Here is a 56,909-nt window from a genome sequence, read left to right as displayed (position 1 = left end):
CGAAATGCGGTAAAGAGATTGTTATCCGGAAAACGAAAAAAGGAAGAAGATATTACGGGTGTGAGGACAATCCAGAATGTGATTTTATGTCCTGGCAGAAGCCTTCCGATAAGAAATGTCCGAAATGCGGAGGTTATATGCTGGAAAAAGGGAACAAGATTGTTTGCGCTGATGAGACGTGTGGATATGTAGAAAATAAAAACAAAGAAAAATAGCATGTAAGTTATTGAAAATGTGAGAATTGTATGATAATATTAGAATATCAGTTGAGTATTCTATACTTTTGTTCGTGCAATTCGAGGCAGTGCAAAAAATCTTTGGATGGAGGAAGGCTATGAGTGTACAGTTATTGGATAAGACAAGAAAAATCAACAAGCTGCTTCACAACAATAATTCCAGCAAAGTTGTTTTCAATGATATCTGTGAAGTGCTTACAGAAATTCTCGACTCCAATATTCTTGTCGTAAGCAAAAAGGGCAAGGTACTTGGTGTGAGTAAAAGGGATGAGGTCAGACCGCTGACAGAACTGATAAAAGGCGAAGTAGGCGGACATATCGATGCGATGCTGAATGAACGGCTGCTGAGTATTTTATCTACAAAAGAAAATGTGAATCTTCAGACGCTTGGATTTTCTCCGGAGGTATCGAAAGGGTATCAGGCTATTGTTTCTCCGATCGAAATCGCAGGCGAACGGCTTGGAACGCTCTTCATTTACAAGCAGGATGAGGAGTATGAGATTGACGATATCATTCTCAGTGAATATGGTACAACGGTTGTCGGCTTGGAAATGCTTCGATCAGTGAATGAGGAGAGCGCGGAGGAGACAAGAAAAGAACAGATCGTACAGTCTGCTATCAGTACACTTTCGTTCTCAGAACTGGAGGCGATCATCCATATCTTTGAAGAGCTGGACGGCATGGAGGGCATTCTTGTTGCAAGTAAGATTGCAGATCGTGTGGGAATCACAAGATCGGTAATCGTAAATGCACTAAGGAAATTTGAGAGTGCAGGAGTTATCGAATCCAGATCATCGGGTATGAAGGGAACATACATTAAAGTTGTGAACGATTATGTATTTACGGAGCTGGAAAAGATAAAAAAAGAAAAACAGAAATAGCGCATGAAAACAGGTGTGCGTGTACAAAAAGGGAGCGTCAGATTTCTGAGGCTCCCTTTTGAGGAAGGAGAAGAATATGTACGAAAACGGTGCGGCGGTGCTTCAGATGAAGAAAGTATTTTTAAAATCAGAAAAGCAGGACAGAAAAAAATATATGACACGGATACGGACTTATGACAGTAAGTCCGAAGAGATGTCGTTGTATGTTGGAAAAGGAGAAGTGCAGTCCTTCTCACTGGATGCGGTATATGAGTGTATTTTTGAGGCAGAAGAAGGCAGGTACGGCTGTGAAGGGGTAATCACAAGAAGGTATCACGATCAGGACGGCGAACAGATCGTGCTGCGGATCCAGAATGGACTCTATGTAGTGTAGTGCAGACATGTGGGCCTATTTTCAAAATATAAACTAAATATAAAGAATAAGAAAGATTGTTGACAAATAAAATGTACAGTGCTATTTTATTACTAGAGTGTTTTAGCACTCTAGTACAACGAGTGCTGATAAATGGATAGACAATGAAGGAGGAACAATCATGAAATTAGTACCATTAAGCGACAGAGTTGTTTTAAAACAGATGGAAGCAGAAGAGACAACCAAATCCGGGATCGTTCTGCCGGGACAGAATAAGGAAAAACCGCAGCAGGCAGAAGTTGTTGCAGTTGGACCGGGCGGTCTGGTAGACGGCAAGGAAGTGGAAATGAAAGTTTCTGTTGGAGATAAAGTAATCTATTCAAAATACGCGGGGACAGAAGTGGAATTAGACGATGTGGAATATATCATTGTAAGACAGAGTGATATTCTTGCCATCATCGAATAGGAAATGATATACAAACAAGGTTAAAATATGTATCATTAAAATAGATTTAAATGGAGGGATTTGAAATGGCAAAAGAAATTAAATACGGAGCAGAGGCCAGAGCAGCACTGGAAGCTGGTGTAAATAAACTTGCTGATACAGTTCGGGTTACATTAGGACCAAAAGGAAGAAATGTCGTGCTTGACAAATCATTTGGAGCACCGCTTATCACAAATGATGGTGTTACGATCGCAAAAGAAATCGAACTGGAAGATGCATTTGAAAACATGGGAGCACAGCTGATTCGCGAAGTTGCTTCCAAGACAAATGATGTGGCTGGAGACGGTACGACGACAGCAACTGTGCTGGCGCAGGCTATGGTTCATGAAGGAATGAGAAATCTTGCAGCAGGAGCCAACCCGATCGTCCTCAGAAAAGGAATGAAGAAAGCTACGGACATGGCAGTAGAAGAGATTGCCAAGATGAGCAGCAAAGTGAAAGACAAAGCTCAGATCGCAAGAGTTGCAGCAGTATCTTCCAGCGATGACGAAGTAGGAAACATGGTAGCTGACGCGATGGAAAAAGTGTCAAATGACGGTGTCATCACAATCGAAGAATCAAAGACAATGAAGACAGAGCTGGATCTTGTAGAAGGTATGCAGTTCGACCGTGGATATATTTCTGCATACATGGCTACAGATATGGATAAAATGGAAGCAAATTTGGAAGATCCGTATATCCTGATTACAGATAAAAAGATTTCTAATATCCAGGAACTTCTTCCGCTTCTGGAACAAGTTGTACAGGCAGGTGCCCGTCTCCTTATCATTGCAGAAGACGTAGAAGGAGAAGCACTGACTACATTGATCGTAAACAAGCTGCGCGGCACATTCAATGTCGTTGCTGTGAAGGCACCGGGATATGGCGACAGAAGAAAAGAAATGCTCCGCGATATTGCGATCCTTACAGGCGGCCAGGTTATTTCTGAGGAACTGGGACTGGATCTTAAAGAAACAACACTTGATCAGCTTGGACGTGCAAAATCTGTAAAAGTACAGAAAGAGAACACAACGATCGTCGATGGTATGGGAGAAAAAGCAGATATCGAGGCACGTGTTGCCCAGATTAAAGCTCAGATCGAAGAAACGACATCTGACTTCGACAGAGAAAAACTTCAGGAAAGACTTGCAAAACTGGCAGGCGGTGTGGCAGTGATCCGTGTAGGTGCAGCTACAGAAACAGAGATGAAAGAAGCAAAACTCCGTATGGAGGATGCACTGGCAGCAACGAGAGCGGCAGTGGAAGAAGGAATCATCGCAGGAGGCGGTTCTGCATATGTTCACGCTACAAAAGCACTGGAAAAACTCGTTGCAAGCCTGGAAGGCGATGAAAAGACAGGGGCATCCATTATACTGAAAGCTCTCGAAGCTCCGCTCTTCAGGATTGCTGCAAATGCAGGACTGGAAGGTTCTGTCATCATCAATAAAGTAAGAGAATCTGAACCGGGAATTGGTTTCGATGCATACAAAGAAGAATATGTAGATATGGTAGAAGCTGGCATCCTCGACCCGGCAAAAGTAACAAGAAGTGCACTTCAGAATGCAACAAGCGTAGCATCTACACTTTTGACGACAGAGTCTGTTGTAGCGAACATCAAAGAAGATGCACCAGCTATGCCGGCCAACCCGGGTATGGGAATGATGTAATCCTTTTGAAATCCTAAATAATCATGAAATTTTTGAAAACTCCTCTTAAGAGGAGTTTTCTTTTTTATATAGAATGTGGTATACTGTTTACGAATAAAAAAAGTGGAGGAAAAGAGTATGAGTGACTACTATACAGAACAGTTGGTAAAGAAAAAAACAAGCGGGAAGGACATTATGATCAAATCGCTCCTTGTGGCAGTCACAGTAATGTCGTTTCTGATCGTACCTTTGATGCCGTTTCTGCTGATCGTTCCGGTGCTGCTGATTGTCCTTGATTACTTCATGTTCCGGAGACTGGATCTGGAGTATGAGTATCTGTATGTCAACGGGGATCTGGATATCGACAAAATCATGGGAAAACAGAAGAGAAAAAGAATTTTCTCCATGAACATCTCAGAATTGGAACTGCTTGCACCGATGGGGGCAGGGGAGCTCAATCAGTATCGCAATGCCAAAGTGCTCGATTTTAGTTCTCAGATGCCAAATGCCAGATGTTACGTGATGGTCATTGCCAAAAACGGACAGCAGACAAAAGTGATATTTGAGCCGGAACAGGTCATTCTCGAGGGAATGAGGATGCTGGCACCTAGAAAAGTTATTCTCTAGTATTTCATAAAAATATTGACATGACATCAATTTTTTTGTATCATAAGTTTCAAACTAAAAAGGAACAGTCAGAGAAAGAGAGGAATTAAGAAGTCATGGGTAAAATTATTGGAGAAGGCATTACATTTGACGATGTACTTTTAGTACCTGCGTATTCGGAAGTGATTCCGAATCAGGTCGATTTGACAACGTACTTGACAAAGAAGATCAAGCTGAATATTCCGATGATGAGTGCTGGTATGGATACCGTTACAGAGCACAGAATGGCGATTGCAATGGCACGTCAGGGTGGGATTGGTATCATCCACAAAAATATGTCCATCGAAGCGCAGGCGGAAGAAGTAGACAAGGTAAAGCGCTCTGAAAATGGGGTTATCACAGATCCGTTTTATCTTTCTCCGGAGAATACGCTGGAAGATGCAAATGAGCTGATGGGAAAATTCCGTATTTCAGGGGTACCGATTACAGAGAATGGGAAACTTGTCGGGATCATCACAAACCGGGATTTGAAATTTGAGACAGATTTTACAAAGAAAATAAAAGAATCCATGACTTCGGAAGGGTTGATCACTGCCCCGGAAGGAATCACGCTGGAAGAAGCAAAGAACATTCTTGCAAAGGCAAGAAAAGAAAAGCTTCCGATCGTAGATAAAGATTTTAACCTCAAGGGGCTTATCACGATCAAAGATATCGAAAAACAGATCAAATATCCGCTTTCTGCAAAGGACGAGCAGGGACGTCTGCTCTGTGGTGCAGCAGTAGGGATCACAGCGAATTGCCTGGAAAGAGTAGAAGCGCTTGTCAATGCAAAAGTGGATGTTGTTGTCCTTGATTCAGCACATGGACATTCTGCAAACGTGATTCGCTCAGTAAAGATGATCAAGGAAAAGTTCCCGGATCTTCAGGTTATCGCCGGAAATGTTGCGACAGGAGAAGCAACGCGTGCCCTGATCGAGGCAGGAGTGGATGCAGTCAAAGTGGGAATTGGACCGGGATCCATCTGTACAACACGTGTCGTTGCCGGTATCGGTGTTCCTCAGGTAACAGCCGTTATGAACTGCTACGAAGTGGCAAAAGAGTACGGTATTCCGATTATCGCCGACGGAGGTATCAAATACTCTGGGGATATGACGAAAGCTATCGCTGCAGGTGCGAATGTATGCATGATGGGAAGCATCTTTGCAGGATGTGATGAAAGCCCGGGAACATTCGAACTGTATCAGGGAAGAAAATACAAAGTTTACCGCGGAATGGGATCCATTGCAGCTATGGAAAACGGAAGCAAAGACCGCTATTTCCAGGCAGATGCAAAGAAACTTGTTCCGGAAGGTGTAGAAGGCCGCGTGGCATATAAAGGAACTGTGGAAGACACGGTATTCCAGCTCATGGGTGGTCTGAGAGCCGGAATGGGATATTGTGGAACCCCTACAGTGGAAGAGTTGAAGCAGAACGGACGTTTTGTAAAGATCACAGCAGCTTCACTGAAAGAAAGCCACCCACACGATATTCATATCACAAAAGAAGCGCCGAACTACAGCGTGGACGAATAAGATTTTTATCGGGCAGTTCCGTAAGGAGCTGCCCGTTTTGCATTTGATAAGAGCGCTGTAAGCAGGATAGATACTGCTGGCAGGCGCTTTTTTGCATAGCCTCCCGTGACGGTAAAAATTAAGAAAAAAGACAGAATTTTTCCACATTATTTTAAAACAAAATTTGCATGTCCAGCTATAATAGAAGATGTCATCAAAGAAGAAGGGGAGGAAACAATGAGAAACAAAAGAAGAACATACAGGAGAAAAGCGGCAAAAAGGAGAAATCCTGTAAGGATAGGACTTATATTTCTCGTGGCGCTTACGGTTTTACTTGGAGGTATGAAGTTGGTTCATACGGGATTTTTTTCCAATGCATATATAGAAGTGGAAGGAATCGATGCACACAGACCACAGATGGAAGTGGATCTGATCACGCCGAATTCTTACTCCAGACCACAGACAAAAACAGAACGGATAAAAAATATTGTGATTCACTACACTGCAAATCCTGGATCGACGGCACAGCAGAACAGGGATTACTTTGACGGATTGAAGGATACGCATCTCACAAAGGCAAGCAGCCATTTTGTGGTAGGGCTTGATGGGGAGATCGTACAGTGTATTCCTACATGGGAGGTTGCGTATGCTTCTAATGACCGAAATAAGGATACCGTATCTATTGAGTGCTGCCATTTGGACGGAACAGGAAAATTCAACGATGCAACCTATCAGTCTCTTGTTCATTTATCAGCCTGGCTCTGCATGAAATTTGATTTATCAGAAGAAGACCTCATCCGACATTATGATGTCACAGGGAAAATCTGTCCGAAATATTTTGTGGATTATCCGGAGAGGTGGGACGAGTTTTGCTCCGATGTAGGAAAAGTTCTTGAAAATATGAAGTAAAATCTGTATGATAAAAAGTAGAAAACAAGATGGAGGAATCATCAATGGAAAAACAATACGATGTAATTGCCATGGGCGAACTTTTGATCGATTTCACGATGAATGGAAAAAGCGGACAAGGAAACGGATTGTTTGAGGCGTGCCCGGGCGGTGCGCCGTGCAACGTATTGGCAATGCTTGGAAAACTTGGAAAGAAGACTGCATTTATCGGAAAAGTAGGAAAAGATCAGTTTGGAGAACTTTTGAAACATACACTGAAGGATGCAGGAATCAATACGGACTGCTTGTATATGGACGCAGATGTGCATACAACATTGGCGTTTGTACATACATTTGAAAACGGAGATCGAGATTTCTCCTTTTATCGAAATCCGGGAGCGGATATGATGCTTACGGAGGAAGAGATTGACCCGGAATTCCTGAAAAAAGGAAAGATCTTTCATTTCGGAACTCTTTCCATGACAGATGAAGGAGTGAGAAAAGCTACAAAGAAAGCACTGCGGATCGCGAAGGAAGCAGGGATGCTGATTTCATTTGACCCGAATCTTCGTCCGCCGCTTTGGACATCTCTGGATGATGCAAAAGAGCAGATGAAATACGGATTCGGGTATTGCGATATTTTGAAAATTTCAGACAACGAAATCCAATTTATATCCGGAAAAGAAGACTACGATGAGGGGATCCATTGGCTTTATGAGACATACCGCATACCACTGATCCTTCTTACCATGGGAAAAGACGGAAGTCGTGCTTACTACAAAGGCCGTAAGGTAGAGAAGCCTGGATTTGTCTGCAAACCGGTCGAAACAACAGGCGCAGGAGACACATTCTGCGGCAGTGCGCTGAATTTTATCGTAGAGCACGGGATGGATGACCTTACCGATGAAGATCTTGGAAGGATGCTGACCTTTGCCAATGCAGCAGCGTCCATCATTACGACGCGGAAGGGAGCGATCCGCTCTATGCCGGAGCAAGAGGAAGTGGAAGCACTTGTGAAAAAAGCGGAGGAAAAAGTATGTTAAAAACATTTTTTCCGGATGAGTACATCGCATCTACTTACATCATTCCATTCGAAGCGCTGTACAGCGAGGGATACAGAGGAATTATATTTGATATCGACAACACATTGGTTCCTCACGGTGCTCCTGCAGATGAGAGAGCAAAAAAATTGTTTAAAAGATTAAAAGACATGGGATTTGACTGCTGTCTGCTTTCTAATAATCAGGAGCCGCGCGTAAAAATGTTCAATAAAGAAATCGGGGTGCATTATATTTTCAATGCACACAAACCATCGGTCAAGAATTATGAAAAGGCCATGGAACTCATGGGAACGGACAAGTCCTCCACACTTTTTGTCGGAGATCAGCTCTTTACCGACGTGTGGGGGGCGAAAAGGGCAGGAATCCGCAATATCCTTGTCAGACCCATACATCCGAAAGAAGAGATCCAGATTGTGCTGAAGCGGTATCTGGAAAAAATTGTTTTGCACTTTTATAAAAAAGAGCAGAAAAAATAAGATAAGGAGCAGACGGTGAGGACAGTAAAGATTAGAAATACAGTGATTGGGGAAGGAATCCCGAAAATCTGTGTGCCGGTTATGGGAGGAAACAAAGAGGACATCTTGGAATCGGCCAGAAGAGCGGCTGAAGAAAGGGTAGATCTGGCAGAATGGAGGGCAGACTTTTTTGAAGGCATTTCCGAAACAAATGCGGTGGAAGAAGTGCTGAGAGAACTGAGAAAAATCCTTGGATCCATTCCGTTGCTTTTTACCTTCCGGACAAAAGAAGAAGGCGGCAGCGCAGAACTTGAGACGGATGCTTATATCCGACTCAATCTGGATGTTATTCGGACACGGCAGGCAGATCTCGTGGATATTGAACTTTTCAAAGGCGAAAACCAGGTGGATCTGCTTTGCAAAGAGTGTTTGACACATGGTACAAAACTTCTTATGTCAAACCATGATTTTGAAAAGACACCGGAAAAGGACGAAATCGTGAAACGGCTCACAAAAATGCAGAATCTTGGGGCGGATATTGCAAAAATTGCGGTAATGCCAAAGAAAAAAGAAGATGTAAAAAAACTTCTGGATGCCACGTGGGAGATGCAGATCTTTCACGATGAGACACCGGTCGTTACGATGTCTATGGGAGATATGGGCGTCATAAGCCGGGTTTGCGGAGAGTTTTATGGCTCTTCCGTCACGTTTGGATGTATTGGACAAGCTTCTGCACCTGGGCAGCTGGAGGTTGGAATATTGCGTCAAATGCTGCATCGTTTTGCCGGCTAAAGGTGCACAAAGAGAGAAAATTTGGAAGATTCTGAAGAAAAATAGTAACTTACAGTTGAAAAACTGACAGGAATCATATAAAATAATAACTAATGAAAAGATTAAGAAAATAAGAAAGAATGCACTTTGTATTCGTTTAAGGAGGATTTAACATGATTTCAGCAGGCGAATTTAGAAACGGTTTAACCGTTGAAATCGAAGGAACAGTATACCAGATTTTGGAGTTCCAGCATGTGAAACCAGGTAAAGGTGCAGCGTTTGTGAGAACAAAACTGAAAAACGTTATGAATGGAGGAGTTGTTGAAAAGACATTTCGTCCGACAGAAAAATTCCCGAAAGCTCATATAGAGAGAAAGTCCATGCAGTATCTGTATTCAGATGGAGATCTGTACCACTTTATGGATGGAGAGACATTCGATCAGATCGCGCTGAATGAAGAGACGATCGGCGATGCACTGAAATTTGTAAAAGAAAACGAAGAGGTAAAGATCTGTTCTTACCAGGGAGAAGTGTTCGCAGTAGAACCACCGTTATTTGCAGAACTTGCGGTAACAGAAACAGAGCCAGGCGTAAAAGGAGATACAGCTACAGGAGCTACCAAGCCGGCTACAGTTGAGACAGGTGCTACAGTTATGGTTCCGCTGTTTGTAAACGAAGGAGACGTACTGAAGATCGATACACGTACTGGAGAATATTTATCAAGAGTATAAGAAAAGTCAAAAGCCCCGTTTTTCGGGGCTTTTTCTATGCATGGAGCTTACTCACTTTGTCCTTGAAAAATGGAAAGAGAAGCAGTATAATAAATCCATACCAAATCAAATTCAAATCTGAAAAGTTCTCTGCGGAGAAATACCGCATCCCATTCCGACAGGCCGGAAGGAGCCTTTGATGGAATATCAGTCATTTTTAGCGGAAGTAAAAGAGAGTATAAAAAAGAAACTGTATGGAAAAGTTGATGTACAGGATTTTCACGCAGTCAAAAGTAATGGGGAAATGAGGAGAGGATTTTTATTTCAAAGTTATAATGGAAATATCTCGCCAGTTATTTATATGGAAGATTATTTCCGAAGGTACAATGAAGGAGAAGAGATCGAAGAAATCATCGAGGAGTTGGAGATATTTTATGATCATGTCAAGAAGGTGCCGGATCCGGTCATGGAGGCGGAGAAGCTTTCGGACTTCAGGGAAATGAAGAACCGAATAGTTTTTCGCCTTGTAAACAGAGAGCGGAACACGGATCTTTTGAGGGAAGTACCAAGTTATTCCTTTCAGGATCTTGCAGTGATTTTCTATGTGCTGTTTGACGCGCGCAAGTATCATGCCATCTCCATGCTTATTACACGGGAACATCTGAAAAAATGGGGAATCCAGGAAGAGGATATATGGCAGTATGCAAAGGTCAACACGCCAAGGCTTCTACCGCCGGAAATCAAAGATATCCACGAGATGCTGAAAGAATTTCTGACACCTCAGGAAGTAAAAAAGGATGAGCGTTTCCGGGGAAATTTGTTTGTATTGACAAATATACAGAGAAATTATGGGGCATCTGTAGTGATCTATCCGGGTGTTCTTGAGAAGATTTCCGATATCTGGAAAGAAAGTTTTTATATTTTGCCAAGCAGTGTGCATGAGATGATTCTTGTGCCGGAGAGTAAAAGCCCTTCTGCCGGTGCTCTGAAAGAGGCAGTATACAGCATCAATCGGACAGATGTAGCAAAGGAAGAATGGTTGTCGGATAGAGTATATTATTTTCAGAGAGAGAAAAAAGAAGTTTTTGATATAGATATTATGCAAAATCTATGTTAAAATAAAATGAACTATGGGTAATTTCTTATGTACAGGAGGAGAAGCATTTTGATAACAGTAAGGAACTATGTGAAACCGGCCACGGTGGAAGAAGCGTATGAGCTGAATCAAAAGCGTGCAAACCGTGTGATCGGCGGAATGATGTGGGTTCGGATGAGCAAAGGAAATGTCGGTACATTGATCGACCTGTCCGGGCTTGGCATGGACAAGATCGTGGAAGAAGAGGAGCAATTCCGGATTGGCTGTATGTGTACTCTGCGTCAGTTGGAACAGCATGAAGGGCTGAATTCTGCTTTTGCAGGGGTATTTAAAGAATGTACAAGACATATTGTGGGAGTACAGTTCCGAAATGGAGCTACGGTCGGAGGAAGTGTCTTTGGCAGATTCGGTTTTTCAGACATCCTTACAGCGCTTCTTGCCCTGGACACAAGTGTAAAATTATATAAAAGGGGAATTGTTCCTCTGGCGGAATTTGTCGAAATGGAACGGGATCGCGACATCCTGGAAGAGATCATTGTCCGTAAGGATAAAAGACGTGCAGTTTATTTTTCTGAGAGAATGAGCAGCACAGATTTCCCGATTCTTGCATGTGCAGTGTCAGAAAAAGACAGGGTATACCGGGTTTCCATAGGCGCCAGACCAATGAGGGCTTCCTGCATCGAAGGAACGGAAGAAGAGATGAAAGATGCATATCGACGCTTTTCTTATGGCAGCAACATGAGAGGAAGCAGCGAGTACAGGGAGCATCTGGCAGAAGTGCTGATCAGACGCGCCATAAATGCTTTGAAAGAGAGGGATGCATAGATGGAATTACGTTTTGAGCTGAATGGAAAACCGGTTACGGCAGAGATCGAGGCCGGGGAACTTTTATTTGATGTTCTCAGAAGACTTGGATGCTACAGCGTGAAGTGCGGATGCGAGACGACGAACTGCGGGCTTTGTACAGTGTGGGTAGACGGAAAACCAATGCTTTCCTGTTCCGTTCCTGCGGCACGTATGGAAAACCATGCGGTCACAACGATGGAAGGACTTCAGGAAGAGGCGGCGAGGTTTGGAGCATTTCTGGCAAAAGAAGGGGCAGAACAGTGTGGATTTTGTTCCCCGGGATTTATTATGAACGTCCTTGCCATGGAAAAGGAACTCTGCCGCGATGGACGGATCCCTGAAAAGGAAGAGATTCGGGAGTATCTGGCCGGAAATCTGTGCAGATGTACCGGATATGTTGGACAAATGCGTGCAGTTGAAAAGTATCTGAGAGAAAGTAGAGGATAAGGGCATGAAAAAAGTAAGCCAGGCAATACCGAAAGTAGATTCACAGGCATTGGTAACAGGGAAAGCGGTGTATACGGATGATATTGCACCAAAGGACTGTCTTATCGTAAAAATACTGAGAAGTCCGCACGCACATGCGATGATCAAAAGTATCGATACATCCAGGGCGATGAAGGTGCCGGGCGTTGTTTGTATACTGACATACGAAGATTGTCCAGATCAGCGCTTTACGATGGCAGGGCAAACATATCCGGAGCCAAGTCCATATGACAGGCTGATTCTTGATCGGAGGGTGCGCTTTGTCGGAGACGCGGCTGCCATTGTGGCTGCTGAGACAAAGGAAGCAGCGGAAAAAGCACTCAGAATGATCAAAGTGGATTACGAAGTGCTGACACCGCTTCTGGATTTCAGAAAGGCAAAAGACAATGAGATCCTTGTCCATCCGGAGGACAATTGGAGAAGCCTCTGTCCAGTGGGCGCAGATAACAAGAGGAATCTGTGCGCCAGCGGGAAGGAAGAGGACGGAGATGTAGATGCCGTGCTGGCAGAATGCGACTATGTGGTGGAGGAGACGTATCACACGAAAGCCAACCAGCAGGCTATGATGGAAACATTCCGTACATATACATACATGGATGTTTATGGACGGTTGAACGTCGTATCTTCGACTCAGGTTACGTTCCATGTCAGAAGGATCCTCTCCAACGCTCTTGGTATACCGAAATCTAAGATTCGGGTAGTCAAACCAAGGATCGGCGGAGGATTCGGAGCGAAACAGTCAAGTGTGTCGGAAGTGTATCCTGCCCTCGTGACGCTTAAGACAGGACGTCCTGCAAAGATCATTTTCACAAGGGAAGAATCCCAGACAGCATCCTCTCCTCGGCATGAGATGGAGATCAAAGTCCGAGTCGGCGCGGACAAAGACGGCATTATCCGGGCTATCGATGTATATACACTGTCAAATACTGGCGCTTTCGGAGAACATGGACCGACAACCGTAGGGCTTTCCGGGCACAAGTCCATTCCGCTCTACGGAAAGACAGATGCTTTCCGTTTTGTCTACGACGTTGTTTACACGAACGTGATGTCCGCAGGAGCTTACCGTGGTTATGGTGCCACTCAGGGGATTTTTGCGGTGGAATCAGCAGTCAATGAACTGGCTTTAGAGATGCATATGGATCCGGTGGCGCTGCGGGAAAAAAATATGGTCAAAGAAGGGCAGGTAATGCCGGCCTATTACGGCGAGACAGCCAACAGCTGTGCGCTTGACCGCTGTATGGAACATGCGAAACAGTTATTTGGATGGGATGAAAAATATCCGTCCAGAGATATGGGGAACGGGAAAGTCAGAGGAGTCGGCGTAGCTATGGCAATGCAGGGGTCTGGTATTTCCAACGTGGATACCGCTTCTGTGGCTATGAAAGTTAATGATGATGGATTTTACAGTTTGATGATAGGGGCATCCGACATGGGAACCGGATGTGACACCATTCTTGCACAGATGGCAGCAGACTGCATGGAATGTGAGATGGAAGATATCATTGTGTCCGGTGTTGACACGGATAGCTCCCCATATGATACAGGATCTTACGCTTCCAGCACGACGTATGTGACGGGAATGGCAGTTATAAAGACATGCGAAAAGCTCAAAGAGAAAATTCGGATGAAAGGCGCAGAGTATCTGGGACACAATGTTGACGAAGTAGAGTTTGATGGAAAGAAAGTCTGGTGTCCGGAAGATGGAAGCGAGATTTCTCTGAAAGATATCGGAAACCAGGTTATGTGCAGGAATGAAGAGGCTCTTTTTGCATCTGAAGCACATTTTTCTCCGATTTCTCCTCCGCCGTTTATGGTTGGGATGGCCGAAGTGGAAGTCGACAAAGAAACAGGCGCAGTGACGCCGATCGATTACGTGGCAGTTGTAGACTGCGGAACGGTTGTCAACCCAAGTCTCGCAAGAGTACAGACAGAAGGCGGTCTTGTGCAAGGAATCGGCATGGCGCTTTACGAAGATGTTGTATATAATGAAAAAGGAAAAAATTTCAGCAATTCCTTTATGCAGTACAAAATACCGACAAGAATGGATACCGGAGACATCCGGGTGGAATTCGAAAGCAGCTACGAGCCGACTGGACCGTTTGGAGCCAAGTCCATAGGAGAGATCGTGATCAATACTCCGTCTCCGGCTATCGCAGCGGCAGTAGAAAATGCTGTAGGCGTCCGTATCCGGGAGCTTCCTATTACGGCGGAAAAAGTTTACAGGGAAATGAAGAAACAGTCATGAAAGTACATTTGATCATTCTGGCGGCGGGCAGAAGCCTGCGCTATGGTAAGAAAGACAAGCTGTCTGAGCAGGTGGGCGGGAGGAAACTCCTTCCCAGCCTGCTTTTTAAAATGGAGCAGATGAAAAAAGAATGGATGGGGTATCAGATACTTGTTTGTGGGGAAAATACAGAGAAAGCAGACTATACCGGGATAAGGGTTGTCAATGAAAATCCGGAAAAGGGAATTTCTTATTCTGTTTTTCTGGCACTTCATACACTGTGCGGACTTCCGGAATGGAAACCGCAGGATGCCGTGTGTTTTTGTACGGCAGATCAGCCGTTTTTGAAAAGAAGGACTGTAGAAAACATGGTAGAAGGATTCCTTGAAAGTAAAAAGGGAATCGGCTGTCTGTTTTTCAAGGACCCGAAAAATCCCTGTGTGTTCGGGGGAAAATATGTTCCGGAATTATTGTCTCTAACAGGGGATACAGGAGGAAAGAAGGTGCTTCGCAGCCATATGGAGGATGTCTACTTCTATCCGGCAGAAAAGGAGGAAATCTGGGATATGGACGAGGAAAGGACGATTGTGATTCGCGGTGCAGGAGACCTGGCAAGTGGTGTTGGCTATGTACTCTATCAGGCGGGATACAGGATCTTGATGCTGGATGTGGAAAGGCCGGCCTGTATCCGAAGACAGGTGGCGTTCTGCCAGGCGATATACGAGGGAGTGTGTACGGTACAGGGTGTCACAGGACGGCTTGCTGCGGCAGAGGAAGAAGTAAAAAAAATCTGGTCAGACAAGGAAATTCCGGTGCTGATTGATCCAGAATGCACTTGTCTTGAATGGGTTCGTCCAATGGTAGTGATCGATGCCATTTTGGCAAAGAAAAATATTGGGACAAAACGAGATATGGCGCCGCTTACTATCGGCCTTGGACCAGGATTTACAGCAGGAAATGATGTGGATCTTGTGGTAGAAACGATGCGGGGAGATACGCTTGCCCATGTCTATGAAGAAGGGCGGGCTCTTGCCAATACCGGCGTTCCGGGGCTTATCGAGGGATACGGGAAGGAAAGGGTTATACATGCGCCTGCATCCGGAACGATCCGGTATTTTTATCGGGTAGGGGATCCTGTTCATAAAGGGGAAGTGATTGCCAAGGTTGGAAATACAGAGATCACGGCACCGATTTCCGGATATCTGAGGGGTGCGATCCACGAAAACTATCCGGTTGTCAAGGGACTCAAGATTATGGATATAGAACCCCGTATGGACGATAGGGAACGCTGTTTTAGGATATCGGATAAAGCTGAAAAGCTTGGAAAAGCTATTTGGAAAGCTATTACAAACTGGGAGGAACGATGCTGCGGGAACTAAATATCCTGGATGCGCAAAGTATCGCGTTTACCGGGGCAGGAGGAAAGACGACAGCAGTTTACACATGTGTGGAAGAGTTCCTGAAAGAAGGGATTCCGGCGCTGGCTGTCACAACGACAAAAATGAGAAAACCAAACAGGCATTTTATTCCATGGAATGAAGAAACAGATCTGGATAAGATTGTCCATATGATTCTCAAGGAGAGAAAGAGTCCAAAGCCAAGACTCTGGACATTGGGGGTGGATCTTCAAAATGGAAAAATTTCTGAAGCGCCGGAAGAAGTGTTCGGTTATATGAGAAAACAGGGGATCCGTCTCTGCGTGGAGGCAGACGGATCTGCAGGGAAATGGATCAAAGTACCGAGGGAATACGAGCCGGCAGTTCCAAGCTGGATCGATGTACAGATCGGGATTTTGAATGGACGTGCCATAGGGCGTACCTTTCTTGAAGCAGCGCACCGCCCGGAAGAATGTGCTGCATGGTTTCTGAAAGATCCGGATGAAAAAATTACGGCAGAGGATCTTGCGAAATTATATTTGCATCCTGAAGGCATCCTGAAAGGGCAGACCAAAAGGAAACGGGCAGTGCTGAGTGGGATGCGTCCGGGAGAGGGAATAACTTTTATGAGAAAATTTCCTAAGATGAAAGAAAAGATGAGAAAAAGCGGCTTGCCGTTTTATATATGGGAGTATGCTTATGCTGAATAGAGAAATATTGCAAAAAATAAAAGGACTGTATGAAAAAGACGGAGGGTGGATTGTAAGCATAATGGAAGCGGAAGGGACATGTCGGAAGACAGTGTTGGAAACAGACGAACAGCTTCCGAGTAAAAAATGGGAGATATGGAAAGAAGAGGCAGAAAGAAACGGGACAGCTCTTTGCAGGGGGGACGTCGGGAGCGAAGTATTTCTGGAGGCAGCAGAAAAGAAAGACCGGGTTGTCATCTGCGGTGCAGGATATGTTGGATATGCCCTTGCGCGGCTGTGCGTTCTTACCGGGATTCGGACCATCGTCATAGAGGATAGAGATTATTTTGCTGAAAAGGCCAGGGAAGCGGGAGCAGATCTCGTTATCTGCCGGCCTTTTGAAGAGGCAATCCGTGACCTGCCGGAAGAAAAAAATACTGCTTTTGTTGTCGTGACAAGAGGACATGCTTACGATCAGAGATGTCTGACTGCCATCGCAGGGAAAAAAGCATACTATGTTGGAATGATGGGGAGTCGGACAAGAGCGGCCATGATGGGAAAAGAACTGGAAAACCAGGGAGTGGAGGCAGAGTGGATCAGGAATCTGCATGCACCTATCGGTCTTGAAATTGGCGCTCAGACCCCGGAAGAAATCGCTGTTTCTGTTCTTGCAGAAATTTTATCTGAACGGACACGGCTTGGATGCGGACGGAAAGAAGGACATGAAGTATTTGACCGGGCATGCCAAAAGCTGGAAAAGAAAGAAAAGTTTATTCTGGCCACCATTTTGGAAAGAAAGGGTTCAGCCCCGCGTAAAGAAGGGACGCATTTTATCGTGTCAGAGTCAGAGAACACATTCGGAACCATCGGCGGAGGAAAGCTGGAAGCGGATGTGAAAGAAGCGGCCCAAAATATGCTCAAAAGCGGGAAAGAAACAGAAATCCTTCATGCAGATCTGAATAATAAAGACGCTGCGGAAGAAGGACTTGTATGTGGAGGAAGAGTAAAGGTTCTCCTGGAAGCGGGAGTTTTTGAGTAGAATAACAGAAAAAAGAAAGCCATACATTTACGTGTGCCTGCAAAAGAAGCAGGCAGCACGACCTGTGTGGCAATGGAAATGAAGCTATTCGGCAAAAGTTAAAGAAGTGTCCGTCATAGAGTCGACAATCGCAAGAGATTCAAGATGAATTCCAAGATCACGTATTTTTTGGCCGCCGGACTGGAAGCCCTTTTCGATTACGATACCTGCTCCTTCTATGGCGGCGCCTGCGTCATTGACAAGAGAAATCAGTCCCAGGAGAGCGCATCCATTTGCAAGGAAATCATCGATGATCAGGACGCGGTCTTCCGGCCCAAGAAACTTTTTGGACAGGATGACGTCATAAGTACGTTTGTGAGTAAAGGATTCGACTTTGGAGTGATACACTTCGCCGTCGATATTGATGCTCTGGGCCTTTTTGGCAAATACCACCGGAACATGGAAGTACTGGGCTGCGATACAGGCGATGCCGATACCGGATGCCTCGATCGTAAGGATTTTTGTAATCTTGTCAGAAGGGAAAAGCCTGCGGAATTCTTTTCCAATCTCATTGATCAGATCGATATCCATCTGATGATTCAGAAAACTGTCAACTTTCAATACGTTGCCAGGCTTTACCACTCCGTCTTTCAAAATGCGTTCTTTCAGAAGCTTCATAGTTTTGTTCCTTCCTTATCAGATATAGTAGTGCTGCGCACGACACGCGGCCATTTGTAATATATCATACAGAAAGGGAAAGAGAATTTCAATCTAAAAATAAAAAAAATGTCGGATATTTGCGCTTTACATTGAGAGAATTATATGGTATTATAATCTACGCGTTCAACAATACGCAGCATACACCTATAGCTCAGGGGATAGAGCACCGCCCTCCGGAGGCGGGTGCGGCGGTTCGAATCCGCCTAGGTGTGTAAAACCGCAGGTCTTGTGGCCTGCGGTTTTTCGTTGTATGAAAAATTCGTTTGTATAAAAAGAAAGAGGAAGCGGAGGCTACAGTCCAATGATCTCAGATTGTATATCTGGGCGGAACACATTATTGCGCAGCATTTCGATTTCGTGCTTGTAAGGAGGAAATGTCTTTTTTGGATTTTTTGGATGCGGGACGTAAGGTGTCTCAAGGATTTTCGGAACATGCATAAAATCCGGATGATGTACGATATGGGAAAGAGCGTCAAATCCGATTTCGCCGAATCCTATATTTGCATGGCGGTCTTTCCGGGCAGCCAGCGGGTTTTTGCTGTCATTGATATGGAAGACTGAAATCTGGTCTTTCCCAAGGAGACGGTCAAATTGATCGATCACACCGTCGAAATCATGCACGACATCGTAACCGCTGTCATTTACATGGCATGTGTCAAAACAGACGCGGAGTTTGTCGTTGTGCACGACACCGTCGTAAATCTGTGCCAGTTCCTCAAAAGTACAGCCAAGCTCAGAGCCTTTGCCGGACATTGTTTCCAGGGCGATGTGACATGGAGTGTCGGCAGATAATACCTCATTGAGTCCTTTTACGACTTGGCGGATTCCCTCTTTTTGTCCGGCACCGACGTGGGATCCTGGATGGAGAATCAATATGTGGCTTCGGCAGGCGTGGGTCCGCTGGATCTCCAGGGAAAGAAATTCTACCGCAAGCTGAAATGTCTCCGGTTTTATGGAGTTTCCCAGGTTGATGATGTAAGGAGCGTGCACAATGATATCGGAAATACCGTTGGCTTTCATATAATCCCATGCCTCCGGTATCCTCAGTTCGCTGATTGCCTTGCGGCGGGTATTTTGCGGGGCTCCGGTATAGAACATGAATGTATCAGCGCGATAGGACACTGCTTCTTTTGCGGAGCCGAGAAGCATCTCTTTTCCGCTCATTCCAACATGGGAACCAAGGATTGGTAAAGAATGTATCGGTGTAGTCATTTGTATTTTCCTTTCTTGTTAAAAATAAGAATCATTATTGATTTTAAAAGAGAAAAGGGAAAAAAGCAAGAGGAAATAAAAATTTTGTTGTTGGACGGAAATGCATGTGCTAAAATAAAGAAACATACGTTGTATTGCCATGCGCAAAAGCGCAGATTTTTACAGTAAAAATGAATTCACAGATAAAGGGGAAGCGATAAAAATGAAAAAACTGGCAGAATTTCTTGAAGAAGAAGTAAAGGCTGCATTTGAGAAAGCAGGTTATGACGGAAGCTATGCAAAAGTGACACTGTCTAATCGCCCGGATTTGTGCGAATATCAGTGCAATGGTGCGATGGCACTGGCAAAAACATACCGGAAAGCACCGATCATGATCGCAAACGATGTGACAGCACATTTAAAAGAAAGTCATGTGTTGAAATCAGTCGAAGCAGTTAACCCTGGTTTTATTAATATGGTAGTAAATGAGGCTTTTCTTGCGGAGTTTGCTCAAGCTATGAAAAACGAGGAGAAGCTGGGGGTAGATGAGACAAAAGAAAAGAAAAAAGTGATCCTGGATTTCGGCGGGGCCAATGTGGCAAAGCCGCTCCATGTGGGACATCTGCGGTCAGCCGTGATCGGGGAAAGCTTAAAGAGGATCATCCGGTTTAAGGGTCACGATGTCATCGGAGATGTGCATCTCGGTGACTGGGGATACCAGATGGGGCTTGTCATCACAGAGCTTGGAAAGCGTAAGCCGGATCTTCCTTATTTTGATGAAAATTTTGAAGGAGAGTATCCGCAGGAAGCTCCGTTTACCATTGGAGACCTGGAAGAAATTTACCCGTATGCGAGCGGATATGCAAAAGAGCATGAAGACTATAAGGCAGAAGCACTGAACGCGACATTCGAACTTCAGAATGGAAGAAGAGGCTACCGCGCACTGTGGCGCCATATCATGAATGTTTCTGTTTCCGATCTCAAGAAAAATTATGGAAATCTGAATGTGACATTTGACCTCTGGAAAGGGGAGGCAGATGCTCAGCCGTATATCCCGGATATGGTAGAGATGATGAAAGAAAAAGGCTTTGCACATATCGATCAAGGAGCGCTTGTTGTGGATGTCAAAGAAGAATCAGACACGAAAGAGATTCCGCCATGCATGATCCTCAAGTCAGACGGCGCTGCGCTTTATGATACGACTGACCTTGCAACGCTAGTGGAAAGAGAAGAGTTATATAAGCCGGACGAAGTCATCTATGTGGTAGATAAAAGACAGGAACTGCATTTTGTGCAGGTATTCCGTTGTGCGAAAAAAACAGGGATTGTTCCGGAAAACACAAAACTTACGTTCATTGGCTTCGGAACAATGAACGGAAAAGACGGAAAACCGTTTAAGACAAGAGAGGGCGGTGTTATGCGCCTGGCAGATCTGATCCAGGGGATCAATGATGAGATGCTCACAAAGATTACGGAAAACAGGACAGTGGCACCGGAAGAAGCAGAAGAGACAGCAAAGCTTGTCGGACTCGCTGCGCTGAAATACGGAGACCTTTCCAACCAGGCTGCAAAAGACTATATCTTTGACCTTGACAAATTTGCTTCTTTTGAAGGAAATACAGGTCCGTACATCTTGTATACTATTGTCAGGATCAAGTCGATCTTAAACAAATATAAAGAAAATGGCGGTGTTGTGGAGACAGCTAAGATACGTGTCCCAGACGGGGAGGCAGAAAAGGCGCTGATGCTGGAAGCTGCGAAATTCAACGGGGTGTTTGATACGGTGGTGGAAGAACTTGCACCGCATAAGATCTGCGCTTATGTATATGATCTTGCCAACACATTTAATCGCTTTTATCATGAGACAAGGATTCTGGGCGAAGAAGACGAAGACAGAAAGTCCGGATTTATCGCACTCTTATCTCTTGTGAAAGAAATTTTGGAAACATCCATTGATCTTTTGGGATTTGAAGCGCCGGAAAGGATGTAGCATATGACCGAGAAGCTTTTTTATGAAGATGCATATCGGAAAGAATTTGATGCCAGGGTTTTGTCCTGCCGTCCGGTTCCTGAAAAAGGATATGAAGTCGTTCTTGACAGGACGGCTTTTTTCCCGGAAGGGGGCGGACAGTACGGTGATGTCGGAGAAATCAGCGGCGTCCGTGTGTCGGACACGCAGGAAAAGGACGGCGACGTCATCCATTATACTTCAGAGCCTCTGCAGGAAGGAGCGGCTGTCACAGGTAAGATAGACTGGGAGATCCGATTTTCGAGAATGCAGCAGCATACAGCGGAGCATATTTTGTCCGGGCTTGCCCATTCTATTTTTGGGTATCAGAATGTAGGATTCCATCTGAGTGACGAAATATGCACAATGGATTTCAGTGGTCCGGTCACAAAAGAAGAGATGGAGGAAATCGAAAAAAGAGCCAACGAGGCTGTATACAAAAATATTGAAGTAAATGTCCTTTGCCCATCAAGGGAGGAACTGAAAAATTTTGAATACAGAAGTAAGATTGAGATTGAAGGACAGGTACGGATCATACAGATTCCCGGATATGATACTTGTGCATGCTGTGCACCTCATCTTAAAAGGACCGGGGAGATTGGGCAGATCAAAGTTATCGGACTTATGAATTATAAAGGCGGTGTCCGAGTAACGATGGTAAGCGGAAACCGTGCTCTTTGTGATCATGAAAAGAGAGAAAAAGACATGAAAGAAATCTCTAAGCTTTTGTCGGCAAAAGAGTGGGAACTGCCGGAAGCAGTACAGAAACTCAAAGATGATATGGAAAGACAAAAGAGCGAGGTTTTGTCTCTCCAGAGAAAGCTCATCACATACAAAGCAGCTGAAGTGCCGGCAGGTCAGAAACTTGCCTGTCTGTTTGAAAAAGATCTGGATGGGACAGGCATACGGGAACTGATGAACCAAGTATTGGAGAATCATGTGACGGTGTGCGGTGTCTTTCTCCAAAAGGGAGAAGGGTGGCAGTATGTTGTCGGCAGCAGGGAGAAAGATGTGAGGGAAATTGGTAAGAAACTCAATGAAAGATTTCACGGACGAGGCGGAGGGAAACCGGAAATGATACAGGGATCACTCCAGGGACGTCCAGAAGATATTAAAAGCTTTTTTGAGGAGACAGTAAATGGATAATTATCAATATTACAGAAGACCTTTCAATCCGATAACAAGAGTGCTCGTGCCTCTTTTGATCTATTGGGGGATCGGGCTTTTATGTCAGTTTATTGTTACCGCATCTTACATGGTGGCACATGCCAACGAACTTCTGGCAGCCTATGAAAGCGAGGCAAAACTGCAGGCTTTTATGGAAGAAGCGTTTCGGTTCATTTTTCGTTTTTCCACGGAAACCACAGCAGTAGGAGCTCTGATCATGCTGCCGATCTGTATCTATATGATACGGAAAGACAAACGAATGAGAGCATTTTCTGGAATCAAGGAAAATGTGTGGAAAGGACCGGCTAAGATTTATCCTCTGACGGTAGGGTTTGGAGTTACGGCTGGAATCGTGGTAAACAATCTTCTGATCCTGAGCAACATCCGTGCCATCAGCCAGAGCTACCAGACGACGTCGGAAGCACTGTATTCTGCACCGCTGGCAACGCAGCTTATATGTCTTGGGATTATTGTGCCGATTTTGGAAGAATGCCTCTATCGAGGAGTGATCTACAGAAGGGTCCGAGACATGTCAAGCTGGAAAAAAGCGGCTGTGATTTCGTCTCTGATTTTTGGATTCGTCCACGCCAATCTGGTACAGGCAATCTATGGTTTTGTGTTTGGACTTGCGTTGTGCTGGCTGTATGAAAAGCAGACGACACTTAAGGTCCCTGTACTGTTGCACTGTACAGTAAATATCGTGTCCGTGATCATGACTGCGACAGACGGATATCTCTGGATCTTTAAGACGCCTGTCCGCATGGGTATTATTACGGTTGCCTGTGCGGCTCTTGCATCTGGAATATTTGTTCTTTTAAAAGGAATCCACAGTCCGGAACAATAGACCGCATAGTGGAGCATGAGAAAAATGTTACAAATATATTAAAAAATGTTGCAAATTTTCTTAAGGTGATATATACTATGCAATATGAGAACAAACCACAAGATATGTGGTCTGAGAGGAAAATATGCCTGAAAAGCAAAGAAAGATTCAGGCATTTTTTCAGGCAGCGAGTCGGCACGAAAGTGACCGGGGCAGACAAATAAAGGATGTTGATTTCAGGACAGGAGAGAAGAACATGAACAAATTTGGCAAGAAACTTGTTATAGCATTGATGGCGAGTTCCATGCTGGTAACACCGGTTTACGCAGCACCAAATACAAATGAAATCCAGGCACAGAAAGAGCAAAAAGAACAGGAAGTGAAATCTCTGCAGCAGCAGCTCCAGAGCATGGTAACAAAAATTGCTGATCTGGAACAGCAGATGATCACAAAAGGAGAAAAAGTCATCCAGGCCAAAGAAGATCTGGCAAAAGCAGAAGAACAGCAGAAAGAGCAGTACGAGGCAATGAAGCTTCGGATTAAATATATGTACGAGCAGGGAGATGTGTCAGCGCTGGAAGATCTCTTCACATCCAGCAGTATTGCGGATTTTCTGAACAAAGCAGACTACATCGAGACCGTACATAAGTATGACAGAGAAAAACTGCAGGAGTACGTAGATACAAAAGAGAAAATCGAGAAGCTGAAACAGCAGCTGGAAGATGATCTCAAGAAAATGGAGACCATGCAGGCTTCCTTTGAGAAGGAAAAAGAACAGCTGAACGCAACGATTCAGAGCAAACAGGCAGAAGTGTCAGACTTGAATCAGCAGCTCCAGGAAGCGGTACGAAAAGCCGCTGAAGAGCAGCAAAAGAAAGAGGAAGAGGAAGCAAAGAAACGTCAGGAAGAACAGCGTCAGGATAATACGGAACAGACTCCGGGAAATTCAGATGATGGCGACTCTACACCGAGCAATCCGGGAGGAAATACTCCTTCCAGACCGGATGCAGGAGGATCAGGCAACACTGGTAATTCCGGCAATTCTGGAAGCTCCAATACTGGAAACACAAGCGTTGCACAGGCGATTGTAAATGCAGCTTACAGCTGCCTTGGAACTCCATATGTATGGGGCGGCAACACACCGGGATCCGGACTTGACTGTTCCGGTCTTGTAAAATACGCACACAATGCAGCAGGCATCACAAATATCGCCAGACAATCCGGGGCTATCGGATCTGGCGGGAAGGCGGTTTCAAGTCCGCTTCCGGGAGATGTCGTATGTTACAGCGGACATGTGGGAATCTACATCGGCGGAGGTCAGATGATCCATGCTCCAGAGCCAGGAGATGTTGTAAAAGTGGCGGCTGTGTACGGAAGTCCATGGTACAGAAGATACTGGTAAAAGAGAAAAGAAATAAAAAAGGTTCCGGGAAATTTCCGGAGCCTTTTCTTTCTGGAAAAGTTATGTAAAATACTTGCAAGAAAAGAGCGGATATGCTATACTACGAATGTTGCAAAAAAACACGCATGCGGTTACTTCCGGCGGTGCCAAAGGTTCGTCCGGCTCCGGAAGGCAGAAACATGCGGAAGAAAAAAACCAAATTTATGGAGGAAAAAACATGAGCGTTATTTCAATGAAACAACTTTTGGAAGCAGGTGTTCATTTTGGACATCAGACAAGAAGATGGAACCCGAAGATGGCTGAGTACATCTATACAGAAAGAAACGGAATCTATATCATCGACTTACAGAAATCCGTTGGAAAAGTAGATGAAGCTTACCAGGCTGTAGCTGATATCGCAGCAGAAGGCGGCACAATTCTTTTTGTAGGAACAAAGAAACAGGCTCAGGATGCGATCAAGACAGAAGCAGAACGCTGCGGAATGTTTTACGTAAATGAAAGATGGCTTGGAGGTATGCTTACAAACTTCAAGACAATCCAGAGCAGAATCGAACGTCTGAAAGAAATCGAAACAATGGCTGAAGACGGAACATTCGAAGTACTGCCGAAGAAAGAAGTTATCGCATTAAAGAAAGAATGGGAAAAACTGGAAAAGAACCTTGGCGGAATCAAGAACATGAAGAGACTGCCGGATGCTATTTTCGTAGTAGATCCGAAGAAAGAAAGAATCTGCGTTCAGGAAGCTCACACACTTGGAATTCCGTTGATTGGAATCGCTGATACAAACTGTGATCCGGAAGAACTTGATTACGTGATCCCGGGTAACGACGACGCTATCAGAGCAGTAAAACTGATCGTTGCAAAGATGGCAGACGCTGTTGTAGAAGCAAATCAGGGAACAACAGGCGAAGAAGTTTTTGAAGGCGAAGACGTTGCAGAAACTGCAGAAGAAGCTGAAGAAACAGTAGAAGAATAATCCATTTCGAAAGACAATTTCAGGAGGAAAACAAAATGGCAGTTACAGCAAGCATGGTAAAAGAATTAAGAGAAATGACAGGCGCAGGAATGATGGACTGCAAAAAAGCTCTTAATGAAACAAACGGAAATATGGATGAAGCCGTTGAATACTTAAGAAAGAACGGCCAGGCAAAAGCTGAGAAAAAAGCTGGAAGAATCGCAGCAGAAGGTCTTGTAAAAGCATCTGTAAAAGAAGACAAAGTAGCAGCAATCGTGGAAGTAAACTCTGAAACAGACTTTGTTGCTAAAAATGCTGAATTCCAGAGCTTTGTTGACGCTGTTGTTGAACAGGCAATCGATACAAAGGCAACAGACATGGATGGTTTCATGGCTGAAGCATGGAAGGCAGATACATCCAAGACAGTACAGGATGCACTGACAGAAAAAATCGCTGTTATCGGAGAAAAGTTAAGCATCAGAAGATTTGAAAAGATCGAATCTGAAGGATGTGTAGTAGCATATATCCACGGCGGCGGAAGAATCGGTGTTCTTGTAGAAGCTGAAGCTGATGTTGTGAACGATGAAATCAGAGCATGCTTAAAGAACGTGGCAATGCAGGTTGCAGCTATGTCTCCGAAGTATGTTTCCCGTGATGAAGTTTCTCAGGAATTTATGGATCACGAAAAAGAAATCTTACTTGCTCAGGCTAAGAAAGAAAACCCGAACAAACCGGACAATATCATCGAAAAGATGATTATCGGACGTCTGAACAAAGAATTAAAAGAATACTGTCTGTTAGATCAGGTATACGTACAGGACAGCGACCTTACAGTTGCTAAATACGTAGAAAAAGTTGCAAAAGAAAATGGTGCAAATGTCAAAGTGAAAAAATTTGTACGTTTTGAAACAGGTGAAGGAATCGAAAAGAAAGTGGACGATTTCGCAGCAGAAGTTGCAGCTCAGGCAGGAATGTAATCTCATAACTTAAAAGGTAAAAGCCGGATGGTTATCAATGACTGAAAACCATCCGGCTTTTTTCATGCCTATTTTATACATAACCATTCCTCCCAGACGGGAAGATGGCTATTAAATTTGATAGTGTCAACAGATTTTTACTTATACGTTATCGTTTTTGGTATCAGACTCGAGACACCATCCCTTGCACACATCAATCCAGCCGGCAGAGCAGGAGTAAGTTTCCAGTTCCTCCAAAGACAGGCTTACGGCACTGTGACCGTTGCCGGCCGCCGGGTATACTTTTTCAAAACGTCTGAGAGACTGATCAAGATATACGATAACGCCGGGATGGACCGCAAATGGGCAAACTCCGCCAGGAGCGTGTCCGATATAAGTTTCCACCTGGTCTGCGGGAATCATCTTTGCTTTTTCATGGAATATATTTTTATATTTTTTATTATCCACTTTGGCGTCTCCTGCCGTGACGATCAAGATAGGATTTTCCGCTGCTAAGAATGATAGTGTTTTGGCGATCTGGCACGGCCGACAGCCGATCGCGCTTGCCGCTTCTTCTACTGTGGCGCTGGACTGGGCAAGCTCCATGATTCTTTGCTCCATACCGACACGTTTCAGATATTGTTTTACATTTTCGATAGACATTTTGTGCACCTTCTCTTTTTCATTTTTCTATTTCATTATACATCAGCAAGCAGAAGAATTCACTTGACTTTTAAATATTAGGGATATAGGATTTAAAAGGGCAAATAAGATTTAAAGAAGGGGCAATAAATGGATGATATAAGATGGGTAATAAAAAAGTATGGTATCTGGATCATACTGCTTATTCTTGTGCTTTTTGCAGGGTGCATGATATGGCAGAACCTGGGCGAAAAAGACAGAGAAGATTCTGTAAAGAAGACAGATACTACAGAAGAAGCAGGAAATGATGCGAATCAGGAAAAAGGTTACGACCTGCCGGTAGATGAAAAAGCAGAAGAAAAAGCTGTAAAAGACGGAAAAGAAAAGATGATGGATATAAAAGAGACCTATCAGGCTTTCCGTGGAGCAGCAGAAACCGGAGTTTTACCGGATGTAGCTATTCAGCAAATGGCAGAACGGTTAGAAAAGGATGGGAATATTGTTGTTGAGGGAACTGCATACGAAGTGATGCATCATTATGAAAAAATGGATGTGTTTCTAGGACAGGCAGCGCAGGGGAAAAAGGACCGGGTCACGATATACGAATTGCGGGAAAATGGAGATATCGGGAGAAGTGAATATATTTATGACGGGAAAGACATGTATGTGCTCAACACCGGATTCTCATGGGGAGAAGACGATGATATAGCTGTTTCCGACTCGACTCTCACAAGGATGGAATGGTTTACCTATACGGAGAAGGGGTGGTTTCTTTTTGAATACTGTGTCCCGCAGCCTCCTGACGTAACGGAGGTAATTGACGGGCATGACGCCATTAGAGTAAAACCGCTGGAGGAGAGAAATCGAGAGATTTCTGAGAAATATCTTTTCCCTATCGGATATCAGAGCAGTAATCTTTTGTGGTCGGACTGGGATAGTGAACATAAGGACAAGATTGATTACAACGCTTTGTTCGAATCGTTTTATGAAATAAAATACCAAGAGACGTTTCCTGTGGATAAATATGCCGATGGCATACCAAAAGAGGAGTTTGAGGCAGTCATGAAAGAATATCTGCCAGTATCAGAGGAGGATCTTCAAAGGTTTGCAGTTTTTGATGCAGCAACGCAGCGTTATGCCTGGAACGAACAGGATTATAGAAGCAATGACTCCGGTGCGTTCGGGCTTTCTTTGCCGGAAGTGATCGGGATGAGGGGAGGGAAAGACGGAACGATTGTGCTTACAGTAGATGCGGTATGCAAAAGCCTTGGAAGTGACCGCCTTATCCGCCATGAAATGATGGTAAGACAAGAAGGGGAGATGATCAAGTATCTGAGTAATCGTATACTGGAAAACAATATGGAGACATTGCCGGAATATCACTATCGGACAAAATAGACACAAAAGCGAAAAGATTTCAGAAAATAGGAAGATTATGTCAAAAATCTATGTTATAATAAAAAAGACAAACAGAGGATTAAGGGGGAAGAAAAAATGGAGACATCCAAGACACTAATGACAGAAGGCCCAATATGGAAGAAGATCATTTTTTTTGCCATACCGATTTTCTTGGGCAATCTATTTCAGCAAATGTACAATACGGCGGACTCGCTGATCGTCGGAAATTTTCTTGGAAGCAATGCGCTGGCTGCGGTTAGTTCTTCTGGGAATCTGATCTATCTGATGATCGGTTTTTTTAACGGAATTGCTATCGGTGCCGGAGTCGTGATAGCAAGATATTACGGAGCGCGGGATGAAGTAAGTGTGGAGCAGGCGGTTCATACGACCGTTGCCTTCGGGCTTGTGGCAAGTGTCGTGCTGACGATTGTGGGCGTATTTTTTGCACCACAGATTCTGATCTGGATGAAGACCCCGGAAGATGTCCTCCCGGAATCTGTGTCTTACTTTCGTGTGTACTTTATGGGATCTACGGGTTTTGTCATGTACAATATTTTTGTGGGCATTCTGCAGGCGGTAGGTGACAGCAAGCACCCGCTTTATTATCTGATCCTTTCTTCTGTCATCAATGTAGTGCTGGATCTCGTATTTATTGCCGGATTTGATATGGGAGTTGGTTCGGCGGCCTTCGCGACGGCAATTTCTCAGTTTGTGAGCGCATTTTTATGCATGACACAGCTGATGCGATCGAAAGAAGAATATAAACTTCAATGGAGGCGGGTAAGCTTTGATCGGGAGATGTTAGGGCAGATCATCCGGTTTGGTTTGCCCTCCGGATTTCAGAATTCCATTATCGCCATTGCAAATGTAGTGGTACAATCCAATATCAATTCTTTTGGAGAGATGGCTATGGCAGGATGTGGGGCTTACTCTAAGATTGAAGGATTCGGATTCCTGCCGATCACAAGCTTTACCCTTGCCCTTACGACATTTGTAGGACAGAATCTGGGAGCGAAAGATTATGACCGTGCAAAAAAAGGAGCAAAATTTGGGATGTTCTGCGCTATGGGAATAGCGGAAGTCATTGGGATTGTGATCTTCATTTTTGCGCCGGTATTCACGGCAGCCTTTGACAGTACGCCGGAAGTGATCCGGTTTGGGGTGGAGAGAGCAAGGACAGCGGCGCTTTTTTACTTCCTACTGGCATTTTCTCACTCCGTGGCAGCCATACTGCGAGGAGCGGGGAAGGCAGTGGTGCCGATGGTTATCATGATGATTTTCTGGTGTGTGGTACGTGTGGCATTTCTGACAGGAGCAGGTATGTTCATTTCGTCCATTGCCATCGTATACTGGGTATATCCGCTGACATGGACATTGAGTTCTGTCGCATTTCTCATATATTACAAAAAAGCAGACTGGCTGCACAGTTTCTCATAATATTGTTTTTATTAAATTTCAGGCGTGTATCTTGAAAAAAGATATTTGCCTGAAATTTTTTTGCTCTTGTTATTGACAAACTCAAAAAACTAGTGTACTATTTAACTAGTTCACTAGTAGAGAGGAGGATCACATGGAATTTGACAGTGGTATGCCGATATACATGCAGGTAATAAGAGATATTAAAAAGAAGATCGTGCAAAAAGAACTTTTGCCAGGAGAGAAGCTGCCGTCTAACAGAGAGCTTGCCGTCCAGTACAAAGTCAACCCAAACACAGCGGCGCGGATCTATAAAGAGATGGAGATGGCAGGGTATTGTTTTACAAAAAGAGGACTTGGAACATTTGTGACGGAGGATGAGACGATGCAGAAAACAGTGAGAAAAGAGATGGCGGAAGATCTTTTGAAGGGATTTATGAAAGAGATGAAAGATCTGGGATTTGACAAGACGGAGATTATTTCCGAGATAAAAGAGTATGAGGAGGAGCCAGAAAAATGATCGCAGAAAGCAGAAATCTTACAAAAGTATACAGAGGAAAACAAGTTGTGTCAGATGTGACTCTGAAGCTCCGCGGAGGAAATATATACGGGCTTCTTGGACCAAACGGATGCGGTAAGACGACATGGATGAAGATGATGACAGGATTTGTTAAGCCAGCTAAGGGAGAAGTCATTTTTGATGGAGCCCCATGGACATACCGGGCGAAAAGTGAGATCGCATATATGCCAACGGAAGCATTTTTCTATGATTTTATGAAGGTGGCTTCTGTAGGGAAATATTACAAAGATTTCTTTGAAGGATTTGACGAAGAAAAATATGAGGAACTTGTCCGGAAAGTAGGACTTGACATGGACATGAAAGTGCGGGATCTTTCTACGGGAATGATGGCAAAGCTCAAGGTTATTGCCACCATGTCGAGAAAAGCAATGCTTTATCTTCTGGATGAACCGTTAAACGGAATCGATCTTAAAGCCAGGGAAGAGATCGTTGACGTCATTCTTATGACAGTCAGTGCAAAAAATGTTATCGTAATTTCTACCCATCTGATCGAGGAAGTGGAAAGTTTTATTGACAATGCGGTGTTTATGAAAGATGGGAAAATCCTGAGAGAGTTTGACACAGAGACACTCCGGATGCAGGAAGGGAAATCGATTGCTGACCTGTATCGGGAATTGATGTAGGGAAGGAGAGCATTATGGGAAATTTGATCAAATATGAATGGAGAAAACAGAGAACATCGAGGCTGCTTATTCTTGCCAGCCTGATCATATCGATTATCCTGATGATCGGAGGCAGTATATCTGAAAGTGATGTTGTGATAGGATTTGGTGTCTTGATTATTTCTATTGCTGGTATGTTTTCCGTATTTTATCTCGGGATCGAGAGCCTGATTGTTTACAACAGAGATTTGCGGACGAAGCAAAGTTATATGCTCTTTATGGTACCGCATTCCACATGGGAAATTCTCGGGGCAAAATTTATTTCAGCAATACTTCAGATGTTTTTCGCAGCTGTTGCGTTTCTTATCGGTATGGCGGCCTGCTTCTCTGTCATCGCAGTCTATGAGACAAGTATCGGAGAGCTGATGCGTGCAATTTGGGAATTCATTGGGAGAACACCGGAGTTTAACTGGATCCCTCTTTTGCAGGCATTGCTGCTTTCGTTCATCGTATGGGCGACGGTCATCATGACTGGTTTTCTGGCAGTCACGCTGTCCAGGACCGTATTGTTAAAGAGTAAGTTTGCCGGGCTTATCTCCGTCGTATTGTTTTTTGTGATCAGCGGAGTAACCGAACGGATCCATATATTTTTGATAAATCTTAGAAATGTTACAGCACAGGGCATCTTGTCACAGATTTCATTTTTCGACTACGCATTTTACATTCTTGTATGTATGATTCTCTTTTTTGCTTCCGGTTGGATTGCGGACAGAAAACTGAGTATATAGGACAGCCTTTTGGACGGCCACGGGATTTCCCGGGCCGTCTTGCCCTTTTCTTCGTAAAGATTTATAATAAAAAGAAATGTGGCAATGAATAAAAAAGAAGTGAGAGCTGTGAAAAAAAGAAAAACTGTCAGGATATGGATATATATCCTTTTATTTTGGATTGCCGTGGCAATTCTGTTTGCATTTTATATTTTGATTTATCGAGGAATCAATGAGCCGAGAACAAGATACACGGAGACAAATACGGGAGCAGCTGTGCACAGTGCAGATGAAATCAAATGGATTCTTTCCAACTATCCGGATCTCTTCGATGAAGAAGTGATTCGCCATCTGGAAAACGAGAAGAATTTTGGCACGTATGTCATACCAGGGCTGAAGGCAACAAAGACCATCGACTATAATACGAAACAGTCGGATATGTGTACATCCATGACACCCCAGGGAATTGATGTGACGGACAAGTATATTTTTGTCAGTGCATACTGTCACACAAAGCGTCATAATTCTGTTCTTTTCATGATTGATAAGGAAAGTGGAAAATACATAAAGGAGATTATCATGCCAAATCGCACGCATGCGGGAAGTATCGCCTATGATAATATTCACAAACTTTTGTGGGTAACGGACAGACAAGATGGAAATGCAGCGGTCAGTCTTTATACTATCCCAGCTCTGGAAAACTATCAGTATGAGAAGTCCAAACGTCCCCTTCCGTTTCTTGGAACTTATCCAATGGAAGGACTTACGAGGAATTCATTTATGGCTTTTAGAGGAGGGAGCCTGTACGCGGGATATTTTTCCATGTCTGGGGATAGTATTATCAATAAGTACTCCGTCGATTCGATCGTCAATGAGAATCAGGGGGAAGTGTATGAAGAACTTCATGAGGAACGAGAGTCTTTAAGTCGTGTTGCCCTGGATTAGGAATGGGCAGATATCCTTCCTCAGATCCAGGGACTGGAAGTGTTTGGAAATTATCTGTTTTTATCCCAGTCATATGGATATGCGGATTCTAAACTGCGGATCTATGAGAGAGCTCCGGTTGATGAGGAAAAGTATTCGCTGAAAAAGAAAGAAGAGCTGAAAAGTTACGATCTTCCAAATAGACTGGAACAGATCTGTGTACAAGGAGGACGTCTCTATCTGCTCTTTGAATCCGGGGCATATGCTTACAGAGGAATCCCGGTAAACTGCGTGGACCGTATCGTTACAGTAGATTTAAATGATGTGCTGAAGGACATGAAAAGTGATGAAAAATAATATAGAAAAGAGCGATGCTACATTTTGTCGATAACTGTAGTTTTTCCAAATATTTCCGGCTAAACTCTGTATGATAGTATGGAGGTTGGGAGGAGGAAAGCATGCAGATAGTCTATGAAACACTGAGAGGTTTGGGACTAACTTCTAAATATCAAGGGTATCATCAACTGGCAAAAGCAATCATGATAGCACTGGAAAATGACGACTTGCTGCTGAATGTGACGAAAAATATTTATCCTGAAGTGGCAAAGGAAATGCACACGACACCGCAGAGTGTGGAAAGAAATATCCGAACGGCCATAGAGGTATGCTGGAGACAAAGCGGGGAAGAGGGTTTTAGCAGGATTGCAGGATGCAAGGTGGAGAAAATACCGACAAATGCAGAATTCATTGATATGCTTGCTTTCTATATTACAAATCATAACGAGCGTTAACAAATGATAAAAAAGGATAATGTGATACCGGAAGGGCGGAAAAGAAGCAGCAATATGGGAGTGTTTCTTTTCCGCCTTTATATATTTTTAGCGTGCCATTGAAAAACAAAAAGAACGTGCTATAATATAGAACAGTCAAGGAGGAGTTTTCAGTGTTGAGAGAGAAGAAATGCGATGTCGCTGTTCACTATATTATGGCATGCTGCGGAGGGTTTATAGGTGCCTATGCGATTTTAAGCAGGATGGAAGTGTTTGGATCCGCGCAGACAGCAAACCTGATCGAGCTTGTTTGTGATATCCTTGGAAGAAATCCAAAAGAAATTATGATCCGTATTTGCGCCCTGCTTATCTATGTGGGGGCGATGATTTTGTCGGTCGTGCTCGAGAAGACAACAAGCTGGAATTTGAAGTATCCTGCTATTGTGTTTGACCTGACGGCAGTTACGGCGGTCGGCTTTGTGCCTGGAACGACAAATCCGATCATTGCGCTGTATCCTGTGTTTTTTGCCACAGCATTTCAGTGGTGTGTGTTTAAGGGGGCAAACGGCTATGTGAGTTCTACGATATTTTCCACGAACAATCTCAAGCAGACGGTTATTTCCGCAACAGATTATTTGATGAGTGCACACGATGAGGAAGGAAGAGAGAAAAAGGCGGAAAAAGCACTGTTTTTCGGAGGGACGATCTTGAGTTTTCATGCCGGGGTTGCTGTGTCTTACCTGCTGTGGCTTCATTACGGTATTCATGCCAGTTGGTTTTGTGTAGTACCACTTGTTTTTGGAGGTGTTCTCGTGGCAGCAGGAGATGGTATTTTCAGCGGATCAAAAGAGAGGAAAGCGGAAGCAGGAGAAATAGGAATCAGATGATTCCCATTTTCCGAAATGCTTCCTCTTTGTCCAGAAGATAAGTTCCGTCTTCAAACTGAAAGAGGGGAATACCGATAATGTGATCCCTTCGTACAGTATCGAAGAGGTCGAGGGTATCCCGCAGCTTCAGAAACCGTTTCAGATTTCCGGTGTTTTCTGTGATATCGATAAACAGACAGCGAAGATCATCCATGTTTGCCTTCGCTATTCGGTCTTTTGTTTCTACACAATCAGGACAGATATCAGAACTGTAAATAATTACTTTCATAAAATGCAACACTCCTTTTCTTTTTTTTGCATTATAGCATGACTTCAAAGTAAGGACAATAGGAGAAGGATAATTGATAATACGAGAAAACCCCGTATCTTTATCTTGAAAAAGATGCGGGGCTTTTTGGGAATGAGTGTAAAAAATAGAGTTATGCAATTTCCTGTCGGTCAGATTCGGATTTTTTGCCTGAAAATTCTGCAAGGCAATTCAAATGGGATGGATCGATATCTGTATAGTTTGCATAAATAGAAAGTTTCAAACGGGATGCTTTGCTTAAAGCAAATACACCTAAAAGTGATTTGGCATCAACAACACGTTTTCCGCTTGTCAAATCCGCGTGATAAGGAAGTTTCTCTACAATATCCACGAATTTAGGTACATCTTCGTTTTGTCTGAATCGAACAGCCAACTGAATCATGTAAATCTCTCCTTCTCATGACATCTGACATAGTCAGTGTTTGCCTGTATTAACTTACATATCCAGTATATACCAAAATATCCATTTTTTTGAGAACTTATATTGCAAAAAAAGCGTCGGATTTTGCGAAAAATATCGAATGAAAACAAAAAGGACATTTTTTGCATAAAAGAGGACGAAATTTGTGTTATAATTGGTGTACTGAAAGAAAGAAGGTGTAAGATGAATCCTGATTTGATCGAAGAATTAAAGAAAATCACATCCCGCGAGGAGAGCGACATCCAAAAAGCATCCCGTGCTCTGGAGCACTATGCTATAGAAGAGAGAGAAGATATCGTTGATTACAGGAAAATGACAGACGAAAACGGGCTGATTGGATTATATAAAAGGACGAGATTTGTAGATTATCCCGCCCATGCGCACAATTATCTGGAAGTCATCTATATCTGCAGCGGCTCCCTCAAACAGATCATAGACAATGAGACAGAACTTGTGATGGAGAAAGATGATCTTCTGTTTTTGCGCCAGGGAGTGAAACATAAATCCAGTATTCCGACCTATGACGATGTGGCGATCCATTTTATGATCCTTCCGGAATTTCTGAGATATCCGCTGGGAATGCTGAATGAAGATACTATTCTCAGGAGGTTTATCGAAGGCGTTATACGAGAGGAGCAAAATTCGGAGAAGTATCTGCATTTTCATCTGCAAGAGATGAGAGAGGCACAAAATCTTCTGGAAAATATGATTACCAGTCTTATCTATCATAGAAGAAACGAACAGAGGATCCTGCAGGCTACTATGGGAGTGCTTTTTCTGGAACTGACGAACCGGACCTACAAAATTACCATCGGTGCTCCGTCAGAGTATGAGCGAAATCTTGTTTTAAAAGCACTTCAGTATGTGGAAGAACAGTATCGGACTGCCAGCTTGGATGAATTTGCAAAGAGTGTCAATCAGCCTTCATACTATATCAGCCGTCTCGTTAAGAAATATGGACCTTACACATTTACAAAATACCTGCAGAGGAGGCGACTTATTCAGGCAGGACACCTGCTGGAGTCGACATCGTATTCCATCGAGGAAATCATGGAAGCTGTTGGTTATGAAAATTCCAGTCATTTCCATCGGTTATTCAGAGAGGAATACCACATGACGCCAAAGGAATATAGAAAAAATATGCAAAAGAAATACTAAAGGAGATGGCGGACCATGAATGAAATATTGAAAAAAGCAAAGGAAATCCATGGACAGATTGTAGAAGACAGAAGAGCACTGCATCAGATTCCGGAACTGGGAATGTATCTGCCGGAGACGGCCGCTTACATCAAAGACCGGCTCGACGAGATGGAGATTCAGTGGAAAACGATAGGGGGACAACTTCCGAAAAAGATGACAAGAGATTTCATGGAAGCTGGATTCCCAAAAATGGAAAAGGCTGAGGGGATTGTTGCACAGATCGGAAGCGGAAGCCCGTGCATCCTTTTGCGAGCGGATATGGACGCTCTCCCTATCAAAGAAAAAAATAATTTGAAGTTTTGCTCCGGGAGCGAATGGGGACACATGTGCGGACATGACAGCCACGCGGCTATGTTGCTTGGTGCAGCGAGAATTCTGAAAGACATGGAAGGGGAACTGAAAGGAACCGTAAAATTGTTATTTCAGCCAGGGGAAGAGACCGGAGCCGGAGCCCGACTGATGGTAGAGAACGGTCTTCTAAAAGAGAAGAAGCCAGATGCTGCTTTTGCCATGCACGTTCAGCCCATAGAAAACTCTGGGGATGCAGGGTATGTGATGGGAGTCTGCTCAGCGTCTCTTGATACATTCATTCTGAAAATTACAGGGAAAGGCGGGCACAGTTCACAGCCTCAGCTTTGTGTAGATCCGCTGATGATCATGAATCAAGTCTATCAGGCGGTTAATCTGCTGCTCACAAGGGAAACGGATCCGGCCGCCATGGCAACTCTCACGTGCGGTGTGGCACAAGGCGGGACGGCAGTGAATATCATCCCGGATACGGCAGAACTGCACATTGGCATCCGGACGCTTGATGTGGAGGCATCCGAACACTTGAGGAAACGAGTGCCGGAAATCATTGATTTTTATGTGAAGGCGTGGAGAGGCGAATATGAGCTGACGACATTTCATACTCCATGTACTTATACAGATGAAAAACTTTGCAGAGAACTCGTGCCGTATATTCAGGAGATCGCCGGAACGGACAAGCTAAAGCAGATTCCGCCTATGACAGGGACGGAAGATTTTGGATATATCACACAGGAAGTGCCGGGAATGTTCCTTTTTTTGGGAGCGGGAAAACCGGGAAATGCACCGCTTCACAATGCACATATGGTGCTGGACGAGGAAGTGTTTTCAGAGGGAGCGGCGATCTATGCAAATGTGGCGGTGTCCTGGCTGCGCGGAAATAAATAAGAAAAGATAGGAGAAGACCAGAGGAAACATGGAAGGAAAGACAAAGAAAAAGGGGGTTCATATGCCCCATGTGTTTATCATACTTCTTTTTATCATGCTGCTGATCGTAGTACTGTCCTACTTGATCCCGAGCGGGAAATACGAAACGGTAACAGACAGCAAGACAGGCATGGAAATCATTGACCCGGAGAAGTTCGCTTATATTGAAAATGAAAATCCGATCACATTTATGAACTATTTTGAGGCAGTTTACAAAGGATTTGTAAATGGCGCCTCTATTATGGGAACACTTTTCATCTGTTCAGGAGTCATCTATCTTCTGGAAGTAAGCGGGGCATTCGGCGCGGGTATCCAGAAGATACTCAGGAAAACAAGAGGAAAAGAATTTTCTGTTGTTTTTATTTTCTATACCGTATTTGTACTGTTTGGGGTACTGGGATATGGGGAGGCCGCCTATCCGTTTTATCCGCTTGCTGTCACGATCGGTTTCGCACTTGGATATGATCGGCTTGTAGGGACAGGCCTTGCTATTGTGGGAAGTACAGTTGGATTTACCGCCGGCCTTATGAATATGTTTACGACAGGAGTGGCGCAGCAGATTGTGGGCCTTCCGATTTTTTCGGGGATCGGATTTCGTGCGGTGGGCCTTCTTGTGTTTTATCTCATCGGCCTTATCGGTCTTTACACATATTGCCGCAAAATTAAGAAGAATCCGGAAGCAAGCATATTGAAAGAGGAGTATAAAAATCAGAAAAAAGACGGACATTTGGAAGATATGGGGGAAATGACACCCCCAAAAGTGCTGGGATTACTTGTGTTTGCAGCCACAGTCGTCATCCAGGGCTATGGATGCATGAAACTTTCCTGGTCTTTTCCGCAGATTGCGGCTATTTATATTATCATGGGATTTATACTTGTAATTCTGTTCCGCATCCATCCAAGCGATGCGTGCCAGTTGTTCTGTCAGGGAGCTGTCCGTGTGTTCGGAGCCGCATTTGCTATCGGACTTGCACAGGCAGTTGTAGTTCTTATGGATCAGGCATGCATTATGGATACGATCGTGCATGGAATGGCAGTGATCCTGGAAAATAAAGGCTCTGTTTTTGCACTGCTGATTATTTTTGTTTTTGTGACATTGTTCAATTTCCTTGTGATTTCCGGGAGCGGAAAGGCAGTCATTATCATGCCGATCCTGCAGCCGCTCGGAAAAATCCTGAATATCAATCAGCAGGTGCTGGTTTTGGCATACCAGTACGGAGACGGCATCACAAACAGTTTCTGGCCAGGCGGAGCTTTGGTACAGCTGTCGCTGTGCGGGGTCGATTATGGCTCCTGGGTAAAATTTTGCTGGAAGATCTATGTTTCAATGATCGCCAGTGCATTTGTTTTGGTAATGATTGCAAATGCGATAGGATACGGACCATTTTAACAGGATAAGAGGGAATTTATTATGGAAAAAACGACACAAACAAATCAGATCACAGAGGGAGTTATCTGGAAGCAGCTTCTTTTCTTTTTCTTTCCGATCATGATCGGCACATTTTTTCAGCAGCTTTATAATACAGTAGACACCGTCATTGTCGGGCAGTTTGTCGGGAAAAATGCCCTGGCAAGTGTGGGAGGATCTTCTTCGCAGATTGTCAATCTTGTTGTGGGTTTTTTTACTGGTCTTTCTTCCGGGGCATCCGTCATTATTGCCCAGTATTTTGGAGCCAAAAATGAGAAAGCAGTCAGTCAGGGAGTTCACAATGCCTATGCGGTAGCTGTTGCGGGAGGAATTGTTTTAAGTATTTTGGGAGTCCTGCTGGCACCTAGAATGCTCCTTCTTATGAACACACCTCCGGAAATCATGCATGATTCCACAGTCTATCTGAGGATTTATTTCGGCGGGATCCTTTTTACATTTGTATACAATATGGGATCAAGTATCTTGAGGGCAACAGGAGACTCCAAGAGTCCGCTTTACTACCTTATTACCTGCTGCCTGATCAATATCGTGCTTGATCTGCTTTTTGTACTTGCGTTTCACATGGCTGTGCTTGGAGTTGCTCTTGCTACACTGACAGCACAGGCAGTGAGTGCGGTTCTTGTGACAAGAAAGCTTATGAAGTCGGAAGGGCTTTTGCATCTTCGGCTCTCGGGGATCCGTTTTTATGGATCTGCCATGAAATATCAGATCAAACTTGGGATTCCGACAGGGTTTGAGTCGGTGCTATTTGCTATTACCAATATCGCGATTCAGGCATCCCTCAACACTTTCGGGACAGACACGACGGCTGCATGGTCAGCATACGGGAAGTTGGATGCGGTATTCTGGATGATCAGCACAGCATTCGGAATCTCTATCACGACCTTTGTGGGACAAAATTATGGAGCCGGAAAGATGAAGCGTGTACACAAGAGTACACGAGTATGTATTCTTATGGATCTGGCAGTCTCTGCTGTGCTGGTAGTTTTTCTGATTGTTGCGAGATCCTTCCTGTTCCGTCTGTTTACATCGGATGAGACAGTCATTCAGATTGGAAGCGACATGCTTGTTCTGATCACACCGTGGTACATTGTTTATGTGTTTATCGAAGTGCTGGCGGGAACGCTCCGGGGGATGGGAGATGTAATCGTGCCTGTCATTATCACACTTGTGGGGATCTGTGTTCTGAGAATCGTCTGGCTTGTGGGAGCTCTTCATATCAGCCCGACGATATCCGCGATCATATTCAGTTATCCGGTAACATGGCTCTTGACGGCTGTCTTTTTTATCGGGTATTATCTTTATAAACGAAAGAAATGGAATGTAGAATAAACACCGGTTAAAAAATCAGAAAGAAGGGGAAGAATGAAACCATACGTACACAAAGTTCATTATTATGAGACGGATCAGATGGGCGTGACCCATCATTCCAACTATATCCGCTGGATGGAAGAAGCGAGAGTAGCTTTTCTGGAAGAGGCGGGATGGGGATATGACCGGATGGAGAGAGAAGGAATCAGTTCTCCGGTCATCCACGTCGACTGTGACTATAAAAAGACGACAACTTTTCCGGATGAGGTAGAGATTTCTGTGGAAGTGGAAGAGTACAACGGTGTGCGTCTGCTGATTCGGTATACGATGAAAGAAAAAGAAAGCCAGAAGATAGTTGCAAAAGGCCACTCCGGACATTGTTTCCTGAATCCGGAAGGAGTACCTATTAGAATGAAAAAGCAGTTTCCGGAGCTGGATCATATGCTGAGGGAACTGTGCGAATGTACAGAGTAATAAAGAAAGAGAGAAACACGGCGAAAAAATCTGCCGTGTTTCTGTTTTATTTTCAGCTCTTCACAAAAAGAATATTTTATGTTATGATAAAAACAGAACAAATGTTCGAATAACGGGAGGAAGGAAAATGGAGAGGACTTATCTGTGCATTGATCTTAAATCATTTTATGCATCCGTAGAGTGTGTTGAAAGAGGACTGGATCCAATGAAAGCCCGGCTTGTGGTGGCGGATCCAAACCGGTCGGAAAAAACGATCTGTTTGGCGGTCTCCCCGGCTTTGAAAGCCATGGGGGTTCCAGGAAGATGCCGGGTGTTTGAGATTCCGGATGGGATACAATATGAGATGGCCGAGCCCAGAATGCAGCTTTATATTGATTACTCAGCAGAAGTCTACGGGATTTATCTGAAATATATCGCAAAAGAGGACATCCATGTGTACAGCATAGATGAAGCGTTTATCGATGTGACAGACTACCTTCCTATGTATGGGATGACAGCCAAAGAACTGGGAAAACTTCTTATGCAGGACGTTCTCGAACAGATCGGAATTCCATCGGCCTGTGGGATCGGAACGAATCTTTATCTGGCAAAAGTCGCCTTGGACATTACGGCAAAGCATGCAGAAGATCGGATTGGGATCCTGGATGAAGTACTGTATAGGAAGACTCTGTGGGATCACAGACCTATCACGGATTTCTGGAGAATCGGAAAAGGGATTGCTGCTCGCCTTGAGGCAGCGGGGATCCGCACGATGCAGGAGGTGGCGGAGGCAGACGAAAATCTTCTTTACAAGCTGTTCGGCATCGACGCGGAGCTGCTCATCGACCATGCCTGGGGAAGGGAGACCGTGGAAATAAGAGATATAAAGGCTTACCGGCCAAAAGAGAATTCCATCTCCGGAGGGCAGGTGCTGCCGCGGGATTATGAGTTTGGAGAAGGCAAGATGATCGCAAAAGAGATGGCAGATCTTCTGAGCTTGGAACTGGTGGAGAAAGGCTGCCTGACGGACTCAGTCACACTGCATGTCGGATATTCTAATCGCCTGAATAAAGGGCCGGCCCATGGGACGGCTCACCTTACCACCGCTTCCAACTCAGCCAGACGGATCATCGCATGTACAGGACAGCTCTATGATCGAATTGTAGATCCCTTTACGCCCATTCGCCGGATGACGCTTACATTCAACCATGTAACTGACGAGGCATTTCGCCAGTACGATCTTTTCACAGATCCACTGGCGATGGAAAAAGAACGCTCTTTGATGAAAGCGATGTTGGATATCAAAGAAAAGTATGGGAAAAATGCGGTGCTTCGGGGAATGGATCTGCAGAAAGGGGCTACAACCATAGAGCGGAATCAACAGATAGGGGGACATAAAAGTGGAACGGCTTAAGATGAGCAGGGAAGAGCGGGCAAAACAGTTTATGCCTTTTGCGGCGTTGAAAGGGCACAAAGAAGCGCTGGAAGAGAAAGAGAAGCCTGTTGTGGAGAAGATGTAACTGTCTGAAGAGCGCGCGGAAGAACTGAGCTTCCAATTATCACAGATTAGGAAAAATGATATGATCACAGTAGTTTATTTTCAAAATCGAGATTATTTGAAAATAACCGGCATGGTTTCCAAGATAGATTTTCAGTCCCGGTACCTTAAGATTGTGAATGTAAAAATCCCGTTTAGGGACATTTATGACTTATCTGCAGACCAGACAACACATATACACCATCTTGAATAAATATCATATTCGACAAAAATTTAGCATTGTCCGGATGCCGGAAAATGCCGAAATAGCGGGAATCTTTCTAATATTCAGATAATTTTACCGTGGAATTACGAGAAATTTTATTGATTTAATTGGGTAAATATGTATAATTAGAGGTAGGAAGTCGGAGTGCTTCATTTTTTACAGAATATCGTAAGACCTGCATCATAGGATCTTATTATATTTATGTACCAAATTATCAAAGAAAAGAGGTAAAAAGTAAGATGGCAGAAATGAATTTAAGTAAGTATGGCATTACAGGAACTACAGAAATTGTACACAATCCTTCTTACGAATTATTGTTTGAAGAAGAAACAAAACCTGATCTGGAAGGCTTCGAAAAAGGACAGGTAAGTGAGCTTGGTGCAGTAAATGTGATGACAGGTGAATATACGGGACGTTCGCCTAAAGATAAGTTCATCGTAATGGATGAAAATTCCAAAGATACAGTATGGTGGACTTCAGACGAATATAAAAATGACAATCACCCGGCTACACAGGAAGCATGGGAGACGGTAAAAGACATCGCTCTGAAAGAACTTTCCAACAAAAAACTTTTCGTGGTAGACGCATTCTGCGGTGCAAACAAAGATACTCGCATGGCGATCCGTTTTATCATGGAAGTGGCATGGCAGGCGCATTTTGTCACAAACATGTTTATCCAGCCTACAGAAGAAGAACTGGAAAACTTTGAGCCAGATTTCATTGTTTACAATGCTTCCAAGGCAAAAGTAGAAAATTATAAAGAATTAGGACTCAATTCTGAGACAGCTGTAATGTTCAATATTACAAGCCGTGAACAGGTTATCGTAAATACATGGTACGGCGGAGAGATGAAGAAAGGTATGTTCTCCATGATGAACTACTATCTGCCGTTAAAAGGAATCGCTTCTATGCATTGCTCCGCAAACACAGACATGAACGGAGAAAACACAGCGATTTTCTTCGGTCTTTCCGGAACAGGAAAGACGACATTGTCCACAGACCCGAAACGTCTTCTTATCGGCGACGACGAACATGGCTGGGATGACAATGGTATATTCAACTTTGAAGGCGGATGTTATGCAAAGGTTATCAACCTTGACAAGGAATCCGAACCGGATATCTACAATGCGATCAAACGCAATGCTCTTTTGGAAAACGTTACATTGGATGAAGACGGAAAGATTGATTTTGCAGATAAGAGCGTGACAGAAAATACACGTGTATCTTATCCGATCGACCACATTGAAAAGATCGTTCGTCCGGTTTCCTCTGCTCCGGCAGCAAAGGAAGTTATTTTCCTTTCCGCAGATGCTTTCGGAGTACTGCCTCCGGTATCTATCCTTACACCGGAGCAGACACAGTACTATTTCCTGTCAGGATTTACAGCAAAACTTGCAGGTACAGAACGCGGTATCACAGAGCCGACACCGACTTTCTCAGCATGCTTCGGACAGGCATTCCTGGAACTTCATCCTACAAAATATGCGGAAGAGCTTGTTAAGAGAATGGAACAGAGCGGAGCAAAAGCTTACCTCGTAAATACAGGATGGAACGGAACAGGAAAACGTATTTCTATCAAAGATACACGTGGAATCATCGATGCCATCCTCAACGGAGATATCTTAAACGCACCGACAAAGAAGATTCCGTACTTCAATATTGAAGTGCCGACAGAACTTCCGGGTGTGGACAGCAATATTCTGGATCCGCGCGATACTTATGCAGATGCTTCCGAGTGGGAAACAAAAGCAAAAGACCTTGCTCAGAGATTCATCAAGAACTTTGCAAAATACGAAGGAAACGAAGCCGGAAAGGCACTTGTTTCAGCTGGTCCTCAGGTACAGTAACAAAGGGTATATTTTATGAACATATACATGGGGTGTGATTTTCGATCACACCCCGTTTTGCTGCAACAGATCTACTTTTGGGGTATACGGTATAATCATAGGAGGAAGGGGAGAGAAAAATGATATTGAGTGCAAGCCGAAGGACAGATATACCAAACTATTACTCAGAATGGTTTTTGAACAGAATACAGGAAGGATTTCTGTATGTGCGAAATCCAGTCAACATGCACCAGATAAGTAAAATTGATTTATCTCCAGAGGTGGTCGACTGTATCGTTTTCTGGACCAAGAACCCGGAACCCATGATAGACAGACTGGATGAATTGTCTGCCTATCAGTATTATTTTCAGTTTACACTGACCGGATATGGAAAAGATATCGAAACCAATGTCCCGCACAAAAAAGAAAAAATGATAGATGTATTTCGAAAATTATCCGAAAAAGTAGGAAGGAAAAGGGTGATCTGGAGGTATGATCCTATCATTTTTACCAGAGTATATACACCGGAATACCATATGCATGCCTTTTCCCAGATTGCAGGCGCACTGAGAGGATATACGAATCAATGCGTGATCAGTTTTGTGGACACGTACCCGAAAAACAGAAAAAATCTGGAGATGATAGGGGCATATGAACTGGAAGAGGCAAGCCTTATGTCGTTTGCGGGGACAATGGCGAAAACTGCAAAAAAGAATGGTATGACGATTGCAAGCTGCGCCGAGAAAAGAGATTTGTCTGTGTGCGGAATCGAAGCCAGCCGCTGTATCGATAAGAGGCTGATCGAAGAGATCATTGGGAGCGGTATAAATGTCAAAAAGGATAAAAACCAGAGGGCAGAATGCGGATGTATGGAAAGCGTGGAGATTGGCGCCTACAACACATGCAAAAACGGCTGCAAATATTGCTATGCAAATTACAGCCGGGAAAGTGTTGAGAAAAACTGCAAATCCTATGACCCCAATTCGCCGCTGCTGTGCGGGGAAGTGGGGCCAGGAGACAAAATCACGGAGCGGAAGATGAAGTCGCTCGTGGAAAGACAAATGAGCTTTTTGACGCCATTTGGTTATTTTGATTGACAAGACAGTAGTAGGAAACATTCGCTTCTTTGTCTAAAATTGGAACAGATATACGGCTTGGAGTATCTCCGTCTCGCTTGATTGCCAAATCAGAAGTAAAAGAAGGCAGCACAGAAGCTTTCACTAATTCATCGAAAGCAAAATTTTCTTCCTGAACCAGGAAATGTGTATCCGGCATTTTTTCCTGAACTATGCGGTCCCAAAATCCGATTCTGGAACGCAGCAGCATCGTTTCCCCGTTCAGATCTTTCAGATGAAGCGCCTTTCTCCCAGAAAGAGGGTGGGCTTTGGGTAAAGAGAAAAATAAATGTTCTTTTCGAAATTCAGTACAAGAGACACCTTCGAGGTCCGCAGGATAGGGGAGAATGATCATCTGGTACGTCCCGTCTTTCAGTCCTCGAATCAGCATCTCACATTCTTTGATTTCCGTTGATATGGTCATATCCGGATACAGATCAGACAGCGTCGGAAGAATTTCCCACAGAGGAGCAGGTGCGCAGGAACCGATAAAAATAGTGTGCTGTGTCCGGTCGAAGTGGCGGATTTCCTTAGTCATGGCTTGTATCTGATCCAAAATTTTTCTGGCATATTCAAGCGCCATTTTACCGTTGGAATTAAATTCTATCTTGTTTTTTTGACGATGAAACAGAGAAACCTGCAGTTCGTTCTCGAGTTTTTGTATAGAACGGGTCAGAAATTGCAGGGCTGGATGTAGGTCACAGTGAGATCGTAGATCACAGCGATCCTGGTTTTATCAAACTTCTGCACAGTATGAAAATTCACGATTAACAAATATAAAACAAGCCGGTTAAGGACAGGCAAAACTGTCTGTTCCTTATCCGGCTTTTTGAATCCCCGTTTGATTGCTTCCCTCGGAGAGGGAAAGACTGCAGCAGATTTTATTGTTTCGTGCGCTGGAATTTCCGCTTAAAGAAATCAAAGAGATTCTCTATGCGCGGAATTTTGACCGAAATAAGGCTTTGGAGCAGCAAATTGAATTGCTTCAGTTAAAGAAGGAGCATCTGGAAAAGTTGATTACTTTTGCCCGTGGAATACAAATGATTGGAGGAAAAACAATGGATTTTTCAGTTTTGACACAAGCAAATACGGAGAATATTGACAATGCCTGCGGCGGAACGGCAGAATTTGCCAGTGATGCCATCGACATTTATTGCAGACAGAACAGATAACTCCATACTATAATGATCTGGCAGCGTTGATATTGCTTTCATAACGGAGTATACTATGCTCAAAAGGCGTATCGGTATCGTAAGAAACGGAGGAGTTGTCATGAGATACAGAGAACTAGGGAAAACAGGTCTGAAAGTAAGTGAAATCGGACTTGGAGCAGAGTGGCTGGAGAGGCATAATGAAGAAGAAGTAAAGAGCGTGATCGAATGCTGCGAAAGCTATGGAATCAATATCATAGACTGCTGGATGGCGGAACCAAATGTACGCTCTAACATCGGAAAAGCACTGGAAGGGAAAAGGGGAAAATGGATCATCCAAGGGCATTTTGGTTCCACCTGGCAGGGTGGGCAGTATGTCCGGACAAGAGATATGGATAAGGTTAAGACTGCGTTTGAGGATTTGCTCACGCGTCTTCAGACAGACTATATCGATCTGGGAATGATCCATTTCGTAGATGAAGAATCCGAGTTTTACCGCATTATGGAGGGAGAATTTCTGGAGTATGTAAAGGAGCAAAAAGAAAAAGGGGTCATTCTTCATATCGGAATGAGTACCCACAATCCGAAAGTGGCGAAACTTGCAGCTTTAAGCGGGGAAATAGAGATGATACTTTTCAGCATCAATCCAGCTTTTGATCTGCTTCCAGCAAGCGAAGAGTTGAGCGATTATTTTGCCGAGACATACGAAGAGCATTTAAATGGGATCAATCCGGAGAGAGCAGAGCTTTATCAGATCTGCGAACAGCAAGGTGTCGGAATAACGGTAATGAAAGGATATGCAGGCGGCCGTCTGTTCTCTCCTCAGACTTCTCCGTTTGGAGTGGCGCTGACACCAGTTCAGTGCATCCACTATGCCTTGACAAGACCTGGAGTGTCCAGTGTCCTTGTCGGATATGATACACCGGAACATGTAAAAGAGGCAGTTGCCTACGAGACAGCCACAGAAGAGGAAAAAGATTACGCAAGTGTCCTGGCAAATGCGCCTCGTCATGCTTACACCGGTCAATGTACATATTGTGGACACTGCGCGCCATGTCCGGCACAAATTGATATCGCGATGGTAAATAAACTTTATGACCTGGCAGTGATGCAAAAAGAGGTGCCGGGCACAGTTCGGGCACACTACAAAGGGCTTTCCGCCAATGCGAAAGACTGTATCGCATGCAGAGGCTGCGAATCAAGGTGCCCGTTTGGCGTTCCGGTAGTGGAAAGAATGGCGCGCGCAAAAGAATTGTTTGACAGACTGTAAAAATGGGAGGGAAAATATGAGTGATATCCAGCTCTATTCCATCGAAAAAGGGACAGGAGATCCGCTGATCTTATTACACGGCAACGGGGAGAATAGCCGGTATTTTGCGCGGCAGATTGCATATTTTGCAAAAACACGCAAAGTCATTGCGATAGATACGAGAGGACATGGACGAAGCCCGCGCGGAAATGCACCTTTTACGATCCGACAGTTTTCTGAGGATTTGTATTCTTTTATGGAGAAGAAGGGAATTGAGCGGGCGGACATCCTTGGGTTTAGTGACGGCGGAAATATCGCGCTGGTGTTTGCGTTAAAATACCCGCAGAAAGTGAGAAAACTCATTTTGAACGGCGCCAATCTTTACCCGTCCGGAATGAAGACTTCGATTGTACTTCCAATCTGGGCGGGGTACGGCATTGCATCTTTATTCGCGCCGATCTCCCCAAAAGCGAAAAAGCAAAAGGAACTGTTGGGACTTATGGTAAAGGATCCTTATATCCGGCCGGAAGACCTGAGCAGAATTTCTGCAGGGACACTGGTTCTTGTGGGAAAGAACGATATGATCCGGCACCGTCATTCCAGGCTTATTGCACAGAGAATCCCAGGGGCCAAATTCGTCTGCTTAAAAGGGGATCATTTTATTGCATCAAAAAATCCGGACACATTTAACCGTGTAGTGGACCGGTTCCTTTCAGAAGAAAAATCAAATAGGAGATAAACAGACATGGGACATTTTTATTTTGTAAGACACGGGCAGACCGTGTGGAACGTGGAAAATAAGATCTGTGGAAGAACAGATAGTGAACTGACCGAGTACGGCCATCAGCAGGCTGTGGAGACAGGAAAGAAATTCCTGGAAGAAGGGATCCGGGCGGATGAAATCCTGTATTCGCCGCTTGTACGGGCAGCAGAGACAGCACGGCATATTTCTGAAATCATGGGGATTCCGGCAAAGGCAGAGCCGCGGCTGATCGAGCAGCATTTCGGCAAATGGGAGGGTACATCTCCAAGAAATGCCGCTGATTTCCAGAAGGAAAAAGAACAGTTTGCCAGCCACCATGGAAATGGAGAATCGACGCTTCAGCTGGCCCAGAGAATCTACAATCTGCTGGATGATATCAAGGCGGAGTCAGAGAAAAAGACATACATTCTGGTCGCACACAACGGAATTGCCAGAGTCGTACAGTCGTATTTTACTGATATGACGAACGAAGAATACGCAGCATTTGGAGTAAAAAACTGTGAAATTCTCCGGTACGATTTTTAACATATATTTGAACAGAGGAGGTAATTCCGGATGGCATTGTATGCATTGGGTGATCTGCATTTAAGTTTTCAGGCAGACAAGCCGATGGACGCATTTGGAAAAGTGTGGAAACACCATGAACGTAAGATTGAAAAGTACGTGAATCGCATCGTGAAGCCGGAGGATACTCTTGTGTTGACCGGCGATCATTCCTGGGGCAGGAAGCTTTCGGAATGCCGGGAGGATCTTGCCTTTATTGAACGGCTGCCGGGGCGGAAGATCCTTCTGCGGGGCAATCACGATATGTTCTGGGATGCGAAGAAGACCAGACGGCTGAATGAAGAATATGCCGGACGGATCTTCTTTTTGCAGAATAATTTTGCCGCATATCAGGACTATGCGCTGGTGGGGACGAAAGGATATACTTTTGAAGGACCGTTTTATTTGGATTTTCAGGGAAGAATCCTGGGATGGGACGAAGAGAGGGAAAAGCAGGCCAAGAAGCTGATTGCAAGAGAGATGGAGCGGCTTCGGGAGTCCTTTCGACAGGCGGAAGAGGCAGGATACCGTAAATTTGTAATGTTTCTGCATTATCCGCCGACAAGTATTCTCGAGGCAGCTTCGCCATTTACACAGATTGCGGAAGAATACGGTGTGGAAGCGGTCGTCTACTCCCACTGTCATGGAGAACGGCGGTTTGGAGACAGCATCCGGGGAATTTACCGGGGAATCAACTATATGCTGGTATCAGGAGATTATCTGAATTTTCATCCGGAGCAGATTCTGGCATAAAAGCTTGGAAATCATCGGATGATGTTTTATAATAGAATCGTCAGAATCAGAAATAGAAATAAATGAGGAGAAAAGAAGACATGAAAATAGCGGTAACGTATGATAATGGAAACATTTTTCAGCATTTTGGAAAAACAGAGAATTTTAAAATTTACGAAGTGGAAGATCATAATGTAATCTCCAGTGAAGTGATCGGTTCAAATGGCACAGGACATGGTGCATTGGCAGGACTTTTAGCAGAACAGTCTGTCGACGTGCTGATCTGCGGCGGGATCGGCGGTGGAGCTCAGGCTGCACTTGCAGAGGCAGGAATCGAGTTATGCTCCGGCGCCCAGGGCGATGCAGATCAGGCGGTAGAAGCTTATCTCAAAGGGGAACTGACTTCTTGCGGCGCAACCTGTGACCACCATCATGACGAAGGCCACAGCTGCGGCCATCATGGAGAAGAGCATGACTGCGGTCATCACGAGGAAGAGCATTCCTGTGGCGGCGGATGCGGAAACTGCGGAGGAGGCTGCGGATCACAGCCGGCGATTACTGGCCGCAATGTGGGAAAGACTTGCCGGACGCATTATAGAGGAACATTTAACGATGGTACCCAGTTTGATTCTTCCTACGACCGCGGGGAACCTCTGGAATTCGTCTGTGGTGCAGGACAGATGATCCGGGGATTTGATGCTGCAGTGGCTGACATGGAAGTTGGACAGGTTGTTGATGTCCATCTGATGCCGGAAGAAGCGTATGGCATGCCGGATCCAAACGCGGTGTTTATGATTGAAATGGCATTTCTTCCGGGATCTGAAAATCTGGAGGAAGGGCAGCGGATCTATCTTACCAATCAGTACGGCCAGCCGTTCCCGGTCACTGTAGTTGAGAAAGATGAGACTTCCATCACATTCGATGCCAACCATGAAATGGCAGGAAAAGAATTGAATTTCCGGATCGAATTGGTTGAGGTAAAATAAGCGTACCTGAACAGACATAGGACTGCCTGTATTAAAAAGCCTGTCGCACAAGTGGAATGCGGCAGGCTTTTAAACTTTAAAATATTTTTCCTTGATCTCAAGTCCTGTTTTCGGGAAAGTTATTTCAGGAAAAAGCGGACCATCTTTTCATGCAGTTTTCGGTATGGCTGATAGCGCATCGGCAGATCGATCCAAGTCTTTTTATCTACGATACTCTTATAGTGGGAGAACGTGTCAAAGCCGATCTTTCCGTGGTAAGCTCCCATACCGCTTTCGCCAAATCCACCAAATCCCATCTCTGTAGTAGCCAGATGGATAATGGTATCGTTGATGCAGCCGCCGCCGAATCCACAGCGGGAAGTGACTTTCTTTGCCGCCGCTTTGTCAGAAGTAAAGAAGTAAAGGGCAAGCGGATGAGGCATGGCGTTGATATTGCGGATTACTTCGTCCAGATTGTCAAATGTCAGGATCGGCATGACAGGGCCGAAGATTTCCTCCTGCATGACTGCATCCTGAAAGGTAACATGATCAAGAACGGTAGGCTCGATGCGGAGTGTTTTTCGGTCAAAATTTCCGCCGTGCACGACTTTCTTTTTCTCTATCAGGCCCAGAATCCGGTCGAAATGCTTTTCGTTGATAATTTTTCCGTAATTCGGGTTGCGAAGCGGCTGTTTCCCGTATTGTTTCTGGATCTGCTTTTGCACTTCCTTGATCAGCTTGTCTCTGACAGCGATGTGGCAGTAAATATAGTCCGGTGCAACGCAGGTCTGTCCGCAGTTGAGGTATTTTCCAAAGACAATTCGTTTTGCTGCCAGTTTTATATCAGCAGTCTGATCCACAATACACGGACTTTTTCCGCCCAGCTCTAACGTGACGGGTGTTAGATGCTCCGCGGCGTTTCGCATAACCTCTTTTCCAACAGCCTGGCTTCCGGTAAAGAAAATGTAATCAAAGTGTTCCTTCAAAAGACAAGTGTTTTCCGCCCGGCCGCCAGTTACGACAGCCACATACTGGGGATCAAAGCACTGTGACAGGATTTTTTCAAGCACCTCGCTGGTGTGCGGAGAATAGGCGCTTGGTTTTACTACAGCGGTGTTTCCTGCGGCAAGTGCATCCACCAGTGGGGACAGCGTCAGCATAAAAGGATAGTTCCACGGGCTCATGATGAGTACAACACCGTAAGGGGATGGTTTTTGATAACTTCTGGAATGAAACTGCGCCAGCGGGGTATGGACTCTTTTTTCGCTGGCAAACCGTTGTACGTGTTTCAGCATATAGCTGATCTCTTCCAGAACAAGTCCGGTTTCACACATATAGCTTTCAAATCCACTTTTTCCAAGATCTTTTTTTAGTGCATTATGGATTTCTTTTTCATTTGAAGAAATAGCAGCATAGAGTCTGCGAAGCGCAGCAACCCGTGCACTGACCGGAAGTGTCGCTCCGGTTTGAAAGTGTTTCCGCTGCCTGGTAACAAGATCTTTAATTTCCTGTTCAGTCATGTTTTGTCACTCCTTCCCTAACAACATGTTCTTTCGATTCCTCCAAATCTTCTTCCGGATCTGCCGGTTCAGGCATCAGCATATAGTAGAAGGTCTCAAGCTCTGCCGCATTCATCAGCACAGGAACCGGATAGAGCGGGTTGGCTTCCTTATCAGCGTAATGCGCAAGTTTCGGAACATCCGTCTCCTGGATTTCCGGGATATAATCGCCGATACCGAACCGTTTTTTCATATCCTGAATGGCTGAAATGAACCGTTCTGCTGCCTCGTCATAAGGGGTATTTTTGTCAGCCAGACCGGCAGCAATAGCCAGACGGGCAAGTTTTTTGTGAATCTTTTCGCCGTAGGCTTTTAAGACCATGGGAAGAATTACCGCATTTGCAAGCCCATGAGGTACGTTGTATTCCCCGCCCAGGGAATGGGCAATGGCATGGACATATCCCACATAGGACTTGGTAAATGCGCATCCGGCATAGAAGGAGGCACGCAGCATGTTGCGCCGCGCATCCACGTTGCTGCCATCCTCGTATACGGTATCGATATTTTCAAAAATCAGTTTGACAGCCAGAAGAGCGTCCTTGCGTGTCCCGTAAGTGGTGGAATTGCCGATGTAGGCTTCCACAGCGTGGGTTAGGGCATCCATTCCGGTGGTGGCAGTGATAAATGGAGGCAGGCATAAAGTGACCTTGGGATCCAGAACCGCATATCTTGGGATCAGAGGGAAATCGTTGATCGCATATTTGTGGCGCGTCTGGGCGTCTGTGATGACCGCAGCCAGCGTCGTCTCACTTCCGGTGCCGGCAGTGGTAGGTATTGCCATCAAAAGCGGCAGTTTTTTGTGTACTTTCAAAATCCCCTTCATCTTCGCAAGCGACTGTTTTGGTTTCGCGATGCAGGCCCCGACAGCCTTGGCACAGTCCATACTGGAACCGCCGCCGAATCCGATAATGCAGTCACAGCCTTCACTTTTATAAAGATTGATAGCCTCGGACACATTTACAGTAGTAGGATTGGCTACGGTTTTATCATAGATACAAAAGGGAATCCCGGCACGCTCCAATGCATTTTCCAGGCGGACAGTCAGGCCAAGCTTCCGAATGCCCGCATCAGTGATGATCAGAGCCTTGCTGCAGTTTTTCTTGCGGATCACATCTGGCAGCACTTTCACACTTCCGACGATCTTCGGCGTCCGATAAGGCAAAAAAGGAAGACAAACCTTCAATCCGGTCTGAAAAGTCCTGCAATATATTTTCTTTAGAGTATTCATGACAATTCATCCTTTCCGGCGCGAGGACACCGCGCTCTTTTTACAGGCATTTTTACCAGAAAAATATTAACATTTAAGAAAAGAATTGTCAATAACAACGAGGAGTCGCCGCGGCTGGTTCTGCCTCAAAATTCGAAATGTTATCACACAGTTGTAAGAAGACCTTTTGCCCTTGCTCTTGCGTCTTTAAATTTAGCAGGGATCTCTTCTTCCGGTATGGTTTCGTGTATTTTGCATGATCCTGCTTTTTCAGCAGTTTCATAATACCATTTTTTATAGTCCAGCATGGCAAGCGTTTCTTCCAGCTGCTGGATTTGAATAAGTACAGCCTGCCGCTGATTTTCAATTAATTCTTTGCGGGCAGAAATTGTTGCATCTCCCTCTATACACCAATCTATAAAAATTTTGATTTTCTTGATGGGCATCCCTGTTTTTTTCAGACATTCAATAATAGAAAGCCATTCAAAGTCACTGTCTTTGAACATTCGTATGCCGCCGTTGGAGCGTTCGACAAATGGCAGAAGCCCTTCTTTATCGTAATAGCGCAGCGTTGAAGGCGCTATATTTAATCTTTTTGCCATTTCACTTACTGTATAAAGCATTTTTTATCCTCACATTTCTAAATTTTTTTGTATCAGGCATTGACTTAAACCTAACTTTAAGTTGTATGATTTACATGAACTCACATAAGGATTATAGCCGCATATAAAAAGTGCGTCAACAGGAGGAAAGATATGGAACAGACAAAAATTTTATCAGAAACTTACACCCTTACAAACGGCATTCAGATTCCTAAAATAGGATTGGGCACATGGTTTATTCCGGATGATGAGGCCGAAGAAGCGATCTGTAATGCGGTAAAAATCGGATATCGCCACATTGATACCGCACAGGCATATGAGAATGAGAGTGGAGTGGGCAAAGGCGTCCGGGCTTGTGGAATAGATCGGAAAGATCTTTTCATTACGACAAAACTGGCAGCAGAAATAAAGTCCTACGAAGAAGCAGTAGAGGCAATTGATGGCTCACTTGAAAAAATGGGACTGGACTACATTGATTTGATGCTTATTCACAGTCCGCAGCCATGGGCAGACTTCCGCGGCGGAGATTATGCAGATGGAAATCGTGAAGCATGGCGTGCACTGGAAGACGCTTATAAAGCAGGGAAACTCCGCGCGATCGGTATTTCTAATTTCCAGGAACATGACATTGAGAATATTCTTTCTACATGCACGATAAAACCTATGGTAAATCAGCTGCTGGTTCATGTAGGAAATACACCTTCAAATCTGATAGAGCATTGCCGGAAACATGACATTTTGGTGGAAGCATATTCTCCTGTTGCTCATGGAGAAATTTTGAAAAATGAAGAATTGAGCAGAATCGCTGACAAATACCAAGCGACCATAGCTCAGCTTTGTATTCGATATGATTTGCAGATCGGCACGTTGCCGCTTCCTAAAACAGCGAATCCGGCGCATATGCTTGAAAATGCAAAAGTTGATTTTGAAATTTCCCAACAGGATATGGAAATCCTAAGATCGATGGAACCATTGAAGGATTACGGAGAATTCAGCGCTTTCCCCGTGTTCAGCGGAAAATAAAACTTTGATTTGGGAGGAAATAAAAATGGACAGACCATATATTTTTTGCCACATGCTGACTTCTCTTGACGGCAAAATTATGGGATCTTATATGGATACCGCAGAGGGAGAAACGGCAGGAAATGTATTTTACAACATAGCTTTTGGGGAGAACCCTTATTATAAACATCAAGGCTGGCTGTCTGGCAGAGTGACAACGGACGACAATTTTACTTTCTATGAAGTACCTGCATTAAATGAAGATGCGCCTGCCGTACCTGCGGGAGACTTTGTGGCAGAAGAAAATGCCACGATGTATTACGTCTCCGTTGATCCTTCCGGCAGATTGGGGTGGAAGAGCAGTGAACTTATTTACAATGACACTCATGCCCATGTAATTGAAGTATTGACGGAAAAAGCAGGAAATGCTTATAAAGCATTTTTGAGAAGTCTTGGAATCTCATATATTATTGCCGGAAAGGAAACTTTGGATTATGGAATGGCAATGAAGAAATTAAAAAGATTGTTTGGAATTGAAACATTGATGCTAGGTGGAGGCGGCATTCTGAATTGGTCTTTCATACAGGCAGGCATGTGCGATGAAATAAGCGTGGTAATTGCGCCTGCTGCGGACGGTTCTTCTGAAACTCCTGCGCTTTTTAACGCAAAAGACAATTTGGCATCATAATCCCGGGCTGTGCGCCAAGATATTTCTGGTCTGTACTCAGTTCCAGAAGGGTTTCGGCACAGCACTTATGGAGCAGTCCGTAAAGGAGCTTCTGATTACAGTAGATCAGGGGATTGAGTTCATGGGGGAGAGTAAACACCACGTGGAAGTAAGGGGAATCAATGACTTCCGCCCTGCGTTGATCCACCCAGATTTCTTTCAGTACAGCTTGACAGATGGGGCAGTTCCGGTTCCGGCAGGAATTCTTGTGGAATTCCATGTGTCCGCATTCGCTGCACTCACTGACATTGAATCCAAGCCTGCCGGACTTACATGCCAGGATGGCGCGGGAAGTTTTTTTCTGTTCTTCTGACTGGAAATGTCCGGACTGGCAGTAATCATCATACGAATCCTGCCAGATCATCCGGATCTTGAGGTTACTCAATGGAAGCACCTCCAATCCGGTCAAAAGGGGAGAGCACATTTCTGGACTGGTAAGAAGCCAGGTGGATATAGATCAGGGTAGAGTTTAGAGATTTGTGCCCCATCAGATTTTTAATTGTCAGAAGATCCGTCCCGTTTTCATAAAGGTGTGTTCCGAAAGCATGACGGAAAGAGTGGCAGGTAAGCCGGTGTTCCCAGCCGAGGGACTCTTCGTGGGCACGCATATGCCGCGTGATATAAAAAGTATCAATAGGCCGGGAAGGATCCGTCTGTTTCGGAAAAAGCCAGCCGGAGGGACGGCCGTATGCAAACCAGTAGTCAGTGAGGATATCCAGCGCTTTTTGAGAAAGGACGGCATAGCGGTCTGAACGGTTTTTTGAATGT

The 56,909-nt window shown here is 44.5% G+C and carries 61 protein-coding genes, 1 tRNA gene and 1 pseudogene (1 of these 63 running past the window's edge); 52 read left to right on the top strand and 11 right to left on the bottom strand.

The annotated features are described in order from the left end of the window. The 19 genes from topA to ACLROL_RS02365 form a co-directional block, all read left to right on the top strand. Positions 1–215, top strand: partial view of a type I DNA topoisomerase gene (gene topA / locus ACLROL_RS02455; protein WP_087199609.1) — the end only. It extends 1,861 nt beyond the left edge of the window; 215 of the gene's 2,076 nt are visible here — the last part of the coding sequence; the start codon falls outside the window, past its left edge; the stop codon is at positions 213–215. 119 nt (positions 216–334) lie between these two features. After that, entirely contained in the window at positions 335–1,117 is a 783-nt protein-coding gene (gene codY, locus ACLROL_RS02450; RefSeq protein WP_087199611.1) for a GTP-sensing pleiotropic transcriptional regulator CodY, read from the top strand. Positions 1,118–1,193: 76 nt separating this feature from the next. Then, the gene (locus tag ACLROL_RS02445; RefSeq protein ID WP_087199613.1) at positions 1,194–1,490 is read left to right on the top strand and encodes a hypothetical protein; all 297 of its coding nucleotides are present in this window, start codon (positions 1,194–1,196) and stop codon (positions 1,488–1,490) included. A gap of 160 nt (positions 1,491–1,650) precedes the next feature. Beyond that, positions 1,651–1,935 carry a co-chaperone GroES gene (groES, locus tag ACLROL_RS02440; RefSeq protein WP_087199615.1) on the top strand — a complete coding sequence of 95 codons (285 nt, stop codon included), beginning with the start codon at positions 1,651–1,653 and terminating at the stop codon, positions 1,933–1,935. Positions 1,936–2,000: 65 nt separating this feature from the next. Then, on the top strand, positions 2,001–3,620 hold the full coding sequence (gene groL, locus ACLROL_RS02435) for a chaperonin GroEL (protein ID WP_087199617.1): 1,620 nt from the start codon (positions 2,001–2,003) through the stop codon (positions 3,618–3,620). A gap of 117 nt (positions 3,621–3,737) precedes the next feature. Beyond that, complete coding sequence (locus tag ACLROL_RS02430; RefSeq protein WP_087199619.1) at positions 3,738–4,226, top strand: DUF6106 family protein; 489 nt, start codon at positions 3,738–3,740, stop codon at positions 4,224–4,226. A gap of 95 nt (positions 4,227–4,321) precedes the next feature. Next, the gene (gene guaB, locus ACLROL_RS02425) at positions 4,322–5,776 is read left to right on the top strand and encodes an IMP dehydrogenase (RefSeq protein WP_087199621.1); all 1,455 of its coding nucleotides are present in this window, start codon (positions 4,322–4,324) and stop codon (positions 5,774–5,776) included. Between the two features lie 216 nt (positions 5,777–5,992). After that, entirely contained in the window at positions 5,993–6,664 is a 672-nt protein-coding gene (locus tag ACLROL_RS02420) for a peptidoglycan recognition family protein (RefSeq protein WP_087199750.1), read from the top strand. 44 nt (positions 6,665–6,708) lie between these two features. Further along, complete coding sequence (locus ACLROL_RS02415; RefSeq protein WP_087199624.1) at positions 6,709–7,686, top strand: carbohydrate kinase family protein; 978 nt, start codon at positions 6,709–6,711, stop codon at positions 7,684–7,686. After that, the gene (locus ACLROL_RS02410) at positions 7,680–8,180 is read left to right on the top strand and encodes a YqeG family HAD IIIA-type phosphatase (protein WP_087199626.1); all 501 of its coding nucleotides are present in this window, start codon (positions 7,680–7,682) and stop codon (positions 8,178–8,180) included. The genes ACLROL_RS02415 and ACLROL_RS02410 overlap by 7 nt, the downstream gene beginning before the upstream one ends. Positions 8,181–8,195: 15 nt before the next feature. Then, positions 8,196–8,951: a type I 3-dehydroquinate dehydratase gene (aroD, locus tag ACLROL_RS02405; RefSeq protein ID WP_288722577.1), complete on the top strand. Its 756-nt coding sequence runs from the start codon at positions 8,196–8,198 to the stop codon at positions 8,949–8,951. Positions 8,952–9,103: 152 nt separating this feature from the next. Beyond that, positions 9,104–9,661 (top strand): elongation factor P, encoded by a 558-nt coding sequence (gene efp, locus ACLROL_RS02400; RefSeq protein ID WP_087199630.1) that lies wholly within the window; start codon positions 9,104–9,106, stop codon positions 9,659–9,661. Positions 9,662–9,839: 178 nt separating this feature from the next. Beyond that, entirely contained in the window at positions 9,840–10,757 is a 918-nt protein-coding gene (locus ACLROL_RS02395) for a DUF5688 family protein (protein ID WP_413067276.1), read from the top strand. 48 nt (positions 10,758–10,805) lie between these two features. Then, positions 10,806–11,561 carry an FAD binding domain-containing protein gene (locus tag ACLROL_RS02390; protein WP_087199633.1) on the top strand — a complete coding sequence of 252 codons (756 nt, stop codon included), beginning with the start codon at positions 10,806–10,808 and terminating at the stop codon, positions 11,559–11,561. Next, positions 11,562–12,029 carry a (2Fe-2S)-binding protein gene (locus ACLROL_RS02385; RefSeq protein ID WP_221919101.1) on the top strand — a complete coding sequence of 156 codons (468 nt, stop codon included), beginning with the start codon at positions 11,562–11,564 and terminating at the stop codon, positions 12,027–12,029. It begins immediately after the preceding gene. 4 nt (positions 12,030–12,033) lie between these two features. Then, entirely contained in the window at positions 12,034–14,313 is a 2,280-nt protein-coding gene (locus ACLROL_RS02380) for a xanthine dehydrogenase family protein molybdopterin-binding subunit (RefSeq protein ID WP_413067275.1), read from the top strand. Continuing rightward, on the top strand, positions 14,310–15,671 hold the full coding sequence (yqeB, locus tag ACLROL_RS02375) for a selenium-dependent molybdenum cofactor biosynthesis protein YqeB (RefSeq protein WP_413067274.1): 1,362 nt from the start codon (positions 14,310–14,312) through the stop codon (positions 15,669–15,671). Before ACLROL_RS02380 ends, yqeB begins: the two co-directional genes overlap by 4 nt. After that, a complete protein-coding gene (gene yqeC / locus ACLROL_RS02370; RefSeq protein ID WP_413067273.1) occupies positions 15,656–16,378 on the top strand; it encodes a selenium cofactor biosynthesis protein YqeC in 723 nt (240 codons plus the stop codon). Before yqeB ends, yqeC begins: the two co-directional genes overlap by 16 nt. Further along, positions 16,368–17,396, top strand: a complete 1,029-nt coding sequence (locus tag ACLROL_RS02365) for an XdhC family protein (protein ID WP_413067272.1) — start codon at positions 16,368–16,370, stop codon at positions 17,394–17,396. Before yqeC ends, ACLROL_RS02365 begins: the two co-directional genes overlap by 11 nt. 84 nt (positions 17,397–17,480) lie before the next feature. Here the strand turns inward: ACLROL_RS02365 and ACLROL_RS02360 are convergent, their stop codons facing one another. Continuing rightward, positions 17,481–18,053 carry a xanthine phosphoribosyltransferase gene (locus ACLROL_RS02360; RefSeq protein ID WP_087211209.1) on the bottom strand — a complete coding sequence of 191 codons (573 nt, stop codon included), beginning with the start codon at positions 18,051–18,053 and terminating at the stop codon, positions 17,481–17,483. 182 nt (positions 18,054–18,235) lie between these two features. Between ACLROL_RS02360 and ACLROL_RS02355 the strand changes: the two genes are divergently transcribed. Beyond that, a tRNA-Arg gene (locus ACLROL_RS02355) sits at positions 18,236–18,307 on the top strand. A 79-nt stretch (positions 18,308–18,386) separates the two neighbouring features. Here ACLROL_RS02355 and ACLROL_RS02350 read toward each other — a convergent pair. Further along, on the bottom strand, positions 18,387–19,307 hold the full coding sequence (locus ACLROL_RS02350; protein WP_221919098.1) for a deoxyribonuclease IV: 921 nt from the start codon (positions 19,305–19,307) through the stop codon (positions 18,387–18,389). A 202-nt stretch (positions 19,308–19,509) separates the two neighbouring features. Here ACLROL_RS02350 and argS point away from each other — a divergent pair, with 202 nt between their 5' ends. The 6 genes from argS (at position 19,510) to tsf (ending at position 26,618) form a co-directional block, all read left to right on the top strand. Then, positions 19,510–21,276, top strand: a complete 1,767-nt coding sequence (gene argS, locus ACLROL_RS02345; protein ID WP_221919097.1) for an arginine--tRNA ligase — start codon at positions 19,510–19,512, stop codon at positions 21,274–21,276. A 3-nt stretch (positions 21,277–21,279) separates the two neighbouring features. Continuing rightward, complete coding sequence (locus tag ACLROL_RS02340) at positions 21,280–22,440, top strand: alanyl-tRNA editing protein (RefSeq protein WP_221919096.1); 1,161 nt, start codon at positions 21,280–21,282, stop codon at positions 22,438–22,440. Next, positions 22,433–23,305 (top strand): CPBP family intramembrane glutamic endopeptidase, encoded by an 873-nt coding sequence (locus tag ACLROL_RS02335; protein WP_287448510.1) that lies wholly within the window; start codon positions 22,433–22,435, stop codon positions 23,303–23,305. The genes ACLROL_RS02340 and ACLROL_RS02335 overlap by 8 nt, the downstream gene beginning before the upstream one ends. A 235-nt stretch (positions 23,306–23,540) precedes the next feature. Continuing rightward, positions 23,541–24,686 (top strand): C40 family peptidase, encoded by a 1,146-nt coding sequence (locus ACLROL_RS02330; RefSeq protein WP_087199754.1) that lies wholly within the window; start codon positions 23,541–23,543, stop codon positions 24,684–24,686. A gap of 217 nt (positions 24,687–24,903) precedes the next feature. Further along, positions 24,904–25,662, top strand: a complete 759-nt coding sequence (gene rpsB, locus ACLROL_RS02325) for a 30S ribosomal protein S2 (RefSeq protein WP_087199653.1) — start codon at positions 24,904–24,906, stop codon at positions 25,660–25,662. A gap of 35 nt (positions 25,663–25,697) precedes the next feature. Further along, positions 25,698–26,618: a translation elongation factor Ts gene (tsf, locus tag ACLROL_RS02320; RefSeq protein ID WP_087199655.1), complete on the top strand. Its 921-nt coding sequence runs from the start codon at positions 25,698–25,700 to the stop codon at positions 26,616–26,618. 141 nt (positions 26,619–26,759) lie between these two features. On the opposite strand, the gene ACLROL_RS02315 is transcribed toward tsf, so the two are convergent. Continuing rightward, complete coding sequence (locus tag ACLROL_RS02315; protein ID WP_413067271.1) at positions 26,760–27,260, bottom strand: YbaK/EbsC family protein; 501 nt, start codon at positions 27,258–27,260, stop codon at positions 26,760–26,762. Between the two features lie 129 nt (positions 27,261–27,389). On the opposite strand from ACLROL_RS02315, the gene ACLROL_RS02310 reads away from it, so the two are divergent. The 9 genes from ACLROL_RS02310 (at position 27,390) to ACLROL_RS02270 (ending at position 34,583) form a co-directional block, all read left to right on the top strand. Beyond that, positions 27,390–28,637, top strand: a complete 1,248-nt coding sequence (locus ACLROL_RS02310; RefSeq protein ID WP_287449216.1) for a DUF6070 family protein — start codon at positions 27,390–27,392, stop codon at positions 28,635–28,637. A 96-nt stretch (positions 28,638–28,733) separates the two neighbouring features. After that, complete coding sequence (locus tag ACLROL_RS02305; RefSeq protein ID WP_287449214.1) at positions 28,734–30,074, top strand: MATE family efflux transporter; 1,341 nt, start codon at positions 28,734–28,736, stop codon at positions 30,072–30,074. A gap of 133 nt (positions 30,075–30,207) precedes the next feature. After that, positions 30,208–30,573: a GntR family transcriptional regulator gene (locus ACLROL_RS02300; RefSeq protein WP_087199663.1), complete on the top strand. Its 366-nt coding sequence runs from the start codon at positions 30,208–30,210 to the stop codon at positions 30,571–30,573. Next, on the top strand, positions 30,570–31,256 hold the full coding sequence (locus ACLROL_RS02295; protein WP_221919092.1) for an ABC transporter ATP-binding protein: 687 nt from the start codon (positions 30,570–30,572) through the stop codon (positions 31,254–31,256). The genes ACLROL_RS02300 and ACLROL_RS02295 overlap by 4 nt, the downstream gene beginning before the upstream one ends. 14 nt (positions 31,257–31,270) lie before the next feature. Beyond that, positions 31,271–32,023: a hypothetical protein gene (locus tag ACLROL_RS02290; protein ID WP_287449211.1), complete on the top strand. Its 753-nt coding sequence runs from the start codon at positions 31,271–31,273 to the stop codon at positions 32,021–32,023. A 108-nt stretch (positions 32,024–32,131) separates the two neighbouring features. Then, complete coding sequence (locus ACLROL_RS02285) at positions 32,132–32,947, top strand: YncE family protein (protein WP_413067270.1); 816 nt, start codon at positions 32,132–32,134, stop codon at positions 32,945–32,947. Positions 32,948–32,986: 39 nt separating this feature from the next. Further along, positions 32,987–33,283, top strand: coding sequence for a hypothetical protein (locus ACLROL_RS02280; protein WP_413067269.1), 297 nt, complete (start codon positions 32,987–32,989; stop codon positions 33,281–33,283). A gap of 101 nt (positions 33,284–33,384) precedes the next feature. After that, a complete protein-coding gene (locus ACLROL_RS02275; RefSeq protein WP_087199671.1) occupies positions 33,385–33,717 on the top strand; it encodes a sporulation initiation factor Spo0A C-terminal domain-containing protein in 333 nt (110 codons plus the stop codon). Positions 33,718–33,869: 152 nt separating this feature from the next. Next, positions 33,870–34,583: a YoaK family protein gene (locus ACLROL_RS02270; RefSeq protein ID WP_087199674.1), complete on the top strand. Its 714-nt coding sequence runs from the start codon at positions 33,870–33,872 to the stop codon at positions 34,581–34,583. Here ACLROL_RS02270 and ACLROL_RS02265 read toward each other — a convergent pair. Together ACLROL_RS02265 and ACLROL_RS02260 are read right to left on the bottom strand one after the other, a co-directional pair. After that, positions 34,576–34,851, bottom strand: a complete 276-nt coding sequence (locus ACLROL_RS02265) for a hypothetical protein (protein WP_204244032.1) — start codon at positions 34,849–34,851, stop codon at positions 34,576–34,578. The two genes, ACLROL_RS02270 and ACLROL_RS02265, sit on opposite strands and share 8 nt — an antisense overlap. A gap of 151 nt (positions 34,852–35,002) precedes the next feature. Further along, on the bottom strand, positions 35,003–35,272 hold the full coding sequence (locus ACLROL_RS02260) for an HPr family phosphocarrier protein (RefSeq protein WP_204244033.1): 270 nt from the start codon (positions 35,270–35,272) through the stop codon (positions 35,003–35,005). Between the two features lie 222 nt (positions 35,273–35,494). Here ACLROL_RS02260 and ACLROL_RS02255 point away from each other — a divergent pair, with 222 nt between their 5' ends. The 9 genes from ACLROL_RS02255 to ACLROL_RS02215 all read left to right on the top strand — a co-directional run bounded on the left by ACLROL_RS02255 (position 35,495) and on the right by ACLROL_RS02215 (position 45,623). Continuing rightward, positions 35,495–36,469, top strand: coding sequence for an AraC family transcriptional regulator (locus ACLROL_RS02255; protein ID WP_413067268.1), 975 nt, complete (start codon positions 35,495–35,497; stop codon positions 36,467–36,469). 15 nt (positions 36,470–36,484) lie between these two features. Next, on the top strand, positions 36,485–37,705 hold the full coding sequence (locus ACLROL_RS02250) for a M20 metallopeptidase family protein (protein ID WP_413067267.1): 1,221 nt from the start codon (positions 36,485–36,487) through the stop codon (positions 37,703–37,705). A gap of 28 nt (positions 37,706–37,733) precedes the next feature. After that, the gene (locus ACLROL_RS02245; protein ID WP_087199680.1) at positions 37,734–39,134 is read left to right on the top strand and encodes a YfcC family protein; all 1,401 of its coding nucleotides are present in this window, start codon (positions 37,734–37,736) and stop codon (positions 39,132–39,134) included. A gap of 21 nt (positions 39,135–39,155) precedes the next feature. Further along, positions 39,156–40,505 (top strand): MATE family efflux transporter, encoded by a 1,350-nt coding sequence (locus ACLROL_RS02240; RefSeq protein ID WP_087199682.1) that lies wholly within the window; start codon positions 39,156–39,158, stop codon positions 40,503–40,505. 33 nt (positions 40,506–40,538) lie between these two features. Further along, entirely contained in the window at positions 40,539–40,958 is a 420-nt protein-coding gene (locus ACLROL_RS02235; RefSeq protein ID WP_087199684.1) for an acyl-CoA thioesterase, read from the top strand. Between the two features lie 127 nt (positions 40,959–41,085). Next, a complete protein-coding gene (locus tag ACLROL_RS02230) occupies positions 41,086–42,351 on the top strand; it encodes a DNA repair protein (RefSeq protein WP_087213295.1) in 1,266 nt (421 codons plus the stop codon). Between the two features lie 106 nt (positions 42,352–42,457). Continuing rightward, positions 42,458–42,688, top strand: coding sequence for a YolD-like family protein (locus ACLROL_RS02225; RefSeq protein WP_413067291.1), 231 nt, complete (start codon positions 42,458–42,460; stop codon positions 42,686–42,688). A 251-nt stretch (positions 42,689–42,939) separates the two neighbouring features. Further along, positions 42,940–44,547: a phosphoenolpyruvate carboxykinase (ATP) gene (pckA, locus tag ACLROL_RS02220; protein WP_087199688.1), complete on the top strand. Its 1,608-nt coding sequence runs from the start codon at positions 42,940–42,942 to the stop codon at positions 44,545–44,547. 119 nt (positions 44,548–44,666) lie between these two features. Beyond that, positions 44,667–45,623, top strand: coding sequence for a DUF1848 domain-containing protein (locus ACLROL_RS02215; protein WP_087213258.1), 957 nt, complete (start codon positions 44,667–44,669; stop codon positions 45,621–45,623). Here the strand turns inward: ACLROL_RS02215 and ACLROL_RS02210 are convergent. After that, entirely contained in the window at positions 45,550–46,179 is a 630-nt protein-coding gene (locus ACLROL_RS02210) for a LysR family transcriptional regulator substrate-binding protein (protein WP_158096544.1), read from the bottom strand. The genes ACLROL_RS02215 and ACLROL_RS02210 overlap by 74 nt on opposite strands. Positions 46,180–46,504: 325 nt before the next feature. On the opposite strand from ACLROL_RS02210, the pseudogene ACLROL_RS02205 reads away from it, so the two are divergent. The 6 genes and pseudogenes from ACLROL_RS02205 to ACLROL_RS02180 all read left to right on the top strand — a co-directional run. Next, positions 46,505–46,740 (top strand): annotated as a pseudogene (locus ACLROL_RS02205) (MerR family DNA-binding protein); the annotation flags it as partial. A 173-nt stretch (positions 46,741–46,913) separates the two neighbouring features. Then, complete coding sequence (locus ACLROL_RS02200) at positions 46,914–48,062, top strand: aldo/keto reductase (protein ID WP_087213299.1); 1,149 nt, start codon at positions 46,914–46,916, stop codon at positions 48,060–48,062. Between the two features lie 16 nt (positions 48,063–48,078). Then, the gene (locus ACLROL_RS02195; protein WP_087213268.1) at positions 48,079–48,780 is read left to right on the top strand and encodes an alpha/beta fold hydrolase; all 702 of its coding nucleotides are present in this window, start codon (positions 48,079–48,081) and stop codon (positions 48,778–48,780) included. 6 nt (positions 48,781–48,786) lie between these two features. Further along, positions 48,787–49,329 (top strand): histidine phosphatase family protein, encoded by a 543-nt coding sequence (locus ACLROL_RS02190; protein ID WP_087213271.1) that lies wholly within the window; start codon positions 48,787–48,789, stop codon positions 49,327–49,329. A gap of 30 nt (positions 49,330–49,359) precedes the next feature. Further along, positions 49,360–50,100 carry a metallophosphoesterase gene (locus ACLROL_RS02185; protein WP_413067266.1) on the top strand — a complete coding sequence of 247 codons (741 nt, stop codon included), beginning with the start codon at positions 49,360–49,362 and terminating at the stop codon, positions 50,098–50,100. Positions 50,101–50,180: 80 nt separating this feature from the next. Beyond that, a complete protein-coding gene (locus ACLROL_RS02180; protein WP_413067265.1) occupies positions 50,181–51,065 on the top strand; it encodes a NifB/NifX family molybdenum-iron cluster-binding protein in 885 nt (294 codons plus the stop codon). 119 nt (positions 51,066–51,184) lie between these two features. On the opposite strand, the gene ACLROL_RS02175 is transcribed toward ACLROL_RS02180, so the two are convergent. The 3 genes from ACLROL_RS02175 to ACLROL_RS02165 form a co-directional block, all read right to left on the bottom strand. Continuing rightward, the gene (locus ACLROL_RS02175; RefSeq protein ID WP_413067264.1) at positions 51,185–52,564 is read right to left on the bottom strand and encodes an aldehyde dehydrogenase; all 1,380 of its coding nucleotides are present in this window, start codon (positions 52,562–52,564) and stop codon (positions 51,185–51,187) included. Then, on the bottom strand, positions 52,557–53,831 hold the full coding sequence (locus ACLROL_RS02170; RefSeq protein WP_413067263.1) for an iron-containing alcohol dehydrogenase: 1,275 nt from the start codon (positions 53,829–53,831) through the stop codon (positions 52,557–52,559). The genes ACLROL_RS02175 and ACLROL_RS02170 overlap by 8 nt, the downstream gene beginning before the upstream one ends. 143 nt (positions 53,832–53,974) lie before the next feature. Further along, the gene (locus ACLROL_RS02165) at positions 53,975–54,433 is read right to left on the bottom strand and encodes a MerR family transcriptional regulator (RefSeq protein ID WP_087213287.1); all 459 of its coding nucleotides are present in this window, start codon (positions 54,431–54,433) and stop codon (positions 53,975–53,977) included. 132 nt (positions 54,434–54,565) lie between these two features. Here ACLROL_RS02165 and ACLROL_RS02160 point away from each other — a divergent pair, with 132 nt between their 5' ends. Together ACLROL_RS02160 and ACLROL_RS02155 are read left to right on the top strand one after the other, a co-directional pair. Continuing rightward, entirely contained in the window at positions 54,566–55,435 is an 870-nt protein-coding gene (locus ACLROL_RS02160) for an aldo/keto reductase (protein ID WP_413067262.1), read from the top strand. Positions 55,436–55,460: 25 nt separating this feature from the next. Further along, positions 55,461–56,102, top strand: coding sequence for a dihydrofolate reductase family protein (locus ACLROL_RS02155; protein WP_413067261.1), 642 nt, complete (start codon positions 55,461–55,463; stop codon positions 56,100–56,102). On the opposite strand, the gene ACLROL_RS02150 is transcribed toward ACLROL_RS02155, so the two are convergent. Beyond that, entirely contained in the window at positions 56,074–56,526 is a 453-nt protein-coding gene (locus tag ACLROL_RS02150) for a transposase zinc-binding domain-containing protein (protein WP_413067260.1), read from the bottom strand. The genes ACLROL_RS02155 and ACLROL_RS02150 overlap by 29 nt on opposite strands. Further along, on the bottom strand, positions 56,519–56,909 hold a 391-nt coding region (locus ACLROL_RS02145), incomplete at its 5' end, for a tyrosine-type recombinase/integrase (protein WP_413067259.1). The genes ACLROL_RS02150 and ACLROL_RS02145, both read right to left, overlap by 8 nt.

It is taken from the genome of Sellimonas sp., from assembly GCF_047234585.1.
Classification (GTDB): domain Bacteria; phylum Bacillota; class Clostridia; order Lachnospirales; family Lachnospiraceae; genus Sellimonas; species Sellimonas caecigallum.
Note: the sequence above shows the minus strand (reverse complement) of the source record. Positions and strands in the feature narration are given on the sequence as shown.

What these genes read in the sequence shown, in the direction of transcription:
- ACLROL_RS02245 (WP_087199680.1), top strand. Translation starts at nt 37,734, where the DNA reads ATGGAAGGAAAGACAAAGAAAAAGGGGGTTCATATGCCCCATGTGTTT.
- ACLROL_RS02395 (WP_413067276.1), top strand. Translation starts at nt 9,840, where the DNA reads ATGGAATATCAGTCATTTTTAGCGGAAGTAAAAGAGAGTATAAAAAAG.
- ACLROL_RS02215 (WP_087213258.1), top strand. Translation starts at nt 44,667, where the DNA reads ATGATATTGAGTGCAAGCCGAAGGACAGATATACCAAACTATTACTCA.
- ACLROL_RS02385 (WP_221919101.1), top strand. Translation starts at nt 11,562, where the DNA reads ATGGAATTACGTTTTGAGCTGAATGGAAAACCGGTTACGGCAGAGATC.
- yqeB (WP_413067274.1), top strand. Translation starts at nt 14,310, where the DNA reads ATGAAAGTACATTTGATCATTCTGGCGGCGGGCAGAAGCCTGCGCTAT.
- ACLROL_RS02420 (WP_087199750.1), top strand. Translation starts at nt 5,993, where the DNA reads ATGAGAAACAAAAGAAGAACATACAGGAGAAAAGCGGCAAAAAGGAGA.
- ACLROL_RS02335 (WP_287448510.1), top strand. Translation starts at nt 22,433, where the DNA reads ATGGATAATTATCAATATTACAGAAGACCTTTCAATCCGATAACAAGA.
- ACLROL_RS02340 (WP_221919096.1), top strand. Translation starts at nt 21,280, where the DNA reads ATGACCGAGAAGCTTTTTTATGAAGATGCATATCGGAAAGAATTTGAT.
- ACLROL_RS02315 (WP_413067271.1), bottom strand. Translation starts at nt 27,260, where the DNA reads ATGTCTATCGAAAATGTAAAACAATATCTGAAACGTGTCGGTATGGAG.
- ACLROL_RS02210 (WP_158096544.1), bottom strand. Translation starts at nt 46,179, where the DNA reads ATGACTAAGGAAATCCGCCACTTCGACCGGACACAGCACACTATTTTT.
- ACLROL_RS02265 (WP_204244032.1), bottom strand. Translation starts at nt 34,851, where the DNA reads ATGAAAGTAATTATTTACAGTTCTGATATCTGTCCTGATTGTGTAGAA.
- yqeC (WP_413067273.1), top strand. Translation starts at nt 15,656, where the DNA reads ATGCTGCGGGAACTAAATATCCTGGATGCGCAAAGTATCGCGTTTACC.
- argS (WP_221919097.1), top strand. Translation starts at nt 19,510, where the DNA reads ATGAAAAAACTGGCAGAATTTCTTGAAGAAGAAGTAAAGGCTGCATTT.
- ACLROL_RS02360 (WP_087211209.1), bottom strand. Translation starts at nt 18,053, where the DNA reads ATGAAGCTTCTGAAAGAACGCATTTTGAAAGACGGAGTGGTAAAGCCT.
- ACLROL_RS02300 (WP_087199663.1), top strand. Translation starts at nt 30,208, where the DNA reads ATGGAATTTGACAGTGGTATGCCGATATACATGCAGGTAATAAGAGAT.
- ACLROL_RS02185 (WP_413067266.1), top strand. Translation starts at nt 49,360, where the DNA reads ATGGCATTGTATGCATTGGGTGATCTGCATTTAAGTTTTCAGGCAGAC.
- ACLROL_RS02430 (WP_087199619.1), top strand. Translation starts at nt 3,738, where the DNA reads ATGAGTGACTACTATACAGAACAGTTGGTAAAGAAAAAAACAAGCGGG.
- ACLROL_RS02165 (WP_087213287.1), bottom strand. Translation starts at nt 54,433, where the DNA reads ATGCTTTATACAGTAAGTGAAATGGCAAAAAGATTAAATATAGCGCCT.
- ACLROL_RS02235 (WP_087199684.1), top strand. Translation starts at nt 40,539, where the DNA reads ATGAAACCATACGTACACAAAGTTCATTATTATGAGACGGATCAGATG.
- ACLROL_RS02275 (WP_087199671.1), top strand. Translation starts at nt 33,385, where the DNA reads ATGCAGATAGTCTATGAAACACTGAGAGGTTTGGGACTAACTTCTAAA.
- ACLROL_RS02200 (WP_087213299.1), top strand. Translation starts at nt 46,914, where the DNA reads ATGAGATACAGAGAACTAGGGAAAACAGGTCTGAAAGTAAGTGAAATC.
- ACLROL_RS02380 (WP_413067275.1), top strand. Translation starts at nt 12,034, where the DNA reads ATGAAAAAAGTAAGCCAGGCAATACCGAAAGTAGATTCACAGGCATTG.
- ACLROL_RS02155 (WP_413067261.1), top strand. Translation starts at nt 55,461, where the DNA reads ATGGACAGACCATATATTTTTTGCCACATGCTGACTTCTCTTGACGGC.
- ACLROL_RS02310 (WP_287449216.1), top strand. Translation starts at nt 27,390, where the DNA reads ATGGATGATATAAGATGGGTAATAAAAAAGTATGGTATCTGGATCATA.
- ACLROL_RS02350 (WP_221919098.1), bottom strand. Translation starts at nt 19,307, where the DNA reads ATGACTACACCGATACATTCTTTACCAATCCTTGGTTCCCATGTTGGA.
- ACLROL_RS02290 (WP_287449211.1), top strand. Translation starts at nt 31,271, where the DNA reads ATGGGAAATTTGATCAAATATGAATGGAGAAAACAGAGAACATCGAGG.
- ACLROL_RS02305 (WP_287449214.1), top strand. Translation starts at nt 28,734, where the DNA reads ATGGAGACATCCAAGACACTAATGACAGAAGGCCCAATATGGAAGAAG.
- ACLROL_RS02415 (WP_087199624.1), top strand. Translation starts at nt 6,709, where the DNA reads ATGGAAAAACAATACGATGTAATTGCCATGGGCGAACTTTTGATCGAT.
- efp (WP_087199630.1), top strand. Translation starts at nt 9,104, where the DNA reads ATGATTTCAGCAGGCGAATTTAGAAACGGTTTAACCGTTGAAATCGAA.
- ACLROL_RS02365 (WP_413067272.1), top strand. Translation starts at nt 16,368, where the DNA reads ATGCTGAATAGAGAAATATTGCAAAAAATAAAAGGACTGTATGAAAAA.
- ACLROL_RS02230 (WP_087213295.1), top strand. Translation starts at nt 41,086, where the DNA reads ATGGAGAGGACTTATCTGTGCATTGATCTTAAATCATTTTATGCATCC.
- pckA (WP_087199688.1), top strand. Translation starts at nt 42,940, where the DNA reads ATGGCAGAAATGAATTTAAGTAAGTATGGCATTACAGGAACTACAGAA.
- ACLROL_RS02250 (WP_413067267.1), top strand. Translation starts at nt 36,485, where the DNA reads ATGAATGAAATATTGAAAAAAGCAAAGGAAATCCATGGACAGATTGTA.
- ACLROL_RS02190 (WP_087213271.1), top strand. Translation starts at nt 48,787, where the DNA reads ATGGGACATTTTTATTTTGTAAGACACGGGCAGACCGTGTGGAACGTG.
- ACLROL_RS02240 (WP_087199682.1), top strand. Translation starts at nt 39,156, where the DNA reads ATGGAAAAAACGACACAAACAAATCAGATCACAGAGGGAGTTATCTGG.
- ACLROL_RS02170 (WP_413067263.1), bottom strand. Translation starts at nt 53,831, where the DNA reads ATGAATACTCTAAAGAAAATATATTGCAGGACTTTTCAGACCGGATTG.
- ACLROL_RS02195 (WP_087213268.1), top strand. Translation starts at nt 48,079, where the DNA reads ATGAGTGATATCCAGCTCTATTCCATCGAAAAAGGGACAGGAGATCCG.
- rpsB (WP_087199653.1), top strand. Translation starts at nt 24,904, where the DNA reads ATGAGCGTTATTTCAATGAAACAACTTTTGGAAGCAGGTGTTCATTTT.
- ACLROL_RS02255 (WP_413067268.1), top strand. Translation starts at nt 35,495, where the DNA reads ATGAATCCTGATTTGATCGAAGAATTAAAGAAAATCACATCCCGCGAG.
- ACLROL_RS02330 (WP_087199754.1), top strand. Translation starts at nt 23,541, where the DNA reads ATGAACAAATTTGGCAAGAAACTTGTTATAGCATTGATGGCGAGTTCC.
- ACLROL_RS02295 (WP_221919092.1), top strand. Translation starts at nt 30,570, where the DNA reads ATGATCGCAGAAAGCAGAAATCTTACAAAAGTATACAGAGGAAAACAA.
- ACLROL_RS02260 (WP_204244033.1), bottom strand. Translation starts at nt 35,272, where the DNA reads ATGATTCAGTTGGCTGTTCGATTCAGACAAAACGAAGATGTACCTAAA.
- ACLROL_RS02445 (WP_087199613.1), top strand. Translation starts at nt 1,194, where the DNA reads ATGTACGAAAACGGTGCGGCGGTGCTTCAGATGAAGAAAGTATTTTTA.
- groL (WP_087199617.1), top strand. Translation starts at nt 2,001, where the DNA reads ATGGCAAAAGAAATTAAATACGGAGCAGAGGCCAGAGCAGCACTGGAA.
- ACLROL_RS02160 (WP_413067262.1), top strand. Translation starts at nt 54,566, where the DNA reads ATGGAACAGACAAAAATTTTATCAGAAACTTACACCCTTACAAACGGC.
- guaB (WP_087199621.1), top strand. Translation starts at nt 4,322, where the DNA reads ATGGGTAAAATTATTGGAGAAGGCATTACATTTGACGATGTACTTTTA.
- codY (WP_087199611.1), top strand. Translation starts at nt 335, where the DNA reads ATGAGTGTACAGTTATTGGATAAGACAAGAAAAATCAACAAGCTGCTT.
- tsf (WP_087199655.1), top strand. Translation starts at nt 25,698, where the DNA reads ATGGCAGTTACAGCAAGCATGGTAAAAGAATTAAGAGAAATGACAGGC.
- groES (WP_087199615.1), top strand. Translation starts at nt 1,651, where the DNA reads ATGAAATTAGTACCATTAAGCGACAGAGTTGTTTTAAAACAGATGGAA.
- ACLROL_RS02175 (WP_413067264.1), bottom strand. Translation starts at nt 52,564, where the DNA reads ATGACTGAACAGGAAATTAAAGATCTTGTTACCAGGCAGCGGAAACAC.
- ACLROL_RS02180 (WP_413067265.1), top strand. Translation starts at nt 50,181, where the DNA reads ATGAAAATAGCGGTAACGTATGATAATGGAAACATTTTTCAGCATTTT.
- ACLROL_RS02410 (WP_087199626.1), top strand. Translation starts at nt 7,680, where the DNA reads ATGTTAAAAACATTTTTTCCGGATGAGTACATCGCATCTACTTACATC.